Genomic DNA, 57671 nt, shown 5'->3' on the forward strand with positions numbered 1-57671 from the left:
ATATCCTGGACATTCGCCACTCTTGCAGTAATAACCTGATTAAAAGCCTCAGTGTTGGTCATTGGATTTGGCAACGGCGAAGGTAATAATGCTCCTGTCAAATCATAAAATGTAACTACTTTTCGGGTTTGGCTGCCAAGAACACTCTCAACTATCCCGGATGTATCAAATAAACCTGAAAAGCCACTCCCCAAGTCATCCTGACAGGCAAAAACATCGGGTAAAGGGTTGGCAACAGGCGATGCAATGACCTGAACGTTTCTCCTAACATATTTTATTTCTCCAAGCACATTGATTACTGTAGCCACAACCTGATAGACTCCCGGCGCAGTAAAGTTGTGAGAGGTGTTTAAGGAAGAGGAAGTATTATTGGAGCCAGAGGAAAGATCACCAAAATCCCAGGATACACTAACAATATCGTGCTGATTGGTAAGGCTAAAGTTTTTGAGCATATCAGAGCAATTTCCCGCAACATCCATCAAATAAGGCCCTGCTGAAATTAACTGACCATTGACCGTAATATAAAACTTAGAACGCAACCTGTTCAAGTCTATATGATTGGTGTATTCAATAGTAGTACAAGTATTATCAACACCATTTTTATACCAGGACAGATCGTTATCCTCAGCTGTATCTGCACAAAAAATTGCGGCATTAAAATCTGAGCTTCGCAACTGATGTACTTCGACTAAAATCCTTTCAGTATAAGCCGGAACAGTAACCGGAGCAGCAAAATTAACAGTAACTATGCGTAGAGCGTCGCTGCCGCTAACCTCTACCTCCTGGCTGCTGCCAATTAGATCCAATTCAGAAAACGAAGCAGGAAAATTAGAATAAATCGCATAGATATTAAAAACGATCCTGACATTGGAATCTGTATTCCGATATCGTAATCCTATATTTCCGGAATTTATAACAAATTCATCACCCCTGTTGATGCCAAAATCCTGCAGAGTAAAAGTGCGCGCAAAATAAACATCTCCTCCACTACATGAAAGCCCATAATTGCCAATAAGCACATTCCCTAAATTATGAGACAGAGTTATTTGCGCCTGAACTTTGGAAACAAACAGCAATAAAAACAAAAATAAAAATTGGCAAAAACTCTTCATTTAATGTAGCCTTTTAAGCTAATCACTAAATATACACATTTTTTTCAAACCAAGATAGGCAACATTCTTCGATTGTAAGCATTAAGCATTTTAAAAGCTCATACCGCCTCTCTTTCTAAGGCAATAAAATGGGTGAGTTTGTTATTGTAATTAAACAGGGGAATGATATTGACCTCGCAAAGATATTCTTCGCCATTTCTCCTGTAATTAATTATAGATCCTTTAAAAGGCTTGGCTTGCTGCAAATGTTCTTTTATTATTTGCCTGGTCTTTGTAGAAGTATTTTTTCCTTGTAAAAAATTGGGGTTACGTCCCAATGCATATTTAGAAGAATAACCCGTCATATCAATAAAGCCTTTACTGGTCCAGCAAATTTTATTATCAATATCAGTAAGCACTATAGATTCATAATCAGAACTTAAAAAATCTTCAAGGTCGATATTCCAAAGATGTTTTATTGCAAGAACAGAAAGCTTCTTTAAATCGCCATTTTTAATATTCTCCTGATGCTTATCAAAACCAACTGTTGTAATATCCCAGCTTAACAAGGGTAGGCTCTTTTGGGCAGATTCAAGTCCCAGACTTATAGCAGCATACTCTTCGTCAGTTAACGAAAACAGATAAATATCAAGGGCCGACATTTTATTAATATCATTTGCTGCCACATCTAAAGTTCTATTAAATCAATGTAAAATTAAAAGATTTTAATACTAATCCTACAATTTTAAACATTTGTTAGTATTTATGGCATACTAATAGTACAACCTGAAATCGAGCATTTTACACAATGCATAATATTTTTGATGAAGCTCTTCGACTATTTCAAACATATCATCCATGTCTTCAAAGAGACTAAAGAATGCTTTATCTAAACCGCTGCTGCTCATTCCGCCTGAAGCAAACCCATAGCCTGAAACTGCCTTGGCTCCTGTTATATCTAAAAAATACTGAGCTTCTTCTTCATTTAGGTCAAGGGGCTTAGCGTTAGCAAAATGCAGTATCTTGCCTTTAAGCTTTCCTTCAAAAAGTTCAGCTACCTCTTCCATGCTGTAATAATAGTTGTTCAGGCAAATATTATTGCCCTCTCCCGGCATAACGAGGTATATTATTTCGTAATTCTTAAAATTATGGTCATCATAGAGCAATGCCCCAAGGCTTTCTTCAAGCCCTTCAATAGAGTCGCAGGTCTTGTATATACTTCCTACACCCTGATTAAAAGCAAGCTCTTCAAGACTTTTAACTACACTTGTAGTTGTTTCGTTCTCCACATCGGGTACAGCCTCAAGGCAAAAAATAAACTTTTCGGGGTCGTGGCTGTATCGCTGCAAGTTATTATCCATCTGTAAAATAAGTATTAAAATGGTAAAAAAGATGGCGGCAGGTTACCTCAAAGATACAAAAAACAGGCTAACCGAACCTTAAGCCCGGTTTTAGTTTATTGTTAAAACAAAAAACTCTCCGGTTTCCCGAAGAGTTTCTAATTATGTCGTCTTTATTTAAGACTTATTTTTTAACTGTATCAGTAACAGTAGTAGTTGTAGAATCAGTAACTACAGTTGTAGTATCACCAGCAGGAGTTTCTACAGTTTCAACTACAGTAGAGTCAGTAGTTGTAGTTTCCGGTGTAGCTTCAGCTTCTTTTTTACCGCAGCTTGTGAAAGAAAGTGTAGTAGCTAATACTACAGCGCTTAAAACGATTGCTTTTTTCATGATTGTTATTTTTAGTAATTAATAGTTCTTAGTGAGCGTGGTTTGTTGTAAGTGTATCTGCAGCAGGAGCAGTAGCTGTAGTATCTGCAGCAACAGTTGTAGTATCAGCTACAGGAGCCTCTACAGTTTCAACTACAGTAGAGTCAGTAGTTGTAGTTTCAGTTTCAGCTTTTTTCTCACCGCAGCTAACAAGTGCAGTAGCAACAAATGCGCTTAGTACAATTAGTTTTTTCATGACCTATATTTTTAAATTGTTTATTTCAGTAAATATGATGCAAATGTATCTTGTTTATGCACTCCTTAATTACAGAAGTGGTGAAACTGTGTTTTGACTTGGTAAAAGCAATAGGAAAAGCATATAAATTTGTTTTACTTTACATTGCTAATACTAAAAAAATGCATCGTCACTCAGTTTTACTGCTGTTTTTAACCATAGTTCTTTTGCATTCCGGCCATGCAAAGGCTCAGGACAGCCTGTCTCAAAAAAAGGAAACCCCGGCCGAAATTAAAAAGGCCACAAACAATCTTGAACGCAGTTTAATTGAAAACGACAACTCTAAAATTGCACAAAACTATGAGCTGTTGGCACAGGAACTGGCCGATAAGGAAGAGCTTGTAAAAGCCCAGGAATATTTATTTAAGGCCTTAGAAATTTATACCAATGCCAAAGATGTTGCTGCGCGCGCGCGCGTAATGAGAAATATTGCCAAAACACAGGAGTTTAATAACAAATGGCGTACAGCATCTAAAAACTATAAAGCCGCCGCCGAAACTGCCATTAACCTTACCAATAAGACCCTGAATTTAAACGACTATAACAGGCTTAAAAGTTCGGGTAATGCAACTTTACAGCAAAAGTATCTTAACGCCAACCTCCTGCTTCTTAAAAAGGAGAACAAAAAAAGCGAAATAGCCGATGCTTATATACAGCTTGCTCTGCTAAACCTTAAAAAGAGCGATACTATTAATGCCATTGAAGCTTACAGGCAGGCAATGCCCTATGCTAAAAATGTGCCAGCGAAAGTAAACCGGATTTACAGCAATATTGCAAAACTACAGGCCGCCGGAAAGCATTATGATGACACAGTTCTTACGATAAAACAATTGCTAAGCGAAGCTGAAAAAAATAAAGACTTAGGTATCCAAATAGAACAGCTCAGGTATATTGCCACCATTTACTTTGCCCAAAATGAGATTGAAAAAGCAACCGATGCTTTAAAGGAATCTTATAAAATTGCATCATCATCAGGTAAAACCTTTGAGGCCCAGGAGAGTCTTTTACTGCTGACAGACTATTACAACTCTACTGGCAATGACAGCATAAGCTTGGGGTTGTATGAAGAGTTTACAAAAAATTTGGACCGAATTATTCTTTCAGACCACTCGCTTACCGATGCCAAAACATTTAAGGTTACTGAAGAACGAATTCGCAGGCTTGAAAGTGAAAAGATGTTTAAAGATGAGCTCATTACCCGTAAAAATTCTTTCAACTATTTTTTGCTTGGAGCTATGATGCTGCTCATGCTGTTCTTTGCATTTATTATAAAAGCCCTGTACTCTATCAAAACCAAAAACAAAGAAATAGCGCTACAGTCGTTAAGGCGCGAAATGAATCCGCATTTTTTATTCAACAGCCTTAACAGTGTAAATCAGTTTATTGCACAAAACAACGAGCTGGAGGCCAACAAATACCTTACCTCCTACTCTAACCTGATGCGCAATACTATGGAGAACTCTAACAAAGACTTTGTAACTTTGGCTAACGAAACAGAGAACCTTACCAAATATTTGGAATTGGAGCATTTGCGGTTTAAAGACAAGTTCGATTTTAAAATTACTGTAGATGAGAACCTCGACCCCGATACAGTTTGGGTGCCTAACATGATAGTACAACCGCACCTTGAAAATGCAATATGGCACGGACTTCGCTATAAAGAGACCAAAGGTTTGCTAAAGATGGACATAGTGGCCGAAGGCAAAAAAATAATTATTACCATTGACGACGATGGTATTGGACCAACCAAAAGCAGCGAGCTTAAAACTCATAACCAAAGGGCTCACGAATCGAGGGGGTTAACGAACACTAAAGAAAGGATGACGCTTTTAAACGAGCTGTACAAAACCAAAATGAACTTTACCATGACCGAGAAACAAAGCCCGAAAACCGGAACGGTTGTAAAGATCGAATTTCCTTTAATATACAAGCCATGATGACATTTAATAAAATAAAGAGCGTTATTGTAGAAGATGAAACCGCAGCAAGAGAGGTGCTGCGCAGCTATCTTACAAAATATTGCCCACAGATAGAGATTGTTGGCGAAGCACAAAACAGCCGGGAAGCCGTGCCTTTACTGCATGAACTTAAACCGCAGCTTGTTTTTCTTGACGTGGAAATGCCGTTTGGCAATGCCTTCGATGTACTTGAGGCGTGTAGTGACCTATCGTTTGAAACTATTTTTGTAACTGCTTTTTCTGATTATTCTTTAAAGGCACTTAATATGAGTGCTGCTTATTACCTGCTTAAGCCTATAAGCATAGAAGAGCTTATTGCAGCCGTAAACAAAGTGCATCAACAAATAATGAATAAAGAGCTGTTTGACCGCAACCGTATTATTGTTGAGAATTACAAAGAGCCTAAATCCGAGAAACAACAGGTAATACTACCCACAATGGAGGGGTTTGAAATTGTAAAAATGGACGAGATTATTCGTCTTAAGGGCAATGGTAATTTTACCGACCTGTATCTTACAAACGGATCAAAGAAAATGGCCTGCCGTTTTTTAAAACATTTTTCTGAGATGTTGCCCCTGCCCTTTTTAAGGGTACATAAGTCGCATATTGTAAACCTCAACTTTGTAAAACTTTACAATAAGGGAGGATACATTACTCTGGACGATGGTGCTGAAGTAGAAATATCGCCAACCTATAAAGAAGATTTTTTAAAGAATTTTAAATAAAATAGACTACAATTATTTCAACAAAGCTTCAGCAACACTTTTACCACTTGTAAGTGCGGCCTCTATGGTGCCCATAGCAGCACCATCATATAAATACTCTCCTGCAAAAAATAAGGTTTGTTCAACAGGTTGCAGCAAAGTTTTTCTTGCGTGTGCACTCTCAACTTTATCGTAAGCATATGAGCCATAAGTAAAAGGCTCTGTCGTCCAGTTAGCCACATGCCAGGCTTTCAGTTTATTTTTAAGCTCGTCTATGCTCATTTTAAAAACATGTCCTAACGAACTTAAAGTTAACTGCAGAATGTCATCAGCAGAGATGTCTTTTAGTTTTTGCGCTGGCGGACCACCTACCCAACCTGTTAATAGTGGACTATGAGCAGGTGCCTGTGTCCAGAATGTGGGTACATCTTCATCCGCAAATAGAAATCCCATAGTACTAAGGCCTCCTCCCGCAAGTTTGGTAACTGCTTCGCTCTCCCAAAACACATCGTCAAATTCCAACAGTATTTTTAACACCGATCCAAATCCTATATTTTTAAAAGCCATGGTTTGCTCCGGTATGGGTGGCAAAAACTGCAAAGCACCTACAGCATGATGTGGCAATTTCAGTACACCTAACGGCAAGGCGATAATAACTTTCCCGGCTTCATAAACAACATTGTTAGTACATACTACTTTTACACTGCCCTTGTTCCATAGTATCTCCCGGGCTATGGTGTTAAGCAAAATAGTGTTCCCTAAATCTGCACAAACATGCTCAAGATAATCTATGAGCGCACCATAACCACCAGTAACTCTATTTTGAGCATCTGTATCTTCGTGGTTCCATTCATTGCGCAAAGAAAATGAGCTGGCATCGTGCACATCGGCAGTGTCATAGCCGGATACATAACCCTCTACCTGAGCACACATTTTGGCATACTCCTGTCCTGCAAAGTTTTGCTGCAAAAAATCATAAAAAGGCATATCTTCCTGCAAGGCATTAAGCTTTTCAAGCAATTCATCCCAACGCTCTACAAACTCATTGCTCTGTTCGAAAGTATCGTTATGGCACTGCCACATTTCAAAATCGACAGGTGCAGTTGCTATACCTGCTTCTTTGAGCAATCCAAGTGTTAGCGGCAGGTTGCCATGAACAAATTCTGCCCCCAGTTCAGTGGGGGCAGAAAAGTTTTTTGTAATAGTATGTACACGCCCTCCAAGACGGTTTCGGGCTTCAAGTATAGTGATGGTTTTACCTTGCTTTGCCAAGGTGTAGGCCGCCATTAATCCGGCAGCACCGCCTCCAATTATAATAACATCTGTAGCTTTCATTTGTTTAAAATGTAGCAGCAAGATAGTAATTTTAAAACAACCGCTTATCCTATCTCAGCCTAAACAATTATTTTGAACTCAATGTTACTTTAGCTGTTTTTATAGTAGGTGAAGTAACCGTAAGCTCAATATCTCCTTTGTACTGAGTAGTTTTAACAATTACCAATGCCTGCCCTTTCCATGCTTTTCTTTTTGCAGATACATAACTGTCGGTATCTTTAAGGTTGGCGTTTGCCGTACCCACAATTGTGCCTGCCCCATTAATTTCAAAAGTTAAATCATTTTCGGCATTAGGTTGTATGTTGCCTTCTGCATCGGTAAGGGTTACGGTAATATAAGACAGATCCTGACCGTTTGCTTTAAGAACGGTGCGATCGGCCGTTAGTTTTATTTGAGATGACTGTCCTGCGCTTTTTAAAACCGTATTTTCAACTTCTTTGCCATTTACTACGCCCACCGCTTTTAACTGCCCCGATTGGTAAGGTATGCTAAACACTGCTTTAAACTCTTCATTTCGGGTAGTGGGTTTTTCGTCAACCAACTTCCCATCCTGATATAACCTAACCGACGGATATTTAGAATACACTTCTACATCTATGCTCTTGCCCTCATGCCCCGGCCAGTTCCAGCTTTTCCATGTAGGCCATACTGACCATAGTGTTTCCTTTATTTCGCCATAATAACCGTTTGGCTCTTTAACTGCCAGATAGAGTTTTTCGCTATCGTTATACAGCATACTGCGATAGTGCGATATAGGCTTTCTCCAGCCTATCAAGTCTACATCGCCGCAATAGGCACCGTGCCAAGGAAAAAGGTCACGTTCCCAATGTTCGCCCTTAGGGTCGCCTTCATAGTAATACCTGCCAATGCCCGACTCGCCAAGATAATCCATAGCCGTCCAAACAAAATCTCCAATAATATAAGGGTTATCGTTAACGGCTGTCCAGTTTTTGAATGCCTCCCGCGGGTACGATTCAGTTTGTACAATAATGCGCGAGGGTACCCTTTCGTGGTCGCTCGCCGCCTTATGCATTTGGTAATTATACCCGCCAATATCGTGCAGGGCAAATAAAGGGTCAAAAATTTCCCATTCCTTATCCCAGGTGGTCATGGCAGATGTTACCGGCCTCGAAGGGTCAATTTTCCTTACAAGGTTGGCAAACTTAAATGCCGTTTGTAATGCGTCGAGCGATTTACGTTCAATAATTTCGTTACCAATGCTCCACATGATTATTGACGGATGGTTCCTATCTCTTTCCACAAGCGCGCGAATGTCTTCCTGCCACCATTTATCTATGTAAAGCGAATAGTCGTAGGTGTTTTTCTTTTCCCTCCAGCCGTCAAAGCTTTCATCTATTACCATAAGCCCTAACTCATCGCACGCCTGTAAAAAAGCTTCCGATGGCGGATTGTGGCTCGTCCTAATTGCATTAAAACCTGCTTCTTTCAGCAGTTCCACTTTTTTAAACTCGGCACGGTCATAGGCCGCTGCCCCGAGTGGGCCGTTGTCGTGGTGCACACACCCGCCGTTAATAAGCGTAGGATGACCGTTTAATACAAAAACTTTCTCTGCACTGTATTCTGCTTTTTTTATACCGAAAGGAATTGCCACTTCGTCAATCACAGTAGTGCCATTCAGTACCTGTACCACAGCACGGTAAAGGTTTGGAGTATCAGGAGACCATAAATTGGGCGACTTAACCGCAACGCTAAACTCAGTTTGCTGCTTGGTACTTGCAGCAATATCCGAGACAGTCTGAGTTTTGCCAACCAGTTTATTATTCTTATCATAGAGCCTTACAGCCACCTGAACTTTTTGTGCGCCTGCAGTTTCGTTTTGCAGGTTTACTTTTATACTTACTGTTGCTTCTTTCTTTTCAGCCTGCGGTGTGGTTATGGCAACGCCCCATGGAGCAACGTGCACAGGGTTTGTACTGATAAGCCACACATGGCGGTATATACCCGACCCGCTGTACCAACGGCAGTTTTTTTGCTGTGAATTATCTACCCTTACGGCAACTGTATTTTTCTGTCCTATTTTTATATAAGGTGTAACATCATAATAAAAAGATGAGTAGCCATAAGGTCTTATTCCTAAAGAAGTTCCGTTAACAAACACCTCAGCATTCATGTAAACCCCTTCAAAATAAAGGCTTAGCTTTTTATCTTTTTGACTCGGTTCAACAGTAAAAGTTTTGCGGTACCAGCCTATACCGGCAGGCAAATATCCGCCATCGTTACCCATGGGGTGTTTGGCATCAAAGTTCCCCTCAATGCTCCAGTCATGCGGCACGCTGAGCGACCGCCAACCTGAATCGTCAAAGTTTTGTTGCTGTGCATCAGGATAATCGCCCAGTTTAAACTTCCAGTCAAAATCAAAATTGGTTTTTCTGCCTGAAGATTGGGCATATAATAGGTTAGCACTTACCAGGGTAAGTGCTAACAGTATAACATATTTAATTCTATTCATTTTAAAACTTGTCACGGGTTCTTATCTCGTCACCCCAGTGGTGATCTTTTGCAAAAGGTTTTTCGTTCCAGGCACGCTTGTTCGTCCAGTCCTGCGCAGCATCTGTCCAAAAAGGGTGTGCTGCAGGCAATGCAAGCGGCATAAACGCCAACGAAGTCATGTAAAGACTGCCATTGTTAGTATACCAGTCAGACACATTCGGCTGGCTGCCTGTAAAACCAATGGTAAGATAACCTTTTGAATTGAAACTATGCCCGTTGTCAAACATTTTGTGCATTACGGCAGTCAGCCCTGCCCTAACCTGGCCGTTGGTTACACCCTCCGGCAAACGCTGGTATTGTGCCATAAGTGCCAATGGTTGCATGGTAGCCATGCGGTAAGGTATAGAACGCCCAAAGACCGGGAATGTACCTTCGGGTGATATAAAGCGCTCCAAAACTAATGCAAACTTTTGTGCACGCCTCAATTCTCGGTCATAATATTGCCAGTAGTCTATACGGCTATTAACACGGGCATCTTTCATGCCCTGACAGGTTTCAAGGTACATAGAGTGGAATACATAACTGCTGTAGTAATCAAACGCAAACGAAGAACCATCGGCATACCAGCCATCGCCCACATACCACTCTTCTACTTTACGTATGGCAGAGTTAACACGGTACTCATCAAACTCAGCTCCGGCCTTGGCAAGAAATGCCTCTATGGTAGATGAGAACAATACCCAATTGGTATACGGCGGATCTATACGTCGCAGTTGCTGAAACTCCTCTATATACCTCTTTTTAGTTTCATCACTCAGTGGTAGCCAAAATGTTTCGTAACCTCTTAACAAACTCTCGGCAACATAAGCTGCATCTACCAATGCCTGCCCATGCCCACGCCACAACAAGTAATCAGGGTTGTTGGGGTCTACCGCATTGGCATAACTTTTTAAAGCCCATTCGCGCAGCTCTTTGCGCATTTTTCCTTCTTTACTGTTGTCATCCGGCAGCGATAGCCACGGAGTTATACCTGCCATCAGTCGGCCAAAAGTTTCCATGTAAGTCACTCTTTTATCACGACCGTCCCATGATGGGCTAACTTCAACCAGCATATTTTGCTGTAGCTTGCCCTCAGCCATATTACTCAATACAGGAGCCGCCATTTTATAGGCAAGTGTTGTCCAATAAGCCCTGTCTTTACTGCTCTCGGTTTCTGCTTCAAGATAGCGCACATATTCGCACGATGCCAGCAGAAATGCCCCTACGCCGAAATTAGCCGTAGATTTAGCATCTACTACCTGACCGGGTATGGCCCTATCTCCTATAGGCTGCACATAGCCAATACGCCCGTCTTTTTGCAGGGCAGTGTTTTTTAAATAGTTCCAAGCCTTGTTTATTACCGGCATAAAAGTGGCTTTGTCAAGGTAATTGTTGTTTATACCCCATAGCATGCCGTAGGTAAAAAATGCCGTGCCACTGGTTTCTGCGCCAGGGGCGTGGTCTTTATCCATCATACTCCTTGTCCAGTAGCCTTCAGGCTGCTGTATGTCTGCAACTGCCTTTGCCATTTTTTGGAATTTTTCTACAAAAAAAGCGCGGTGTTTATAATCCTGAGGCAAATCTTTTAAAACCTTGGCAAGCCCGGCAAGCACCCAGCCATCGCCACGTGCCCAAAAATCTTTCTTCTCATTTACGCTTTTATGTTTAGGATACACATAGCGGGCATCGCGATAATATAAATTAGCCTCTTTATCAAACATAATACTGTCCGAAAAAGTCATGTATTCATACAGTTTGTCCAGATACTTTCGGTTATTGGTAATTTTGTACATTTTGGTCATAACCGGCATTACCATATACAGGCCGTCGCTCCACCACCAGTAGTCGTTTCGGGGCGTACTCATCTGGTATTCCATTACCTCTTTGGCACGGGCTATTTTTTTGTTTTCCGGCAAAAGATTATACAGGTCGGCATAGGTTTGGAAACATATCTGATAGTCTCCAAAAAGCACATACTCATCGGTTTCCCCATAGGTAGATTTCCATTTAGACTTATCATTGCCCTTAGCACCTTTCCACTCATTATATTCCGCCCAGTCTTCCGAGTATTTTCTGTATGTCTCATTGCCGGTAAGCATATAGGCTTCCATATTTCCGGTATGGTAGGCGGCATTATCCCAAAACGAGCGGGTTTCGGGCGAATTATTTTTTTGCCAGTAGGTGTTTACCTTATCTATAATTTTGCGTACCTGCTCCGGCTTGTCCTGGGCATTAACTGCTGTAAGGGTTAGAAAGAAACAGGACAGAATGTAAACAACAGGTTTGTAAAGTTTATTCATAGTTTTATTTAGATATAAAGGCTGTTGCATTGTTTAACCTAATGCAACAGCCTTATTTAAAAAGCATTAAAAGTCGTTAAGTGTCCATTTATCTTTCCACTCTAACACGGGTTTTCCGTTTTCGAGTTTAATGGGCAGCCAAATATAACGACCGTCTATAGGGTTTTTAGGCCTCCAACGGTCGGCCATAAAAATAAATGCATCTTTTTTACCTGCTACAGGCAGGATATAGGTGCTTTGCGAATCGAATGTAATATCGGCATCTTTGCCAATGCACGGGTTGCCTAACGATTCCCATGGTCCCCACATTGAAGTAGCTTTAAACGAGCGTGCCGCATTGGGGTCCCAGCCTGTACAACCAGACGTGATAAGATAATACACACCATTTTGTTTAAATAAGGCAGGGGCTTCGTTATGGCCTGCCGGTGCTATGGTAATGTAGTTGCTTGTAAAGTCAAGGTAATCATCTGTAAGTTCGCTTACGTGCAATGTAAGGTTATCTTCGCTGGAATGTATATGGTACCCCTTGCCGTCATCGTCTACAAAAAGCTGCATGTCGCGCGCCATTTGCCCACGGGCAAAATCACGGCGCACAAACAGGCCTCCTTTTACGGCTTCGCGCCATTTAGGGGTCCACCATTTTAGGGTATCCTCCCCCGGAACATTTTTCTTCCATTCTTCGTTAAAACCTTTCGGCCAATTGCCTACATTGGGCCTGTAAGAGCGTACAAAAACGTAAGGCCCGATAGGTTTATCGCTTGTGGCTACTGCGGTGCGGGCGGCTTTATATCCCTGCCCTTTAAGCTCCAGGTGAAACCACATTACATACTTTTTGGTCTTTTTATTATAAATAACCTTAGGGCGTTCTATAACACTGCCCGAGGTAATTTCAGAATTTGGATCTTTAGATACCGGCAGGGCAACCCCTTCGTTTTTCCAGTTGTACAGATCTTTAGACGAATAGCAGGTTACCCCCACGCGGGCATCGTTAGTACTGCCTTTATGCTCGCCAAACCAGTAGTAGGTACCATTGCTGTACAAAACCCCGCCACCGTGAGCGTTAATGTGGTTACCTTCGTTGTCTTTCCATATCTCGCCCGGTGTAAAATTGGTTAGCTTTTGGGTTTGCGATACCGACTTAAGACTCAAAAACAACAAGCCTAATGTTACTATATATTTTGTGTAGCGCATAAATAATAATTTTTGGTGCATAAAGCTATGCATTATAAAAGACTGATTGTATAAGTGTAGGTATATTTATTGTCTTTAAGCAAATATTGCTGATGTGGTAATGCACCCCAACTTGTATCTCCGCCCACACCGCGTTGTGCAAGGTCTATGTGCAGGTACACCTTATCTTCCGGGTGTACATCGTTTATGTGCCTGCCGTTTTTTTTAAGTCCCGGGTCAAGACTCTCTGTACTTACGTTAAGAGCACTAAAGCTAAGCGGCTGTGCACCGATAACAGTAAAGCTGCTGTTGCCATTGCTTAATTTTATCCAGCGGGCATCGGTTTTATAGCCACACTCCTGCGGGCGAATGTATTCCCAAACAAACTGGTTGGCAACTTTATCACTATGTACCCCTAAGAATGAAGCCGTATTGCGGTCGCTGTAATTTTCCCATGGGCCACGACCATAATATTCAAGATCTTTATAATTGCCGGAAAGCTCTACACGCATACCGAAACGTGGTATCTCTGGCAGGTTTTTATCTGTTTTATCAATAGATGCCGTTACCTTAATATCTCCGTTATTCTGTATAAGGTAGTTAACAACATAAGGAACATTGGCATCTTTAAGCAAATATTTTACCTCTACAGGAAGTCCGGCATCGTTTTTTTTGCCTACTGTAACCCCCTGAACCGTTGGGTTGCTGTGTGCGCTTTTCCATATCCCAAGCTTTTTAGGCATTTCATTTCCAAAATCGTTGTCTGTTGGTGCACGCCAAAAGTAAGGTGTGGGGAAACCTGAAAGTGTTTCACTGGTATCGCCTTTTTTCCTGTAGCTGGTAATCATACCGGTGGCAAGATCAAAGCTGCCTGTAGTTCCGTTAGCTTCAAAAGTAAGTGTATTACCTTTTTTCTTAAAGCTAAGCTTGCCGTTGTTTTCTTTTGTTTTTGCAAAAAAGTCGCCACCAATTTTAAACTGCTCGCGTGCAATTTCGTGGTTGGCAGGTATTAAATTCTTTTCTGCTTTTGTGTAAGCATATACATTTAGGTAATATTCTGCATTTTCTGCCGTATCAAGCACCAGCGGAATATCTGTTTGTTTACCCGGTTGTGTATTAGCCATAAAACTGCCCGACTGTACTGCTTCGCCATTTTTAAGCAACTCCCATTTAAAGTTATAATCTCTAAGGCTTGTGTAGAAGAAGTTATTTTTAAGCGTTAGTTTATTATTAGCAAAACTGAAGTTAACATCCTGATATACTTTTTTAACTTCAGGCACACCCGGATCGGGCACACGATCAGCAGTTACAAGTCCATCTGCGCAGCCGTTTTCATCATGTTGCAACTTTTCTCCACCAAGGTCTCCACCATAAGCCCAATAGTCTTTGCCGTTAGCATCTTTAGCTTTAATACCCTGGTCTACCCAATCCCAAATAAAACCTCCCTGCATGTGCTTGCTTGAAGCTATAATATCCCAATATTCCTGAAAGTTACCCGTACTGTTGCCCATGGCGTGGGCATACTCGCACATTATATAAGGTCTTGTAACGGTAGCTGCTGCATATTTTTTCATGCTGTTAATGCCCGGATACATAGGGCAAACAATATCAGTATCACTATTTTCTCCAGCCTGTTCAAACTGTACAGGACGACTGGCATCGCGGCCTTTAAGCCATTTGTAGGCATCATAAAATACGGGGCCGTTACCACACTCATTACCCATACTCCAAATAATTATTGAAGGGTGGTTCTTATCAGTTTCCAGCATTCGTTTTATACGGTCTAAATGAGCAGGGGCCCACTCTGGCAAATAAGCAGGGTGTTTGCTTTTATCGAAAGAATTTTGCAATTCGGCACCCATGTGGTGGGTTTCTATATTGGCTTCATCTACCACATACAATCCATACTCGTCGCAAAGATCATAAATGTATGGGTCGTGCGGATAGTGGCTCATGCGGATGGCATTAATATTGTTTTGCTTCATCAGGGCAACATCTTTGCGCATCATGTCCCTGTCCGGTGCATGCCCTTTTGTTGGATGATGCTCATGAAGGTTAACCCCGTGTACCATAACGGCATTGCCATTTACAAGGAGTTGTGCATTCTTAATTTCAACCCTTCTAAAACCAGTTCGACCGCTTATGTAACCTTTTTTGCCACCCTGGGCATCCCATTCTATAATATACCTGTAAAGATAAGGTGTTTCGCTGCTCCACTGGTTTACATGACTAATTGTTTTGGTAAATGTTACGGTAGCCCCGGCAACTGGTTTAACCTCACTGTAAACCTCTTTGTTTGTACTATCTAAAAGGGTAAATTTTACCGATGACTTTGCTTTCTTAGCATTATCTATAGTTACAGTAGCAGATAGTGTTCCGTTTACATAAGCATCGTCGAGGCCTGCTACTACTTCATAATCTTTAACCGATACTGCGGGTTGTGCCTGTAAATATACATCGCGCTCTATACCGCTAAGACGCCAAAAATCCTGGTCTTCAAGATAGCTGCCATCATGAAAGCGGGTTACCTGAACCGCCAGCAGGTTTTCTCCTTTTTTCAGGAATTTGGTAATGTCAAATTCCGCAGGGGTTTTGCTTGCTTTGGTCATACCAGCTTCCTTTCCGTTTACAAAAATGCGTGCATAGCCCGATATTGACCCAAAATGCAATACAACATTGTTGCCTGCCCAGCTTTCGGGCACAGTAAACGTTTTCCTGTAGCTGCCCACCGGGTTGTAATCGCCGCCAATAAACGGAGGGTTTTTAGGGAAAGGATATACAATGTTGGTGTAAATAGGAATATCATGCCCTTCCATTTCCCAGTTTGAAGGCACAGGAATGTTTTTCCAGCTATTGTCATTCAGGTCGGTTGCATAAAAGTTTTCAGGCCTGTCTGATGTTTTCTTTACAATATTGAATTTCCAGGTACCGTTAAGGCTTTTATAATAACCGGAAGCTGTAGGATTTTCCTTTACGGCATCTTCCTGTTTATCATACATTACATAGGTTGCATGGGGCTGCAACTTATTCCTGTCTACAGCCTTTGGGTTTTCCCATTCGTTTTGCTGGGCCGCAATAAACTGGGCTGCAAACAAAAACGAACAAATCAGAACTTTCTTCATGTCTTTTGTATTTATTGGCGTTGCTAAAAATCTCAGCAACATTGGTAATTAATTCAATTTTAAAAGTGTGGGCTTTTGTCAATGGCCTTTTATGCGCTGCACAGTAATGTTTCGTGCAAGATACTGAACAGGCTTTTTTGGCCCGGGCGCTCCCGATGATCCTTCCATCTGTAAATTGACTATAAGCCACATGGGTTTTCCTGTAAAATTAGTTTGGTGCTCTGCCTGTTTAACCCCGTCAAAATAGTAGGTAATACTGGTGTGCTCTGCATCAACCCTTTTTAAAACAGCTTCATAACTGTGCCATTGCTGCATTGCATCGGGCACGGTTTGTTTAACTGTGGTAACATCTTTAGGTGTTATAAATGTGTTTTGCCAATTCAGGCTGTCGCCTTTAAACTCTAAAATATCAGTCTCCGGCGGCCAGCCTTTTACGGCCGTGAGCCAAAACGCAGGCCATGTGCCTTTTGCAACGGGAGCTTTAAACTCTCCATAAACACGATATTCAGGATATTCCTCTGTAATGTTTATCTGGTGTTTGGCGTGTACTGCACCACTATGGTAGTTTATTTCGGCATACGGCAGATGCGGGCTTTTCCCCTCCGGTTTACTTACGGGCTGTGCTGTTAAAGTAAGCACTCCTTTTTTCACGTTTACCTCATCGGCATACATGCGTGCCGAACCGTTATGATCTATACCCCAGGGATAAAACATATTCCAGTTTTTATCAAAAACTTCTTTGTTTTGCAACGAGGCTGAGTCTAGCACCGTTTCCCACTTGCCGGGATGCTCATAATACAGCTTTTTTTGCTGGGCTGTTGAGGTAGCTGTAGCCGCCAGTAAAATATAAACAAGCTGTGTAAACCGCATAGATTGTAATTAATAAATACCTGCCCGCATCAACTACTAAGTGCGCAGGCAGGTATAAGTGAAGATATTTATAAAACTAAACCCAAATTTTCGTTGTATATAGTTGGAAGGTTATTCAGCACTGTCTTCATCCTGAACAGCGTCCTGCCAATTGTCCCACACAGGTGTACTAGGATCATAGCCGTCATAGCCATAATTCTGGCTTAATTTCCCCCTCCTGTTTGCTGTAATTTCATCGTTAGGTATAGGCCAGTAATTGTTACGCTTATCCATAGTATAATATCGGGTACCATTTGGTACTACAATACCCTGCGGATATTTGTTATAAAGCGAATAGTGTACAAGTCGCTGATACCAGTAGCTTCCCCCACTTTCATCTCTGCCTGATTGCTTGTCCCAAGTGTTTATGTCATAAGTATTGCCCCACTCATCCGGCGTCCTGCTTATGGCAAGACAATGCGAAATACGCTTCAGCTCCACGTTGCGCCATTCTTCCATATAAAGCTCGCGGCCCCTTTCGGCACAAATATCGCCTATGTTAACTGTGGTGTACATTTGCGATGCTCCGGCCCTTTGCCTTACCACATTTACATCTTCGGCAGCACCGGTAGCATTGCCCTGATACAAACGGGCTTCTGCTCTAAGCAAGTACGTTTCGGCAAGACGGTATAAATACATGTGTGCAATACTGCCTGTAGTAGCACCCTGAAAATCATTAGCACTTGGGGTACTTTCTGCAACAACATCATGATAATAAATTTTATATAACGGAAAATCAAACCAGTCGCGAATAGTATCCCTTGCCAATAATGTACCTGTAGGACCATACATCCTGAAGTTAGTGCCATAATCTGCCGATGTAGGATCGCTATATTTAAAATCTTCCATGTTAACCCAGTTACCCACTGTGCTGTTATGTCTTAAATCCTGCGTGTCTTCTATACCGTTTACCCTCCACATCGTTTCCTGCGAATAGTAAGAAGCACTAATGGTTGCAATACCACGGCCATAAGCTCTTTGATAGTCATAAATAGGATTATAGTTGGCATTGTTACCTGCCAGGCGAAGTGCCGCCGTTTTACCGTCGGTTGGAGTCTTTATGTTTGCAGACGCCCAGTTAGGCCCAAAAATACGCATTGAGGCAAAACCTAAAAACGATTGGGCTCCACTGTTAGGCATAACCATAATAGCTTCCGTATTCGCGCCTATAACTTTATTCTCCGGACGGTGAAGATCCCAAATAACATTTCGGGTTACGTTCCAAGTTTCCGGTTTTCCGCCACGGTCAAAAGTGCCGAATGTATTTCTCATCAGGTTATATCCTGAAGAATTGATAAGGATATTTGCCTGTTGCTCTGCTTCCTGAAAGCGACCCGATGCCAGATAGCACTTAATAAGCAACTGGCGGCAGGCACCTTTATTTACCATGCCTAAAAGACTAAGTCCCCTTTGTTCGGGCACCCATTCTACTGCCTTTTCCATATCGGCGGTTATCATTTGTATAATAGCCTCTTTTTTTGTAGAACGGAAATTCAGTTTCGGCACTGACAGGATTTTAGTAACCAAAGGAATATCGCCAAACTGGTAGACCAAATTAAGGTAGCGGTAAGCCCTATGAAAATAAGCCTGCCCTTTGTACCTGTTCCTTACTTCTTCAGTTAGTCCTTCTATACCATCAATATAGGTTAATATAGTATTGGCATATTTTACACCGTTGTAACCCTCATACCAGTAATATCCTAAATAAATACCATCGTTAGTGGCTGTAGCAAAAGACCCTGTAGGTACAATAATATTGGCATAATCTGCTGCAGTTGTACCAGCATCTGTCTTGCCATATTTGGCCATATCAGAGAAAACGTACTCTGTACCTATAGGGACACTGTTATTGGCATAATTGTAATGTATGTAATAGTTTCGCAACTGCTTGTCTGCTATAGACATAATAGCCTGCAAGCCTTCTTCAGTTGTAAGCGTGGTGCCCGGTTCATAAAATGATAGCGGGTCTGCTTCAAGAAAGTCTTCAGTACAGGAAGTAAGCATCAGGACGGCCAATGAAGCCTGAAGCATCCTTTTAAATTTTATATTGATATGCTTTTTCATAGTCATTTATTATAAAGTTAGGTTTAGACCGAAGTTAAACATGCGTGTGGCAAGTCCTCCCGTTTCCGGGTCTCCAAAATATTTCCAATCGGCAGCCCAGGTAGCCACATTCCTTACAGAAGCAGTTAGCCTAAAGGTTTTTATATTCCATTTTTCGGTAAATGCCCTTGGTATAGTGTAGCCTATAGATATATGATCTAAACGTATAAAGTTGCGGTTATACAATTTTCCGGCACTTGCTCCTGCCGGTGCAACAGCATCAAGACGTGCCCAGTCTTGTGTAGGGTTGTCAACGGTCCAGTAAGGATTTACAAATGCGTTGTAGTTGTTAGTGTACATACTACCTGCATTAAAATTATTCATATACCTCGTGTCTAACGATTTATGCCCCATATATGAATACATGTTTACAGCTATATTCCAGTTTTTATAAAGCGTAAATTCATTACGCAACGACCAGTTTATTGGTGGGTCGGTTTGTCCCATAAAAACCCTGTCGTTATTGTTATAAACCGGTGTTCCGTTTGCACCGTCATCAGCTGTATAAATATTAGCAATTTTAGGGTCGCCCGGGCGCTGGCCATATCTCCTTGCTTCTTCATATTCATCTTTTTGCCATATTCCTATAACCTTATGGCTCCATATAGCTGAGATAGGTTTGCCTATAAACCACCCATTGGCAATATCATCTCCCTCCCTTTGGCTTGTAATATTGCCATTTTCGTCAAACTCATATATCATATTACCATACAGCTTATTGATACGGTTTTTATTGTATGAAAAAGCAGCAAGCGTTCTCCATTCAAAATTTGGGGTTTTCATATTTACCGTCGTAAGGCTAATTTCATAACCTGAGTTCTGTACCTCTCCCAAATTCGTTACTATAGAAGGAAACCCGGTAAAGCCTGTAAGGCGTTCGGTCATGATCATATCGTGGGTTTTAGACTTGTAAACCTCTATAGTACCGGTAATACGGTCGTTTAAAAACCCAAAGTCAAGACCTGCATTAAATGCCGTTGTTTTTTCCCACTGCAGGTTAGGGTTTGCCATCCTGTCAAGCGTTAGGTATTTCATGTCTACCACAGCACCGGTAGTTGGGTTAATGTATCCCATAGTGGCACCAGTACCAGAACTAAGATTTGCTAACCAAACATAAGGGTCTGCAAGTGCCCTATTACCATTCTTACCATACGAAAGGCGCAGTTTACCCATATTCATTGGTTCCCATTTAAACCATTTTTCGTTCGCAAAATTCCATCCCACGGCAACAGAAGGGAAGGTTGCATAAGGGTTATTATTTCCAAAAGCAGAGTAACCGTCGCGGCGAATAGTACCGGTTATCATATAACGCTCATCATAAGAATAGAACAGCCTGCCCATTAAAGCATCGGCACTTTGGTGGCTATCACTAGTAGAGAAACCACTGTTTAAAAGAGTAGCATTTGATGTGTTGTGGAAACCCAATATATCTGTTGGAAGTATATTGCGGGCAGTTATATTATCTGACCAGTATTTGCGGTCTTCTGCCTCCTGTACAAATGTTGCTATTATGTGGTGTTTGTCTCCAAAGGTATGATCCCAGGTAATGTTGTTGTTAAGGTTATAATCAAAGTTCTTGGCATGCCCCCTGTTAGCACCTATGTTTACCGGATTCCACCCTTCATGCCCTGACGACTGGAAGTAGCGGTCATAAAAGAACTGGTATCTTGGTGCAATATTGAATGAATAGGTAATACCATAAGGTAAAGTTACCTTGGTATTAAACACCGTGTTAAGCACTGTATATCCTTTTTCAAGATCCATAAACTGACGGTCATAATAGTAGTTGTATCCACCAATTGTAGGCCCCATTGGCTGTCTTACATAAGCACCGTTAGCATCGGTAAAATCAGCATAAGGGCTGTTGCGCATCATGTTTGCATCCCAGTAGTTAGTACCAGTACCTACACTAATGTTACCGTCTGTACGATCCTGAAAGTTAACATTGGCACCTACTTCAAGCCAGTCGGTTACTTTGCTGCTTACTTTAAAGTTAGAGCGTATAGCCCTGTACTCATCTCCCACAATAGCACCTTCGGCATCCAAATAACCAACAGACATATAGTAATTGCTCCTATCGCTGGCACCTGATATACTCATGTTATAATCCTTATTAAACCCGGTACGGAAGGTACTTTTATACCAGTCCTGCGTTTTTCCGTTAGTAAAATTGTTTATAAGAGACGTTTCTACAATCCCTAAACGACGGCCCCAAATTTCCCTCGGTGTCCTGTTTACGGTTTCATTGGCAGGCTGGTAAGCAAGCCATTGGTCTAACGTAATGCCATATTGTGAAAGGTTATCAGGGTTAGAAAAATACCCCACCTGACCTGTTCGGGCAGCAACATAGGCTTCATACTGACCTGTTGTTGTATTAAATCCATAGGTTTTTGCCGTTTCCCAGTCTTCCCTGTATTTTGCATATCCATTAGCGTCATACACGTCGGGGTAAGCGCTTAAAGAGTTTACGGTCATATTAGAACTTATGGTAATAACCGGTTTACCTGTTTTACCCTTTTTAGTGGTAATAATAATTACACCTGCCGCCGCACGCGAACCATATACAGCCGTGGCTGAAGCATCTTTTAAAATGTCTATCTGGTCTATATCGTCAGGGTTAATTTCAGATAGCTCGCCATAAAACTGCATACCATCAAAAATGATAAGCGGCGAATTGTGGCTGCCTCCCGTGTAAACCGAAGTTTGCCCCCTTATCTGTAATGATCCTCCACCTTTAGCATCAGATGAATAGCCTACTTTTAAGCCCGGTACACCACGCAGCACGTCCTGAACCGTTTGTGGGTTTTGATCGGCAAGGTTATCGGCCTTTACCTGTACAACCGAACCGGTAAGGTCTTTCTTTTTCATTTTACCGTAACCTACCACAACCACTTCTTCTAATTGGGTAGTGCTTTCTTCCAACTTAATGTCTATTGAAAGCTGTCCTTTTACAGGGATCTCCTGCGTTTTAAAACTTGTAAAGCTAAACACCAAAACTGCATTTGCCGGAGCTGCAATGGTGTATTTACCATCAAGATCAGTAACCACAATATTAGAGCTGCCTTTTACAGCAACCGATACACCCGGCAGTGGCAGTCCGTCTGCCTTTGAGACAACGGTTCCTGTTACCGGAGACTGAAATAAGGGCTTAGACAGTTTGGTTAGTCCGCCCGCCCACAAATGATCAGGACAGGCACACATGTAAAACAAGAGTACCAGCCCCAGAATAGATCTTGAAAATCTAAAATGGTAGTTTTTCGCCATAATTATTTAAAGAGTTAGGTTATACTTTTTACCAACACATAATTCAACAATAAAGCAGCTCAAAAGACTACTTAAACGTTGTAGTAATGATTGATACCTACAAATTAAGGGGGCTTATGGCGATTTAGAAGGGGGGTAAATCACAAATTAAAGGGGGGAAAATTGGAGTTTTAAGGCTATTTAATACGATTTTAGATTTTGGATGTAAGAAACCCTACAACGTTGTAGTGAAATTAATATTAAGTTAAAAGAAAATCGCTTATTGCTTACTTTTGAATCACATTAAGTTCTTTATTAAAAGAATGGCGATATCTTTTAATATATTCCGATGGTGTCATGCCAAACAACTTTACAAACTGCTCACGGAAATATTTTTTGTCTTCAAAGCCCACCATAGAGGCTGCCTGAGCAATTTGTACATCTTCGGTAAGCATGAGCAATGCAGCACGGCGGAGACGTACAGACCTAATAAATCCATTTAGTGTTTGACCTGAAACCGCCTTTATTTTTGTGTAAAGTCCATTGTGGCTCATTCCCATAGCTTTTGAGAACTCTTTTATGGTAAAGCTTTCGTTATTTAGGTTTCGCTCTATTACTTCTATACAGCTTTTAAGAAAATCCCTGTATTCTGTAGGGACCTTTTGAGAATGTTCCCTAAGTGTAATGTTATCAAGAAAATAATTGCGCAACTGACCGCGATTGCGCAACAGTGTTTCTACTTTGGCCCTTAAAATATCATTATCAAAAGGTTTGGTCAAATAATCATCCGCACCATCTGTAATTCCCTGCAAATGGGTTTCCTGGCTTGTTGTAGCTGTTAGCAATATAACCAGTATGTGGTTAAGTCCTTCGCTTTCCTTAATTTTTTTACAAAGCTCGAGCCCGGTCATACCATCCATAGATATATCGCTAAGAACAATGTCGGGTAAATGCTTTTTAACCAACTTTAGTCCATCTGTACCATTATCGGCATTATAAACAATATAGTCGTTAGCAAAAAGGCTTACAAGATAATTGCGCACTTCAGTATTATCATCTATAACAAGTATCGATTTCTTATCAGTAACAATCTCTTCTTTTAATTGGTAGTTTTTTTCCTCTTCAACATTCGCAGTTACTTCGGCTAAATCATTATCCTGTAGGTTTTCACCTAATAGCTCTTTAACCAGTTCCGACATTTTTGAAGAAACTGTGTTTATAGGCAGATCTTCAAAATGATCGTAGCCTTTTTTAAACAACAATGTAAACACCGTGCCTTTACCGGGCTCGCTTTCACATTTAATATCTCCTTTATGTTTGTCAACAAAATATTTTACAATATATAGGCCAATGCCAAAACCTTTGCCGGGACTGGTATTTAAATTTACCTGACGGAACTTTTCAAAAATATGTTCCGCATCGTCCGGATTTATACCACAGCCACTGTCTTTAACAGTAACTTTTATATGCCCATTGTCATCTGTAAGAGACACCACAACACTCCCTCCTGCAGACGTATATTTAAATGCATTGGAAATAAGGTTGTAAACACATATTTCAATCTTATCAAAATCGCCTATTACCTGTACATCATGTTCAGGCGCTTCAAACCGATATTCTATTGCCTGCTCTTTTGCCTGTTGTAAGAAACACTGATATACCTCATCGCACAAATTATTCATGCTTATTGAAGATAGTACCAATTCATCGGCATCGCTTTCGGCACGCCTAAAGAGCAATAATTGATCTATTAACCTGAGCAACCTGCGCGCATTGCGATGTGCTATGGCAAGATCGGGTATAGCTTCCCCCCTCTCTGTTTGTTGTCTTAAGACTTTCTTTAACGGATTGATGATAAGTGAAAGCGGCGTCCTGAACTCATGTGATATGTAGGTAAACATAGAAATTTGTTTTTCAACAATTTCTTTCTCTTTAAGGCTTTCCATGTGTGCCAGTTTAACCTCATAGCGCATGCGCTCTTTGTTGCGGCTGTAGCGCAGGTAAGTATATATAGCCCCCCCTATGGCAATTATGTACAGGGTATAAGCCCACCATGTGCGGTACCAAGGAGGCAAAACATGAATGGTTAGCAGCGTCTCTGCATTATGCCATTTGCCCTGATTGTTTGTACTTTTAACTTTAAAGGTATAAATACCTTCAGTTAGCCTGGAATAATTCGCCCTACGGCTTTTGCCTACATAATTCCAGTGTTCATCCCACCCGGCAAGGCAATAGGCGTATTTTATTTTATCGGAATTTTCATAATCAAGTGCCACAAAATCGAGCGAGAGGTTGGTTTGGTCAAACGGCAGTCTTAGCGTTTTTAAAGCACTCCCGCCCTTCTCAAAATATCGCTGATCGTTTTGAACAGAATTGTTATTTATCAAAATATCAGCCAGAAGCAATTCAGAAGTATGTCCGGCATCTTTTATACTGCCCGGTATAAAAATATTAAACCCGTTGATGCCTCCAAACAGCATTTCTCCTGTAGAAAGACTAAGGGCGGCATTGTAGCTAAACTGATTACTTTGAAGCCCATCTGAAACAGAGAAGTTACGGAGTATATTTTTAGCCACGTCGAACATACATAGACCATTATAGGTACTAAGCCATAGACGACCGGTATCGTCCTGCAGCATTCTTAAAATAGTGTTACCCGGAAGCCCGTCGGCAGTTGTATAGCGTTTATACGTTTGGGTTTTCCTATCATATTTTAAAAGCCCTCCTTCTGAAGTACCTATCCACAATTTATCATCAGATGCTTCGAGAATGCAGCGCACAGGGTAGCCAACTTTTTGCGAGTGTATTTTTTTTCCTGCTTTATCTATAGCATACAGGTGTGTAAAATTGCCCGTCCACAACATGCCATCTTTAGTTTGTGTCATGCATATAAGTTCGGACAGCTTTGGATCATAAACCTCAAAACTATCCCCTTTACGGTTATATAAATAAAGTGCTCCTTCGCGGGTAGACGCAGCCCACAGGTTTTTAGAGGCATCTTCATATATAAACCAAACATTTTTTTCTTCACGCCGGGCATGGGCATTGTATAGGTTGTATTGCTTTATTTTATGTGTGTCGGGGTCTATTCTATTAATCCCGCCATACCATGTGGCTACCCATATATTATTTTCATAATCACGTGTAATGCCGGGAATAAAATTACTGCTGAGTCCTTCTGCTGTAGTCAGGCTTTTATAAGTATTTTGTTGCCTGTCCCATATCCTGATACCGGCACCATCTGTACCTATCCAAACTTTTTTGTTCTTGTCTTCGCAAAAAGAAAGCGTATAATTTTCCGAAAGATTGTTGTTCTCGCTTTTGATATGTTTAAAATACCTTTCAGAGTTACCCAGCATGCTTATGCCCCCTCTTAGTGTTCCAAACCATTTATTACCATCATTATCTTCATATAGCCCCCAGACGGCTGCGCTTTTTAATAATCGTTGATGACCGTTTGCCTTATAAACTCCAATACTCCTATTCTTATCAATATGAAATACTCCTGCCCCATCTGTAGCTATGTAAATTTCATTTTTCTTATCGACTAAAATATTGGTTACTATACTTTTATGAGGCAATAAATTTTCGCTGTATTGCAAAGTACCGGTGTTGAGATTATACAAGCCATCATCTGTACCCAGCCAAAAAGTACCTGTTTTGTCCTGCTTTATTACATTGGCCTGAATTTTAAGGCCATTGAAGGCCTGCAAAGTCGATGTGCTGATAATGTACTTATAAAGTCCGTAACTTTTAATAAAAACCCAGCAAAAACCTTTATCAATTACAGGCTCTAAGGCCGTAACATGATAGTTTGTGATCGTTTTACCCTTATGGTTAAAGTTTATCTTTCGCCCGGAATAGGCTCCTTTTTTAAATATGACAAGTCCGGATTTATCGCAGCCTGCAAGCATAACCGAATGTCCTATGTGTGCTATTTGCCCAACTCCCTCTTTTATAGCCTGTGTTGAAGAAAAACCAAGTCTTTGAAAAATACCTTTATCCGTTTTAAAGACACTGCCCCCGTTGGGGCCTCCAGTCCAGATATTGTTTTGGGCATCTCCCTGAACACAAAAAATATAATTTGCAGCGATAGAATTGCTGTTATTTATCTCGTTCCGGAAAATAAGAAAATCATATCCATCGTACCTGTTTAACCCATCATAAGTGCCAAACCACATGTAGCCCGATTTATCCTGATAAATGGAGTTGACCGAATTGTTAGACAATCCCATGGATATATCAAGATATTTTACAGGAAAATCCTGAGCACACAACTTTACAGCAGTTAAAAATATACAGGCAAGTATGATAATCCTAAACTTCATAAACAACAGTGCTTCGAACCTAAATAGTGAACACCGCTAATTTAACAATTAGAATAAAACAAAAAAATAGCTGTAAAAAAATAAATTTAAAAAATAAATTAGCTAATAAATACCGTATTGATATTACATGATGTTATTTTAAGAATTATTACGCTATTAAAACAGTAGTTTACAGAATATATCACACAGCAGTTTACAGGAAGCCTTATTTATAGTTAAAAAAACATTAAAACCGAAAGACAACTTACATTTAACTACGTAACACATTGAAATTGTAGTACTTTTGATTAAAAAATATAATTATGAAAACAAAATTACTACTCCTCTCATTAGTATTTGGAACTGCTGCTTTTAGCCAGGGTTTTGTCAGGGCATTTTACGCATTTACTGCTGAAGGCCTTACTGATAATTACACTATTGTAGAAAGCTCTGTAGACCTTAACGAAGCAGCAAGCACCGGGGCCAATGTTATTTGGAACTTTAACAACCTTACTGCTTTGACATCAACATCAACAATGGTTATTCCACCCTCTGCATCAGATATCGCTACCTACCCCGGGAGTACTATGCTGGTACAAAGCACTAAGGAAAATGGAGATGTAACCCGCTATTTTTTTGTACAAAATCTAACTGATGGCATATTGCTTGCCGGAGCGGAAACAACAGGATTTACATTAAATTACATTACCAATAATGCCTTTATAATGAATTTCCCTCTTAGTTACGGTGGTGGAAACCACGAGGAGCCTGATGCTGTTGCAGGAACGTTTCAATATGGAACTTACAACGGTACATTTACAGGCACAATCAGTACATTTTATGAATCCTTCGGAACCCTTACAGTAAACGTGGGTAGCGCAAACAATACGCCTGCTATGCGTCTTAAAACAGTGCAAAACCTTACGCTTACCGTTTTTGGCATACAGGTAGGTACAGCTACACAAACCATGTACAGCTATTATGGTGAAAACTTGCTTACAGGTCCTTTATTCAGGAGCATAACAACTGACATTGATGTGCCGCTTGGTGGGATAGACTCTACTACTACAGTTTACGAATCGTATGAAACTACGGCAATGAGCATACCGCAAGTTGCCAAAAGCAAGGCTAGTCTTGCCCCTAACCCGGTAAACGACGTATTGCATTTTGCAGGCATAGACAACATTAATAACATAACGGTTATGGATGCTACAGGCCGAATAGTGCTTACAGGCAATGGCAACAACGTTTCGGCTAACAGTCTTAATAAAGGAGTTTATTATGCCACGGCACAGACTGAAACTGGAAAACAAACGGTTAAGTTCATCAAAAAATAATATTTTTGAAATAACATGATAAGCTCGTGATTCATAGATCACGGGCTTTATTTTTATTCTGTTATATAAAATAGCTAAAAGACAGATTCTTTATGTGCGAAACAAAAAGGCAATTGCTTATATGTAAAGCAGTAAAATCACAAAACAATACTATTACATACTCTTAATTACAGAACTGAAATAACAACTGTTTTACAATCCTTCATACGTTTTGTCTATTAAGAATGAGAGCGACTCTTTAATTATTTTCCTGCCGTCTTCACTTGCGGTATCGATACCGCAAAAATTGCTCCCGTTAACAGCAGCATATAAATTAAGGTAGTAAGTACCAGCAATTAATATAGCCATAACTGCACGATATTTTTCTGCATTTGCGCCAAAATATGGATCGGTAATCGCCTGGAGCAAGTTTTCACCATTTGCCTCCTGCTTTTCGGTTAACCTCTTCAAGGACTCCCTTTCTTCAGACAATCTCCATAAAAGGATTTTTTGAAACTCTGCATTATTTTTTACATAATCAAACTGCTGTTGCAGCATTGTCTTTGTAAATTCATGCCCACCATCGGTAATTGTTACAGGAATCTTATCTCCTTTAACATTACTCCAAAAGTCGTGGGAATCTATATACTCATCCAACAATCCGTTTAAATCACCAAAGCATTTATTAATCATTTTCCTGTCGAGGCCTGCCTCTTCAGCTATCTGATTGGTCTTTAAAGCAGTATAACCGGAAGAAGTAAGGATTTTACCTATCGATTTTAAAAATTTTTCTCTGCTTCTGTCCTTATTTCGTATTGTTCCTGCTACTGTTTTTCTTCCCATGATATAGAGATATGAACGCTAAGATAATTATTATTTTAAAATATTTAAATAAGACCCAAAAATGGGTCTTATTTTGTTTATATTTACATCACGCAATTTACAATTGTTAAACATCGATCATTCAATCAATAAACGACAGAACAATATGCCCAACAAACAACTTACAGAAACGAATAAAGAGTAATTACTAAAAAAAGAAAAAACTCAAAAATGATTATCTATTGCTGCATAAGTTATGGCATGCTAAGGTTAGCCACACTAATGTGGTACAGTAACGAAAAAATGAACCTTGATTATTTTACTGTATTTATTGCCGTCATATGTACAATATCAATAGTCAGACTAAAAAAACTCTCGAAAGTAAAAAAGAAAAAACTGTTAGAAGATAACCACGCCATTGGAAATTAATACAAATAAGCAACAAACCTTAATTTAAAAAAATGGGAAAGAAAATATCCGAACTGACATTAAAAGAGTTAGAACAAAAAAAGAAAAAAATTACTGGGGCATACATAGGGCTTGGTATTGTAATGGCTGTAGCCTGTCCCGCACTCATATATTTTGCCATTATACAAAAAAATTATGCACTTATGGTGGTGGCTACAGGTTCATTTATATCACTAACCCCGGGATTAACCCTAATTACACAGATAAAAAAAGAAATTAAAGCCCGGAAAACAGAACAGCATTAAAGTGCTTCCGGAAAGTGTTTGCTTATATACATTACTTGTTAAATTCTAAAAAATTGCTATGAAAAAGAATTACATTTTTTTGCTGTTGTGTACAGCAATCACTTTCAGCGCTTATGCACAATTAAATTACATTGGCTTAAAAGAAGAGCTTACTGCACCACGGGAATTACCTTACAATAGCCTAAGACCGGAAATGCAGCTATTGGGCGACTATCTTTATGTACCTACATTTTCGGGTATATACAAAAAACAGTTAAACACGACCGCTACCAATTGGGAGCCATATGCTTTTGCAGGCCAACCCATACGCGACTTTGTAAAAAATGGCGACCGCATTCTTGCCATTACCAATAAGGAACAGGACAGCCTTATGCTTGCCTCTAATGATGACGGGGCTACATTTAACGATTTCACCCCAGCACATTTTTTAGAAATGGAAAACTTCAACCGGATGTTTCGTATTGCACAGAATAGGCAAAACCCCAACTCAATCATAGTGCTCCATTTTACCTACGGACTCTCTAAATCAACAGATTTTGGGGAGTCCTGGGTAAATTTAAATGATTACACCGGTGGCTATCAGGACAGGTTTGCCGATTTTCACCCAGCCGACAGCCTAACAATTAATTATGGCGGAGAAACTGAATTTTTCTCATCTTATATACAGCATACTGCCGACGGAGGACAAACATGGTCCCGTACCGATCTTAGCGATAATAATTGCACGCATTTTATAGCAGCACACCCTACTAATCCTGATTTCTTATTGTCCGGAAGTGAAGGACGTATATCACGTTCGTTAGATAGAGGTGCTACATGGCAGGATCCCTATTGGATAGAGGGTTATTTTTATATTTATAAGATACTTTTTGACATTAATAATCCATCTATTGTTTATGCCGCGGGTGCACGTAACGGAGCAAATAATACCGTTACAATATATAAATCCATTGATGAAGGGATTAGCTGGCAAATTGCTTATGAAGAGACTCTTGCACAGGATACCGGTGGTGTTGCCGATATGGTGCAATATGGCAACCAGCTTATATTATTAACATATAAAGAAGGAATGTATGCCTTAGACATTGATCTGCTAAAAAAAAACAAGCCTGTTTACGGGAATTTTATTGTATATCCTAATCCCACAAACGGGTTTTTAGAATATGAGAGACCTGAAACTGTAAAAGAAATTGTTATAACAGACATGAATGGCAGGACTCTTAGAAAATTAGCCGGTAACAAAAAACAAAGTAAAATAGATTTATCAGGAATAACACAGGGTACTTACTTGATAACTTTTTATTTTAAGGAAGGACAGGTAACTAAGAAAATAATTATTCAGGACTGATTTATCACATAGTTGATTAATGCTATCAATAAAAGTGGCGCATAAACTGGATTCAGTAACTTATAATCTTTCACAAAGCCATTAAAAGCGAACAATAAATTATTTGCTTTAAACTTTTTGAAGGATCAAAATTAAATTCCTGTATTGGATTTAGCCAACATATTCAAGCCCCCATTTATATAATTCATTAATAATTGGTTCCAGTTTTTCGCCCTTTGCTGTCAGAGTGTATTCTACCGTAGGCGGAACAGTTGCATACACTTTTCTGATTACAATTCCATTTACCTCCATATTTTTCAATTCCTTAACCAACATCCGGGTATTAATGCCGGGTATCAGGCGCTCCAGTTCGCTAAAACGCTTCGTACCTGAAAACAGGGCGTAGATAATAGACATAGACCATTTTCCACCTATTACACTCAGAATTTCCTGAAGAGCACAACGCTCTTCATTTTTTTTTATTTTTTTTTCGCTCATATATGCCTGATGTTGTTTATTCCTTTACCCGGTGTTATTACTATACATTAGTGTAACTACTTTCAAAAGTAAAGTATTGTATTTTACTTTGCAATTCATTTTAAATAAAATACTCATGGATGATACTTTAAAAGGGCAGGTTGCATTAATAACAGGCGGGACAAAAGGCATAGGCAAGGCAATTGCAGATATATTAAGCAATAAAGGTGCACAGGTGGTAGTAACCGCAAGAACAGTCCCGGCAGACAGTACGGAAGCGCATCATTTTATTGCATCAGACCTTTCTAAACCGGAAAGTGCGGAAACTATTGCTAAGGAGATTCTTGAAAAATATGGAAGGATAGACATCATAGTAAATAATGCCGGCGCCAACCTGAGCCCTGGTGGTGGCTTTAGTACACTTTCCGACGAACATTGGATCAACGACTGGGAATTGAATTTCCTATCGGTTGTACGAATCAATAAAGCCTTATTGCCTACAATGATTGTGCAGCAAAGTGGTGTAATCATTAACATTTCAACCGGTGCAGCCAAACAACCGATTTGGGAAATGACAATGTCGTATTCTTCAGCCAAGGCAGCACTCAATGCTTATAGCAAAGCATTAGCAAGTGAGTTAGGTTCTAAGGGCATACGCGTAAATGTAGTCTCGCCTGGTGTAGTAAAAACGCCGTTGATGCTGGAATTTATTGAAAACATAGCAAAAAATTCAAACAGTACTGTAGAGCAAACATTTAAAGCTGTTATGGATAAAGTTGGCGTGCCATTGGGAAGGATGGCTGAGCCTGAAGAAATAGCATCTGTAGTGGCGTTTCTCGCCTCTACTGAGGCGAAGTATATTACAGGTAGTAATTATGCTGTAGATGGAGGTGCTTCACCTACTGTTTAAAGAATTAAGGCCCCAAATAAAACCATTAGGTATATCACATAAAAAAGCAACATTGTCTTCCAATGTTGCTTTTTCTTTATATGGAGTATAAGGAGATTGTTATTAAACACTCAAACGCCGTTTTAACTTTTTCTAAAAAAACAATGAAGTAGTTAGCACGTTTACACCACTATTACTTTTACAGCCAATTTATATTTAAAATTTTTAAATTTGTACAAAATACTTTGGCTTACCGCGAAGCTATACTTAACATTTACACCTTCATTTCCCCGTCTTTGGCAATATAGCCAAACCCTTAGCGATTATTGCAAACACAGACAACTTAGATGGACGAATTCATTAAATTAATAAAAACAATTTACAATGTTGAAGACCAAGCCCTTCAACAAATGGCAGATATGCTCAAAACCAGGAATTTCCGAAAAGGAGACTTTCTTGTCAGAGCAGATGAAGTATCTAAAAACTATTATTTCTTATCATCAGGACTTGTCAAATTGTTTTTTGACAACGGAGATAAAAACTTTATAATGACGTTTTTTAAAGAACATAGTTTCTTTACCGAGTTAAGCAGCTTTAATTCCGGGGAGCCATCAAAATACATGCTTTCAGCTATTGAACCGGTAGAGTTGCTTTATATCAGTAAATTTGAAATCACTAAACTTTGCCAACAATATCATTCCATTGACACACTATTTAGAAAACTAAATGAAACTGCCTCTGCCCGAATGATGATTAGAATCAGTGAATTTTTAGAGTGTGATGCTAAAAATCGTTATTCAAATTTCCTGCAGCACAGCCCCGATTTACTTCAGAGGATCAGCTTGGGCGACTTAGCAGATTATCTTGGCATAACACAGTTTCCCTCAGCAGAATTCGTGGGCAAAAGTGATTTTTTATCATTTGTAAAAAATATTCTTTGTTACCCAAAATAAATTTGTGGCACAATTTAAATTAAAAAAATATGTCGCAAAGAATTAACGCCTACGCATTGGGCAACAAATCTGTAAATGCATTGCACGCATTAGGTGCGCAAGTTAACAACTCAACGCTTGACAATAAATTACTGGAATTGATTTATTTCAGAGCATCACAAATAAATGGCTGTGCCTTTTGTTTGGATATGCACTCTAAAAATTTACGGGCCAAGGGTGAAACTGAACAAAGACTTTTTGTATTAAATGCCTGGCGTGAGGCACCCTTTTACTCCGACAAAGAAAGAGCAGCTCTTTTATGGTGTGAAACACTTACAGTATTAAATGACCGTGAAGTTCCAAACAACATATTTAGCGAAGTACAGAGACATTTCTCAGAGACAGAAATGGTTGACCTGACAATGGCTGTCATTGCAATAAACAGCTACAACAGAATAAACATAGCATTTGGAGCAAACGTTGGTGCTTATAGCGTTCAGGAAACAGAATAACGGAAGACAACGTCATTGGGTTGCAATGGCGTTGCTTTATTTATGTGGAGAGACAGGAGCTGACTGAATGTATAAGTTATACATAATAATTTTAATCTAAACGTTTTAAAATCAAAGACCGTAAACGTTCTTCATGTTCATCTCCCCAATTCCCAATAGCCGAAATTACCGGAATCAGAGTTTTTCCGAAGTCTGTCAGGCTATATTCTACTTTTGGAGGCACAACAGGATAAATAACCTTAGAGACAAGCTCGTGCTCCTCTAATTCCTTCAGTTGAATATTTAAAACCCTACGTGAAGCATCGGGTATTTTACGCTGCAATTCACTTGGCCGCTTATGCCCTTGATCGATAAACCAAAGCAAACGTATTTTCCATTTACCATACAGCACTTCACCTATCAAATCAAGTCCGCAATTTAAGTTTGGTGTTGTTTTTCTTTCATACATATCGCAAAATTAAACCTATATCCCAATTTGTGCAATAGGGGAATAATTTATCCCTATATGAATCGTAACTCCGTACTTGTGAGGAACTAACGTACTCCCGAGATTTGTACAAAAGAAATTTAAAAAACAATACAAGATGGACTATAACAATGAATTATCGGGCAAAATTGCCTTAGTAACAGGAGGTACAAAAGGCACCGGAAAAGCAATTGCAGAACGGCTGCTTGAGGCAGGTGCAACGGTTATTATCACCGCAAGAAATGCACCCGAAAAAGAAAACAGCAAGCTGCATTTTATTACTTCCGATTTGAGTACAGCAGAAGGAACACAAAAAGTTATTAGCGAAGTTTTGTCGGCTTATGGGCGACTGGACATCTTAGTGAACAACCTTGGTTCTTCAACAACACCTGCAGGTGGATTTACCGCGTTAACTGATGAAGATTGGGTATCAACCCTACAGGCCAATTTGCTAGCCCCAGTTCGACTGGACAGGGGATTTTTACCGCAGATGATAGATCAAAAAAACGGTGTTATTATCCATATCGCCTCTATTCAGGGCATACTGCCCCAATATGATTCTACCCTGCCTTATGCCGCTGCAAAAGCTGCATTAAGAAATTACAGTAAAAGCCTGTCCAATGAAGTTACACCAAAAGGTGTCCGAGTCCTGACGGTTTCGCCGGGATGGATAAACACAACAGCATCAAAAGCCTGGCTGGGCGAAATTGCAAGAAACGCAAACAGTACTGTAGAAGAAGCGCAACAAAGCGTAATGGATGCATTAGGAGGCATACCTTATGGCAGGCCTGCCGAAGCGGAAGAGGTGGCTGAATTAGTAGGCTTTCTTGTCTCACCAAGGGCAGGCTACCTGACAGGGACTGAATATGTAATCGATGGCGGTACAGTACCAACAATTTAATAATCTTTAAAAATAACAGCATGAATTTACCCAAAGTAATTACAGATTTAATTAATGCACAAAACAGTTTCGATAGTGTCGCCTACGCCAATTGTTTTTCTGAAACTGCTGTAGTATTTGATGAAGGAAAAACGCATAACGGAAGACCGGAAATACAGTATTGGATTGAAGAATCAAATAAGAAATACAAATCAGTGATGAAACCTCTTGAATATGTAGAAAATGGTGCGTCAACTGTGCTATCTGCAGAATGTTCCGGAACCTTCCCAGGAAGCCCAATTACATTAAAATTTCATTTTGATATTGTTGATGGGCTAATCCAGCATTTGAAAGTGACAGAATAAGGACTCAGTTATAAAAGTTGTGAAGCAATAAAACGCAAACCTTCAGTGAAAACTGAAGGTTTTTTAGTGGAGGGCTGTCAGGGATTGGAATCGAACGTTTGACACCTGTCTTGACATTTTTCGGAAATATAAAATGGAGTATTTTTAACGTTTTGCGGATTGGTATATTCTGATTGAGAAAGCTCAAACTCTCGGTTAATTACTGATATTTCAAGTAAACAACCATGGTTAAATTAGCCTACGTAAGCACATATTGCCAAAACGACAATTACACCTACTTACTCTATCGACATTTCTATGCTTTTAGTTACTTTAGGAATATAAATTAGGTAATCATAACCCTTTATAACTCTCAATAAGTATACATCCTCTACTTTCAACTTGTTTTGTAAAATTGACTTCTTTAAAGGCCTTAAATCAAAACAGTACCATTGTTCATCTTTTGCCACATTTAGAAAAGATTTAAAACTAGTGTTATCATCTTTGTCTTCTCCTTTTCCAATGAGCATTATGTGTAACGATTTCCTGAAATTTGCCTCTTCGATATTAGAAATTAAATTGCCAATATCGTAAATATCAGTTTTTGTTAATATCGTTTCACCTTTTGGCAGATGATTCGCACCAAATTTGAAAAGATTTTTTTTATTTTTCCAATCAGGCATTTGCGTTAGTAAGATATTTTTCAGCAGTTGAATCCTTAACGGATGATTTCTATTAACATAAATCTGTCTACTTAATTTTAAGTCCTCAATTTGTTTTCGCTCTTTGTCAGAAAGTTTTAACTTTAGCAGTGAATCTATTTTTTGAAGACAATCTTCAGTTAACAGGTAGAATTTTTCTAAACCCTCTTTAGGCGCAAGTAGTTTGGAATTATTAAGCATTTGCTCATATATCGCAATCGCTCTATTATTCTTAGAAGTTTCTTTTAGACTTGAAATTATCATTTGATCTGCAAAAATGCTAATCTGTTCGGCACCATATATTTTGGTATTGTTTTTTATTAAATTCTTAAGCAAAGCAAATTCGCATTCATACTCCAAGAAAGAAAAGTTTGTACTATATTGTTTAATAAAAACATTCAGCTGTTCAGTAGATAGTGTTTTAATTTTTGTTTCGATAATATCTACTGAATAAGGATCAACCTCAAGAAAATAGTTATCAAACTTAACCTCATTAATAATAGCATTTGTAAAATAAGGAATTTCGTTTGTAAAATGAGTTTCTCCTAACAGAACAGAATTAGATTGTTTTATTTCTTCTAATAAAACATTCCATCCTTTACCCTGAAATGAACTGTTTTTATCATTTTGGAAAGAAAAACCATTCTGTTGAACTAAACTGTCCAGTAATATGTTTTGAGCATAGTTAAAATTTGTAAGGAATAATGTAAGGAGTAATAGTAGTATTTTTTTCATTTTGTATTATAGAAGGTTGTTTAGAATGTCGCAAAAACTTGTATTTACTCGCTATATAGAATATACCTACATCGATACACTACTAAGTCAAATGTATTTTGTTGCAATAGTACACAAAAATAGATATTATGATGCTTAATATATTGAGATTTATTTCTAAAACAATAAAATTCAAGGTAAGCGATTTGTGAAGTATATTAAACAAAAAAAAACACTGGAATCCAATGGTTTGTTCGTCTTTCTGTGGGCTGTCAGAGATTGGAATCGAACGCTTGACACCTGTCTTGAAGTTTTAAAATAAGCATTTAACTAGTCCTAAAGAATTTGTAAGTTTGCCTCCCAACCAGTTACCATGAAAAAGATTACCTCCCTACTATTGTTTTTAGTTGCAATGCTGCTTCACGCGCAAACCGATTTTAAAAATGCAACCGGTGCCGGTTTTGTTGAAAACAAAGGCCAGCTTTACAACCAGCACAACCAACCAAATACTAACGTTGCCTTTTTGCTGAACGCATCAGGCATGAACATACAACTGCGCAAATCGGGCTTTAGTTATGATTTTTACCGCACTGAGCAACACGCCAAAAAGGTAAGGTCTCAGGGTTTTTCGCCAGTACATAAGGATACGGTTGAATATACTTATACAACACAACTTCATAGGGTAGATTTTGACTTTGAAGGAGCCAATCCTTCGGTATTGATTGCAGGCCTTGATAAGCTGGCGTCGCACACTAATTACTACAATATGCCCTGGAAGTCTGGCGGGGTAGAGATGGTAAGCAGCTATAAAAAGATAGTGTACAAGAACCTGTATACGGGTATAGATCTGGTGTTTTCGGTTCCTGATGACACTGCAAAACCTGTAGAATATAATTTTGTAGTACATGAGAACGGCAATATTAATGACATAAAATTCAGGATTAAAGGCGCTAAGAGCAGACTTGAAGATAATGTTATAAAATGCCGTGTGCGTTTTGGAGATTTTGAAGAGACCATACCGTTGAGCTGGGCAGAATCGGAGGCCGGAAAAGAAACACTTGCCATTAATTATAGACAGGTTTCAAAAAATGTTTACGGTTTTAGCGCCGATTCTTCATTAAGAGGTAAGAAAGTAATTATAGACCCTGTGCCTGTAAGGCTTTGGGGTACTTATTTTGGTGGCTACTCATGGGCTTCTCCCGCAAGTATAACAAATGATGCGCTTAATAATGTATATATAAGCGGTGCTACAGGCAGTTCTGAGTTTGTTGCTACAACGGGTGCCTACCAGTCTACCTATGTAAGGGGTGCTACACCAGGTTATATAGCTAAGTTTTCGCCCGGTGGAGATCAGATATGGGGGACTTATTATGGTGTTTCGGCAGATAAAATAGCAATAGATAACGACTTTAATGTAATAATTTTTGGTAACAGGCTGAATGAATCGGTTAACATTACGACATCGGATTCGCATCAGCCAGACAAAAACTATCTAAATGATTGTTATCTTGTTAAATTTGATTCGCAAGGGCAAAGGCTTTGGGGGACATATTATGGTGGAAACGGTAATGATTATGCCGGCAACGTAGTTATAGACACCAACAACAATATATATATTGATGGAAACACAGGTAGTACTGACTATATAGCAACTCCCGGCAGCTTTAAACCCGCTGTTAGCGGTACGTTTAACAGTAATATTGAAGGTTTTTTGGTTAAGTTCTCTCCGGAGGGTGTACGTTCTTGGGGCACCTATTTTGGCGGAGATAATGCCGACGGATTTTATGGTTTGGATATCTCTGCGGACAACAGACTTTATGCTTCGGGTATCACCCATAATGATGGAATGGCCACACCCGGCACGTTCAGGCCAAACTGGGATGGTACGCCGGAAATTATTGTTGCAGAATTTGACACATCGGGTAACCGCATATGGAGTACTTATGTGGGAGGCAACGCAAACGACTATGTCTTTGGTTCTGTTTTAAAAGATGACATACTTTATATGTATGGCCGTACAAACAGTACTACAGGCATAGGCACGCCCGGTAGCTTCCAGCCCGATTTTATAACTATAGAAAATCAGTTCGAAAATCAATATTTAATAGCCTTTAACCTTAATAGCCAGTCAATAGTGTGGGGTAGCTATTCTAAAGTACAGGTTCAGGGCCTTGCTGTAAACCAGGCAGGCGAAATTTTTTATTCGGGGATTACTAATGAAAACTCCGGTATTACCACGCCCGATGCCTATATGCCTGAAAATAACAGTAATTATAAATCATTTCTTATAAAGCTTGGATTAGCCGGCGAGCGCATATGGGGAACCTATTATGCAGGCTCAAATCAATTTAATATGACTGTGGCATCTGTAGATAGCGCAGGAAATATTTATATGCACGGACGTACCAATAACGCTACAGGTATTGCCACTGATAATGCATTTCAGCCAAATATGTCGTCAAGCAATCAATGGGCATCCTATCTTGTAAAGTTCGGGGACTGCATTACTTCAGGTGCATTATCTTCAAACTCACCGGTATGCGTAGGCCAAACTATAAACCTTACCGCCCAGGGTGGGGCTAACTACCTCTGGACCGGCCCTGACGGTTTTACCTCTACGCAGCAAAACCCTACAATACCCTCGGCCACCACACTAAAAGCCGGTACTTACAGTTGTGCCATAACCGGTACAGTGGGCTGCGATGCTACCCAAGACATAGAAATAATAGTGGGCGACACCGAACTGCCCGTACCTACCGTAACCGACCTGCCACAACTAACTGCCGACTGTACCCTTAGTGTAACCCAAATACCTACGGCAACCAATAGATGCGATGGTATTATAAATGCCACAACTACAAACCCGGTTATCACTTTTACCTGTTAGTTTATACATTGGAACCAAAGGATAATTCCGCTGCTATGATTGAAGCCAAAGTAAGGGATGCCTTTGGTAAAAAACACAAGGTTACGGTGCTGGTACACCGCAAACAATCCATGCCCAAAAAGCGGGATAACGACCGTTGGCTCTTCAACAAACTTACGGTTAACGGTTTTCAGGTGGGGAGTAATCTAAATATTACCGACCAGCCGTTTGAAAGGGATTTAAAGTATTCGGTAAATTATTGGCGCAACCGCGCTTTATTGGCAGAAAGCCATTTCAATACTGCTAAATCACTTACCAATTCCGATGATGCACTATTGAAAAACACACTGCTGCATCAGGCTATTGTAAACAGCTGCCTTGGGTTCATAGAATTGTTCCTCGGCTACAGGCCAAACCGTGTGAATATCGGGCATCTATTCGCGCTGATGCAATTTATTACAGGTAAGGATTTCTCATTGTATTTCCGTCAGGAAGATGATAATTCATTGTACCTGTTGCTATCGGCTAATCCTGATATGATACGCTACAAGGTCGTAAACCAATACGCTATCGAGGACAGCAACAAACTGGAATTACGCTGCAAGGAATGTTTTTGGGAAATAAAACAACTGGCTTTTGCCAAACTTGATGCACTCTATAAATCACATCTAATTTTATAAGCTATGGAAAATGACGAAATCAAAGAAGCGATAGACTTCGCAGAGAAAATAAAAAATGCCAGCCAGTTCAATGTTTTTAATGAACGCTTCCGCAGGGAAGGTTTTGGCGTGGAACTAAGTTTTTCGGGATACAATGATCTCATTTTAACTATTATGGATATTATGAAGGTCTGTATGGCGGCACTTGAAGTAGAAGAGGATATTTTGCCTTCATCAATGTCGGTATCGCATACTAATATCTCATGCGTGCTGGGACTCGCGTATCAACTAATCCCAATGGAAGAGTCAATCATTCTGGACGAGTGTTACGCGCTACATCAGAAACTTACGATTCCTAAGAAAGAAGAAAGTGAGGAGCAGTAATTAATATTTTCTAATCCCTACCATTTCTTTTAACTGGAACTCGTATTTTTCGTAAGTATCAGTAAACGATATTTCACCTGTCTCAAGCGCCTCATGTTTTTTGAGATTCCAGTAAAGGTTATATGTTCCGTCTTTGATATAGATTTCGACGCGTTGGGTGGTGCCTTCAAAGTAATGGTTGATGTTTTCTACAAAAAAGTATTCGTTATTAAGTTTGCCTTTTAAGAAGGGAATGATGATATTTTCGCCTATCCGCGGCAGTTGATGAAGGAAGTGGGTAGTAAATGTGGCATTGACCTTATAGCTCTTCAGATAGAAAACATATTCAACTTTTGGGAACTTCAGTGGGTATTTGGTTTCATAATTAAACAGTGCTTCGTGTATCTCTGTTAATTGTTTTCTGATCTTATAAGAAGCTAAACCCGTTTCATTTGAAACCTGTGTCAGCGATGGGATTTCTATATTTTCATCATTATAGTAGTCTTTGGCACACATAAACTTTACCAACGTTGAGTATGCAGGGTCATGGATAAAATAATTCTTTACTTGTTCCTTTATCGAAAGTAAATCGATGAAAACCCTTTTTATGGATAATGTATCTGCCTGCATAATTGTTTTATAACGTGATAAATAAAGGTAGTGATCCCCGCTGAATTTTGATTAGGATCGTTTGAAAAATGAGGGTTATCTTTGTAAGTCAGACAATTTTAAGACCGGAAACGGTCTTTTTTTCATTAGCGAGAACGGAGGTGAACGATGGAACATGAGAAAAGAACTACAGGAGGAAGGATTTCTCCCGAAAAGGCATGGAACATGCTGAAATCCGAAGGTTTAGATGTAACTTTGGAGCAAGCCGGGGAGATATTGGATTTTTTGAGGAGGCTGGCAAACAGGACTGTTGCCGCTTATTTAAATACGAAACGGATAAAGCCAATTGACAATGAAAGTAAGTAAGATAGCAGACCTGTATATCAGGGTAAGCACCGATGAGCAGGCAGATAAGGGATATTCGCAACGCAATCAGGAAGAGGTTTTGCGTAAGTACTGCATGATTAATGATATTACTATACGTGAGGTAATATATGAAGATCATTCAGCAAAATCGTTTAACAGGCCGGCATGGAAAAAGTTGTTGGTGCTGTTGAAAAAGCAAAAGAATAAAACGGATTTGGTACTCTTTACCAAGTGGGACAGGTTTAGCCGCAATGCCGGGGATGCCTATCAAATGATAAGTACGCTTCGTAAAGTTGGTGTAGAGCCACAGGCTATTGAGCAGCCCCTTGACCTTTCTATCCCCGAAAATAAAATGATGCTTGCCTTTTACCTTGCAGCGCCTGAAGTGGAAAACGACCGCAGGGCGTTAAACGTATTTTATGGTATGCGCAGGGCTATGAAGGAAGGCAGATACGTTAGCCAGGCTCCGGTTGGTTATGCGAACAAATCAAAAGAAGACGGCAGGAAATACATTGCACTAAAAGAGCCACAGGCAGAAATTATGAAATGGGCATTTGAGGAGATAGCACGCGGTATCTTCAATACCGAAGATGTTTTACGTATGGCTCGCAAGAAAGGCTTATCAGTGGGCAAGAATGCGTTTTGGCTGGCGGTGCGTAATCCGCTTTATTGTGGAAAAATATTCGTTCCGAAATATAAGGATGAAGAAAGCCAGCTTGTCAACGGACAACATGAAGCCCTGATATCAGAGGAACTGTTCTACAATGTACAGGATGTCCTTGACGGTCGCAGCAGAAGCGCTAATTACAGGCCAAAAGCAGAGATTAACGTGGATTTACCCCTAAGGGGCTTCTTGCGTTGCCCTGTGTGCTTTAAAATGCTTACAGGAAGCAAGTCTAAGGGACGTAACCGTTATTACCTGTATTATCATTGTTTCGGTGGCTGTACCCACAGGATGCGAGCCGAACCTTTAAATGAAATACTGAAAGAAGAGCTGGATAAATATATGCCGCGTCCTGAAATTAAGGATTTGTATGTGGAGCTGATTGTAGAAGCCTATAATGAACAAACCAAAGGTGCGCAGGACGAAAAGAAAAAGATTCTTGCCCAATTGAAAGATTATGAAGGCAGGCTTAGTCATGCAAGGGACTTGCTAGCAACCCGTAAAATTGATGCGGATGATTACAGGGAAATGAAATCCGACTATGCGGGGATGATAAACAAATTGGAGGTTCGACTGGGAAGCATGAACAATGAGGCGGATGATATTGAGGAGCTGCTTAAAAACGGTATAGACCGACTATTAAACCTGAAAATGCTTTATGAACAGGGCAAACTGACAGAAACAAGGGAATTAATTGGTTCTATCTATCCTGAAAATCTCTATTTTGAAAATAACGCACTTCGAACCACAAGAATCAATGAAGCAGTGCAACTAATCTACCTGATAAACAGCGAAATAGACAAGCATAAAAAAAGGACAAAGAGTAAAAAAATTTCTTTGTCCTTTATGGTGGGCGATGAGGGGTTCGAACTTTTACATCAAAACCCGCGTCATTGCTATGTTTTCTAAAGTTCGTTTTGGTCGTGCCACGAACTTTCTACACTATTTTTAAATCGTCTTTAAACCTGCGTTTTCACAGAGCTAAAATTCTATAGCAAATGTAAGCATAAATATAATAATATATGTATTTCTAACACCTTGTCATCATCATAAATAACATAATATTTACGTAACAATTTTTGGAACATTTTAAAAGTGAAAAAAATCATAATAACAATTCTCTAGGTAATAGTACTGCTTAGTAACTAAAGCTTCTCTATAGCTAAATTCCTACTCTTTGACATTGGATTTACCGTATATGTATTAATCTCAGTTATCGATTTCCCAACTTTTTATCTGATTGAACATTTGCAGCTTGTAGTCTTTAAATTGCTTATGCCTATGACCATTACTGCCTGAAGGATGAGGGAAATGATTTAAATAAATATTACTATTAAGGAGATTATCTTCATTTAGCTTCGTAAGCACTTTGCTGACACAAGTGCCTAAAGGGATGACTAATTTGTTCTCAAAATTATTTATTTCAGGTAGAAAATTAGATTCGATAAAATTTTTCAAAATTTCCGTACGTAAAGGTAGCGGAGTTCTGCCTGTATAATTTTTGCCTTTATTAAAGGTCGGATATTTAATTATTGAGGTCGTATGTAAAATAGAATTTTGTTCATCAAACAATTGTGAAGTACTTAGAATGTTTAGTTTGTTATTTAATTCCAATTCATCCAACATTGTTATAAGATTATTTCTCATGCTTCCTGCAAAACTTGCCTGCTTCTTAACTTCCTTAGTGGCTTCCTCCCAATTTTGGTTTATACTAAAAGAAGTGATGGCTGTTCTATATGATTTCTCCATTTGTGACCATCCTGGAGTTATCCCGACTATAATAATTTTTGCATTTGGATTGATATAGTCAAAGGGAGCATAAAAAATTTCAATATTTTTCTCAGTTCCAAATGAGTACTTTTTAGTCTGTAAATCAGCTTTTTCGTAGCTATTCTTAATTATCTCACGTTGTAGGTTTTTAATATAATTCATTAGTATTTGGTTAGTTTAATAGTCATCGTTTCTATTTTTTACCATATTTTCTAAAGGCAGAAATAAACTGGTATATAAAATAACTTGTCAAAACTTTATTTATATAGTCGATTGATAATGTCCAAGCGCTAAATTCTCTTTTTTCTACTAAAAAATCATTCCTGTGTGTTAAGTCAATAAACGAAAAATAGTAGCCGATTAAAGTTGGGTCGAAATTTGTATCAATAAATATTCGTCTTACACTAATTAAGTACAATATATATAATACAAATGAAAATAGAGCAAACCATTTTAATGGGCGTGCTATAGATAATCCATGATTGTTGGACAAACTATTCGTAAATAAAATAAACTTATCCCAACGTGATATATCTTCAATTTTCATTAAAGCGTCATTGGATATGGCTTGTAGTTTTTGAGATTCATAAAAATTGCCAGTTCCTTCTAATTGCCCTTTTAATTGTAAGAAAATTTCATATTGATCTTTATAATATTTATCAGGTTTATTTTCCGGATAATGTACATTTTCTAAGGCTGTAAAATTTTCAAAACTTGTAGAGTTTGATGGAAAATCACATGAAGTAAAGGTTGTTTTTCCAAATTTGGTTCTGTAAAATGATATAAGCTTGTAAGAAGAAAATGCGATATTGTCAAACCAACTTTTATCAAGGTTTGATTTATGGATTTCTATTTTACTATCAATAGTTTTAATTGGTGAAATATTATAAAATGATGCTCCGGATTCTGTTGATAGATCTCTAATGTACCAATTGTTGATTTTTGTATTTTCAATTGATATGTTTCCCTTAACATATCCGGTTAAGCTTAGAGAATTAAATCTTGAGTTTATGATTTTCGTTTCTTTATGATCTATCTCAGACGAATATTTAATATAGAGGTTTATATTAAAATAATCTTTTTCTTCATCTGTAAGGAAATATCCAATTCTGTAATCTTTTTGACTTTCATAGGATCTCAAGTAGAACCCTCTTTTTTCAGATGTATTTTCATTCGATGAAAATGATAATTCTAAACAATCATAAATTCTATAATCCTGTTTTCTTTTAATAATGTCAATGTAACTTACGCTTAAATTCTGTAACATTCTACTCCAACGTTTAGGAAAAAGATTTTCTTCTGTATAAGAAATATGTATTGACTTAATACGCATTAAGAATAAAGCCCCTAAGATTATACAATTATTAAAATGTACTGACTTAATATTTTCATTATCAGCGCTTCCAGAAAGCAGTGTTGAATGAAATAAGATAGATATATTTTTGGTTTGGATATTTTTTAACTCAAGCTCTTCAATATAACAGCTTGAAAAGCTAAGACTAATATTTTTAAACTCGATGTCTTCCTCATTCTCAATTATAAGTTTTTTAAACTTACAATTCAAAAAACTAAACGTCGACCTGCCGTCAGTAAACATTATATCTTCAAAAACCTGTTTTGTGATTTTTATCGTTAGGTCTTGTAAATAGTCTTGGTCTACAATTTTATTATAAGGTGTAGGCTCTAATAATTGCATAATTTTATATTAAAATTTGAAACTGGTACAGTTTAGTTTCGCGACACACATTTTCTTTCTAAACAAAACTTTTCATATTTGTAAATCATCCTAATGATACTGCAAGGGCTTCAAGATGTCTAATTGTCTCCGGAGGATATGGTAGAACCGGTTTCTATAATGCTCTCCAAGAAATGAAAAAAAAATGAAAAAATCACTTCTCTGATAATTATATAGGCAACTCATTAAGTTGTTTTTTTCGCTCTTTCCAGTCTGGCAAGAACTGGTTCATCAAGAGTACAAATCTTTTGTTATGGTTTCGTTCGAGCAGGTGTACGAGCTCATGTACGACAATGTATTCGATACATTTTTTCGGCTTTTTTGCAAGTTCAATGTTAAACCAAATGTTACAATCGGTAGTATTACAGCTTCCCCATTTAGTTTTCATTTTCCGAATACCAAAACTTTCACTTTTTACATTTAACCTGGATTCCCAATGATTGATCATTTCAGCCAAAACTTTTCTTAATTCACGACGATACCAATTGTAAAGTACCTTTTGCTTGTATTCTATTGGAGAATTTGAAGGGGTCATTAGATCGATTACGTTGTGCTTTAAAATTACCTTCGTTGATAAGGTGTTTTCCACGGCATTAAGTAAGTATCGTTTTCCAAAGAAATAATGGCTCTCACGGGTAATAAAAAGTTTTTCAGCTTCTCTGGGCTGATTTAAAAATTTAGTTCTCTCTTTTCTTATCCATCCCAACTTGCCAATTATAAAGACTTTTACAATGTCTTTATCAACGTGGAGAGGTGCGGATACAGTAACGTTACCCATAGGTGGGTGCACACTCAAATGGATATTCTTTATATTTTTAAAAGTGAGCTCAATTTCAATATTGCTAATTGTAATACGCTCCATTTAATAGTCCAGTTTATTCTGTTCGATAATTTGGTAAACTGCCTCAACTTTAATTTTATCATTCAAGACTTTATGAAGCGCACCTTTTATCATATTCTGTTTTTGAATGTTTTCCCTGAATCCCTCCTGAATTGCATATTGTGCAGCTGTTTCACAAGCAATCGCTAATTGCTCATCATTTTCTAAGTAATTATATATAGCCCGCTTACCTTGAGTATTTATCGTTTTTGGTAGATTATCATCTTTACCTTTATTTGCTTTTGCAGCGAGTTCGGCAATTTTTTTCAAGTATTGCTGATATGAAAGTACTCCTCGTTTACGCTCAGCAATTAACTCATTTAAGAGGAATGAAATTTTGTCATAATACACAGGGTCAAGTAAATGGTCTTTAATGATTTTACTCCTTACATTATTTTCAATAATTTCCGCGACAGCTTCCTGATTGCCTCTTACAGATTCAGCTAGTTCTTCAAGAACTTTGAAAAGGTCTGATTCCATTAAATCTAAAAGAGAAATATCATCAAAAGGAGATATTTTAACGGCATCTTCAGCCTGAATATAATTATCAAGTAGATGACGCATATCTGCTTCGTAGGCCTTCAAATCTAATTGCTCATTACTTGCAATGCGAATGATTTCCCTAAGATTTAGATAAAAGTGTAACCTCTCATCAAAACGCTTTATTTCTTTTTCATTATAACCTGCGAGCTCTAATTCTCCAGCAATATTCGCATGAGCACGTATCAGAGATACTATTGCTTTGTATAGGGCAACTCTTTTGTATTCATTGGCTTTCAGTTCTTCCTCAATTTCTGAATTTCCACAGAAATAATGAATGTATTGCAAATCGTCTTTAGGTGGTGCTACATCTTCACATAATGCTTCAAGTTCTTCAAGGGCTTCATCCAACCGTTCACGTGACATTTTCAGCCTATCTTTTACCATAACCTGAACTTCCTGTAGGTTGAATTCGTCGGTATCCAGTTCTGAAGTATATACATTTATCGCATCTGTTACATTTTCAAAAAGTCCCATGTAATCCACGATATATCCGAAAGTCTTGTCATCTGTATCAAGTCTGTTAACTCTACAAATAGCTTGGAATAGGGTGTGATCCTGCATTTTCTTATCTATGTAAATGTAGGAACACGGTGGAGCGTCAAATCCTGTTAGAAGTTTGGAAACAACAATAAGTAGTTTCATTCTTCCCGGTTCCTTACGGAAAACAGATTTAGCATGAACCTCATAAGCTTCGGTTGCTGTTTTTCCTCCGATGGCGGAAATACCACTTAATAATTCTGAATATACTCGGTAAATTAGTTCTTTATCGCTATCTGTACCTGCACCACTATCTTCGGTTGTAATATCTTTTGTTGCTGGGTTATATGAGGTAACAATACCACAGCGTCCTCGTAACTCCGTCCTTTGAAAAAGTTCATAATATTTACATGCTTCATATATACTTGAAGCCACTAAAATAGCATTGCCCATGCTCGATGAAAGACGGGGAACCTTATTAAAATCGAAAAGAATGTCCATGACTATTTTTTCCATCCTGGAACGGGAACTTAGTACATTTTGCATAGTACCCCATTTCTTTTTCAACTCAGACTTCTGAAAATCATTAAGACCTTTAGTTTTTAATTCAAACCATTCATCAATTTTATCAGGAGAAGATATTTTTTGGTCTATGTCACGACCTTCATAAACCAAATCTTTTACAACCTCATCCTCAACAGCTTCATTAAATTTATATGTATGAATATATGTCCCAAATACTTCCATTGTCGTTTTCTTGTCCGACTTTAGTAACGGTGTACCAGTGAACCCAATAAATATTGCATTTTGTAAAATAGCCTTCATTGTCTGGTGTAATTTTCCGCTTTGAGTACGGTGGCACTCGTCAACAAAAACATAAATATCGCCAACCGTTTGTACAGGGTTTTCTTGTAACTCTTTTAAGAACGCTTCATGATCTGTCTCTCCCTTATTACCAAACTTGTGTATCAAGGAACATATAAGGCGAGGTTTTGTTTGTGTAAGCTGGTTGACTAGGTCTTTACCGCTTGTGGTTCGAGAAATACTTTCGCCTGCATCACTAAAAACACGCTCGATTTGTTCGTCAAGTTCAGTACGGTCGGTTAGCAAAACGATACGTGAATTAGGAACATTCTCCAAAATCCACTTGGCGAGTATAACCATCATTATACTTTTACCAGACCCCTGTGTATGCCAGATTATGCCGCCTTCCCTTTTTTTAATGTTTTGCTGAGCTTCCTTTAATGCAAAATATTGATGCGGACGAGGAAGTTTTTTAACTCCTCCATCAAATAAAACGCAGTTATATATTATATCGAGAAGCCTGGACTTTTCGCATAGTTTTAGAAGATACTTATCAAGCTTGTATGTGCTGTTATCAGCTTCATCTTCTTTCCAACTTAGGTAATATTTTTCAGGGGTTTCTATAGTGCCATAGCGTAGTCCCTGTGTGTTATTACCCGCAAGTATAACTTGCACTGTGCTAAAAAAAGTTGCGTGGAACTGGTCTTGCTGGTTCGATATATTTTGTCGAATGCTCTCTGCTATATCTACAGTACCGCGTTTTAGTTCAAGAACCCCTAACGCAATACCATTAACGTACAGTACAATATCCGGCCTACGCTCTTTAGCACCCTTAAGTGTTACTTCCTCCGCTATAGCAAAGTCGTTATTCTCTGGGTTTTTCCAGTCAATCAGAAAAACTGTTTCATTTTGTGCCCCAATATCTTCCTTACCCTTAACGCCATAACGAAGCAAAGAGTAGAAAGCTTTATTCTTATCATACAAATTGCCCGTGAAACTCCCGGCAACAGACTGTGCTTCTGCAATAGCTTTATTTATCAATGCTGTTGCATATCCTTGTTTTTCTAAAAACTGACGCAGATAAGCTTCCTCTATGTTAGCATTGCCTATACGGTCTTCCCAATTTCCATAATAATTGTAGCCCAACTGATCATGGAAAAGCTGAACTATGCGATTTTGGGTTAAGCGTTCTATTGGGTTGATCATATGTTTTAAACTAGGTATAGGTAAGGATTAATTTCTTCTCCACTTTGCAATAGTAATTCATTTCTCGACTGTAATAGTAAAATAACTTCCTCAGAATGTTTTTGAATTTGCCCGTTACCCCATTTTAAATTCGAGTTGGTCAAGTTATACATCTCTTTTTGTTTAGGAAGAAGATTTTCTTTATAGTATTTACCGTCTCTTGCTGCTTTCCCCGTAGGATGTTCGTTGTTCATCTTTGAGTTAGAACTTTTACTAATCAAGCATAAATTTCCTAAATTATCAAGCAAGTCTGCATTAATCTCACTTTTAAAAGATTGGGGCAAATGATGCTCTACTGAGTTACGGTATGTAAATTTAAATTCCGAGGGAGATTTTACCCAATACATATAATCAATAAAATTAAATAAAAAATGAGGAGTTTTAACACCTTGATGATATAATTCTGGTGTAATATTTTCAGAGAAATACTGCAATTTCCAATCGTCAAGAAAAATTTGAAAGCTAATGCTATCCACCCCAAATTTTGTCCTATCGTTAAAGAAGACTAATACATCCTGTAACCATTTCTTATATTTTCTATTTCGAAAACTGGTCTGTAATAGCGAAAGTGATTTTACCAATCGCTCTTGGTTGTTTTCGAAAGAGTTTTTGAATTTTAAGCTAGTAGTGTTTTTGACATCGTATACATATTTATAAGGCTTCTGTAGCGTCCATTTGTAATTATCCTCATCTTTTTCTTCTTCTGTGGCCTTTACAATATATCTATCAAATACCGTTCTATAATAAATTAGATCATTGATAAAATCAAGCGCATCAATTTTATTCTTTATACTCTCGTAAACACGTATTAAGTCCTTTTCATTTAATGGTATCTCTACTTCCGATCCATTATCAACATAATACTCATATTTTAGTTTAAAAATATGCATCAAAAAATTTGGAAAATCGATGATTGACTGATCTCTTCCTGAATCATCAATATCCGTGATACTTGAGCGGTTAGAATTTGTTTCTGAAGTTTTTAAAGCATCATTAATAGAAAAACCTTTTTCTTCAATTCCCACTTCTTCTAAATCAAAGTTTATAATGTTGATGTCATTATAATTATCCCCAAAATATTTTCTTCTATCTTCAGCTGAAAAAAGCTTTTGGATATGACTGTCCATTTGAGAGCAAGCATCCCATATTTTAGAGAATTCATCTTGCTGCTTTTCATAATAATTCCCATGCTCATCTTTTAATGTTTCTAACAGATAAGATTTCAAGATTTCATGCTTTTGCAATTGTTCCCCTCTGTTATTCATAATCTCGAAATAAGAAGCTACATCGGTATCTTGAGGGATTTCCACGCGAACAAGAACGACATTGTTGTATACAAAATTTCTAAATTCATTAAAATCTTCAACCTCAAAAAGCATTTTCGGTTTGGCTTCATCGGGATTGATGATAGAATGGTTTATTAAGTCAACGGCATTGACCAAGTGGGAAACTTTATGATTAAATTTTAAATTTTTAGTAGATTTAGTCTTGTAAAATGAATCAAAAAATTGCTCGACTTCTGGTCTCGATTCATAAAATAACTTAGGGTTTTTAAGTAAATCTAAGATTCTTAATAAAACTGATAAAGTTGTCAATCGTTGTTGACCATCTATCACTTCATAAATGCCATCCTTACGTTTTAATACTACTAAGCTACCAATAAAGTAATTAAGGGAATTGTTGATTGTATTATTAGATTTCTTAAAATTTTCATATAAATCCTGTAACAATTGACTTATCTCGTCTTCACCCCAGGCATAATTCCTTTGGTAAAGAGGAACAATATATTTACTGCGGAATATCTCTTTTAAGTTTTTATTAAGATTTTGAGTTTGCATTAGTCCAGGTTATATTTTTTTAAATCTAGTTTCTTTATGTCTGCCGATTCAAGTTTAATTTTTTGTCCTATAAAGAATTTGATTACCGTTTCCACATCTTTTTTACAAACAACTTTTTGATAGGCAAGCTTTTCTAATTTAGTAAGATCGGCAAAGGTTTTTGCATTTTCTATAATATTAAATATTTTGGTATCTGCCGGATATTGAGCAACACTTGCATAACGCACTTGTTCCTTTTCGATTCTTATTCTGTATACTAGCAAATACAAAATTTTATGGTAACGTTCTATTCCATCTTCACCAAACTTGTCAAATACTAGCATGATTAGCGATTTGTATAATTCTAAAAGATATTTATCTCCATCTCGATGCGAACCGCTATAAAAACAGTATTTAGACATAAAATTTTTAAAGTCTTTTAACTCTTCAAACTCTTTGTAAAAAATTCTTTTGTAAATTTCTACATAGGTTTCTGTATAGCTAAAAAAATCTTTTCCATTAATAACATTTTGATTGATTAATGAGAAAGGTGCGATGTTAGGCACTGATGAATTTTTAAATCTTGTTTTTATTCCATTCACTGAAACGCCTGATGAGCTAAAGTAATTTTGCATAATATATTGCAACAATTCTCTGTTTTGATAAGGAAAATCAATAGGGTTATTTTTACTTACCGTTATTCCTTTAAATTCATTAATCTGTTTCTTATCGAATGTAAATGCTGTTTCCTTTCGGCTCCATATACGAGTTCTGTACAATTGTTCGTTTATTAGTTGTCCCAAAAGATCAGTAACCTGATTACTGTTTTCTGTGCTCCGATATCTTGCCGCACCTTCCCATGTTTGATCACAAGCAATTTTTTCATCAAAAGAATTATCTTCCATTGCCCTGATATGATAAGCCTTCAGTAAGTTATAAGCTTCAAGCTCTTTACCACGTCCATTTTGAGAGTCAAACATCTGAAAAGCTTCCGACAAGTCATTTACACTGATTTCCACAAATTCACAACAATTTAAAAGATATTGTTCAAGACTATCTTTATTATTCCCAACGCTGTCTGCCAACCAAGTGTCAATAAAAAGTTTGTTGGCAATTATAGCTTTTTGCGAGTCAGCATGTTTATATTTAAGCGAGTTCCTAAGGGATTCACCTGTTTTACTTTCGAGTGATTTTAAAATTAACAATATGGTTGTGATCCTTTGCTGACCATCGACAATGTTAAGTTGTTTATCATTTTGGTTTAGTATAACGCTACCTATACGGTAGGAGCTTTTCCCGGCTTTCCAGCTTTGCATGATGTCTTCCAAAAGCAAGCGTACATTATTTTCTGTCCATCGGTAGGGGCGCTGGTAATTTGGTATAATCAAATTATCAACTAGAACATCACTCACTTTTTTTATCTCAGCACTAATTGTTTCAGTCATAATCTATACTTATCAATTGACAAATGTATCTCTACACAATGCCAGAACATGAGGTCCTTATTTTATTATTAGCCCTTCAGAATCTTACTAACCACCTCCAAATCCCGTTTTACATCCCTGACAATCCTGTGTCGGGAATTGTGATGGAAATCTGAGTAGTTAATTTCTATGAGCGTAATTCCGTGTTTTGGTAAGATGTCCCTTCTGCGTTTGTCGTAAAGCTTACGCTGTTCGTTTCTTGAAACGCCACTAACGGTAAGCTTATCGGGCTTGTCGAAAAAAGCAACAGCATTGGTATGTTGGTATTCGCGGTACTCAATCACCAGTTTCTTTTCGGGGTAGTAAACATCTACAGGGAGCCGGTGTCCTTTGTCGCCGAGTAAGAATAAAAAAAGGTGTTGCCGTGAACCCTTTAACCCTAATACCTCATCACATAAATTGAGCACGTAGGTTTCGTCTTTATCATTTATGGATTTAGTTGGACTCTTTTCTTTCTTGATCTGAACTGGATTAATTATCCTTTCTTGGTTTTGTGCCTTTTGCTGGCTGGTAAAGTACCAGTTTACGTTAGCGGCTTTCCTGTCTGCGAAAGCGCTGGGAATCATACTTAGTTGGTTTTCTTTATCAAGCTTACGTAGTATATTGCGTATGGGCAGACCATTTTTACTATCGCTAAGAAAAAATCCGGCTTGGATAAACTCCGGCATGAGGTCTTTAGCAGGAACAAAGCTTTGGTGCTTGTTCCTGCTAAAGTAACTTTCAAGCGTATGGTTTATGAGTTTAATTTTATCCATGAGGAGCGATATTTTTCTTCCACAAACGTAACCCGCTACAACGCCAAACTATGACGCTGTAACAATTTCTTTTGGCTGCGCAGCTGTATTTTTTATAAGCCTTATTTTACCGGTAAGCAGCTGCTGCATCATACCTTGTTTTATTTGCTGTGCTTTTTGAAGCTTTTGCTCAAGGGCATCAATTTCAGCATCCATGTCGCTGAGGATATTGGCAATTCGTTTTTGTGCATCAAAAGTTGGCGGAAATGGAATTTCAAAAATTTGAAAGGTTGGTAATCTTAATGAATCGACTGTTGCCTTGACAGAGTTTTCCATAGCATGTTTTCCAAAATGCTCTGATATGTATCTGTAAATATATTCGCCTGAATATCCTTCACTAAAATTACTAATTTTGTACACTCTCTGATGAAAATCAAATTTGCCATTTATGTAGTGAAATATTTTACCAATATTACCTTCGCCTGGTACTAATATAGCTTCTCCATCAAAAGAATAACTATTTATTCGTTCGATAAACTGAGACCTTACAAAAAAGGGATAAATTCCATTTTCTATCTTATCTTGGTTATTCTTTTTTCCCGTATAGATAGAGGATATTTCCCCCAACTTCTTCACCTCCCAATCCTCTTTAGGGGTTAACAGCTCCTGCATAGCACCTTGTTTAATCAAGCGCTTTTTAGCAATAAGTTGTTCAAGGCTTTCAATCCAATTATCGGCATCGCTTAAAGCAGTGGCTATAGCTTTTTGTTCATCTATATTAGTTGGATATGAAACTAATATATCTTTAAGAATTTTAGTGTTTAATGAAGCCATGGTTTGGCCAACTGCCACACTCCGCACTCGTTGCTTGAACTCTTCTTGCTGAAAGTAATAACTCAGATAATCAGAACGCATTAAGTTGGACAAACTTCGCAATCTTAATAATCGACCAGAGAAAAGCCAACCATCTTCATTTGTTTTAATTAATGAGTTTCTGTCTACTGAACCTACACGACTAAAAACAATATCTCCGTTTGTCAATGAGTAAGAAATCAATCGCCTATAATCCTTTTCAGAAACCATAGGCATATTCTTATGAATAATTCCTCGCTCTCCTAAATGTTCAACCGTTATTATTGGTATCCCATCAACAACATAATCACTCTCATGTAGAGTTGAACCGAACGGACCCGTTTTAACATTATAAAATTCTCCTAACTTTATTATTTGCCAATCCTCGGGAATGATGCCTATCTCTGTATTTTTAAAATTAGTCTCTACCATGCTATTCCCATTTCAAGCAAATGCTGTTTTACTTTTTCTTCAAAATCGGTTGCCTGTTCCTCAAGTTGCGGCAGGGTATCGTGGTAGCGTTCGGCAAGTTCTTTAATGCGCTGTGCCAGCCTTTGGCTTATGCGCTCCATTTCGCCCATTACGTTTTCCTGTAGGCTTTGCATCCATTTTACATCTACCACCAGGCGCTTTATGTCATCCTCGGTCAGGGTTGGGTAAAGCGCAATTACCTTTTTCTCCTGGGAAGCCAGTACAGCTTTTAGCATTGCGGTTAACTTAGTTACCAATTCAACGTTTGCTAAATACTTATCTAATACGGCTATTTCTTCTTTAGGGGCTTTCTCTGCTTTTTTAGCCTTTAGTAGTTTTTTTACTTCTCCGGCATTTACTTTTTCAAGGTCTTCAAACAGGCCGCCTTCTGTATTTTGTTCTTCTTCAATTTCTGCTATGGTCACTTTAGCATTTTCAGCATCGATTTGTAGTGAAGTAATCGCAAAGTTTTCATCTCTAAAATATTGTTCAACCAAAAGCTCAGCGGGTAGCATACGGCCTATAACCCCGGCAAGCCCTTCTGTCACTTTTTCTTTATCTTTCGCGCCTTCTTTTTTGGCTTTGGTAATGGTTACATGGCGTGTCCATTCTTTACCGGCCTGCCATCCGTCCAGCGATACTAAATATAAATCGTCCTGCATGGCCTGGTTCCAGTAATCCATTAGGTGTTGGTACACATCATACTCGTTTATAAGGGTATTGTCAGCAAACACCTGTAGTAATTGCTGCCCCAGTAGCTGTACTTCTTCTTTCGGGTGGCAGCCTATATCAAGCGTTTTCAAATGCTCGGCGGCATTGGCCGCCCAAGCTTTAAACTGCTTAGAAATGTTATAATGGTAATCCTGAAACTCCCCATGCGAAAATATAAATTGCTTTATTTCTGCTTCCGGTATTCTCAGTTTTACATACTTACTGTCTATATCTTCAAAAAGGTCATTACGTAGTTCAGGGTAGGCTTTCCAGTATGTTGCCAGCGCATCGATATCCGCTTTAGGAATACCGCCCTTTACATGAGCAAGCAAATCCTGTATATCTTCAGTTTCCTGACTGTCAATGTAGCGAGGAATATTCAGGTTGTAATCGTTTTTAGTATCCGCAATTTCCGAAAGCGGAACCATCCGACTGTATTTTGCCAATTCTTCCTGAGCGTTGAAAACATCGGTAATTTTACGAATGTCCTGCTCCCTAAGCCTGTTTTTGTTGCCATCTTTTACAAAACCTTTACTGGCATCAATCATAAAAATACCTTTACGATGTGCGGCATTTTCTTTGTCTATAACAATAATACAGGCAGGTATACCTGTACCGTAAAACAGGTTCGCAGGTAAACCTATAATACCTTTTATCAATCCTTTTTTAATTATGTTTTTTCGTATCTCTCCTTCGGCATTTCCTCTAAATAGTACACCGTGCGGAAGGATAACAGCACCCTTGCCATTACTTTTTAATGAGCGGATTATGTGCAGCAGGAAAGCGTAATCTCCATTTTTATCCGGTGGTACTCCCATAGAAAAACGCTCATACTCGTCGTTATCGGTCTGCACACCGTTTGTCCAGCTCTTAAGCGAAAAAGGCGGGTTTGCTACACAATAGTCAAACGTTTTTAGATTACCATTGGCTTCCTTAAAAAATGGCCGTGAAAGTGTGTTATCAGCATATATGGAAGCAGTTGGCGCATTGTGCAATATCATGTTCATACGCGCAAGGTTGGCTGTAGAAATTTCTTTTTCCTGGCCGTAAAGGTCAACCATTTTCTGTGCTTCAGCACCCACTTTTAAAAGCAGAGATCCCGATCCACAGGCCGGGTCATAAACTGTAGTTTGCGCTGTAGAATTTGATTTATTGATCCCAATAATCTTAGCCAAAACACGGCTTACCTCCGCTGGAGTATAAAACTGTCCTTTACTTTTACCACTCTCGGTAGCAAAGTGGCGCATCAGGAACTCGTACGCATCACCCATAATATCATCGCCCTCAGCAGTATTCTTACTAAAGTCGAGTTTAGGATCATTAAATATTAAAATGAGGTTACCTACAGTATCCACCAAATCTTTGCCTTTGCCCAGTTTACCCTCGTCGTTAAAATCAGGAAAATCAGACAGTCGGTTGGCTTCTTTAATTGGGTTCAATATTTTTTTATTGATGTCGTCGCCAATGTTAGGAGTACCCACCAATTTAAGCATGTCGTTAAAGGTAGCCCCCTCCGGTAACTGTATAGGAGCATAAGGGTCATCGGCATACTTGTCAGATATGTACTTTACAAAAAGCATTGTCAGTACATAATCTTTATATTGCGAAGCATCCATGCCTCCGCGTAATTCATCACAACTCGCCCATAATGAGCTATATAATTCAGACTTTTTAATTGCCATATAATCGTATTCGGGATATTTTGATAGGTAGCTAATATACTTAAAACAATGTTAACAGAATGGCGGAAAATCCCCACATTTTATCAAAAAGTATATTTTATTTTTGAAC

General features: G+C 38.6%; 43 protein-coding genes (1 of these 43 cut by a window edge). 15 read left to right on the forward strand and 28 right to left on the reverse strand.

From position 1 onward, the window contains the following. From GR160_RS06595 to GR160_RS06615, 5 genes are all read right to left on the reverse strand, one after another. Positions 1 to 1112, reverse strand: the 5' end (the start) of a protein-coding gene (locus GR160_RS06595) for a T9SS type B sorting domain-containing protein (protein ID WP_160749078.1). The gene continues 1576 nt to the left of window position 1, outside the view; the window shows 1112 of its 2688 coding nt (coding positions 1-1112); the start codon lies at positions 1110 to 1112; the stop codon falls past the left edge of the window. A 98-nt stretch (positions 1113 to 1210) separates the two neighbouring features. Continuing rightward, positions 1211 to 1777 carry a PAS domain-containing protein gene (locus GR160_RS06600; protein ID WP_160749079.1) on the reverse strand — a complete coding sequence of 189 codons (567 nt, stop codon included), beginning with the start codon at positions 1775 to 1777 and terminating at the stop codon, positions 1211 to 1213. A gap of 87 nt (positions 1778 to 1864) precedes the next feature. Beyond that, the gene (locus GR160_RS06605; RefSeq protein WP_160749080.1) at positions 1865 to 2452 is read right to left on the reverse strand and encodes a DUF6642 family protein; all 588 of its coding nucleotides are present in this window, start codon (positions 2450 to 2452) and stop codon (positions 1865 to 1867) included. Positions 2453 to 2615: 163 nt separating this feature from the next. Next, positions 2616 to 2822, reverse strand: coding sequence for a hypothetical protein (locus GR160_RS06610; RefSeq protein ID WP_160749081.1), 207 nt, complete (start codon positions 2820 to 2822; stop codon positions 2616 to 2618). Between the two features lie 28 nt (positions 2823 to 2850). Next, complete coding sequence (locus GR160_RS06615; RefSeq protein ID WP_160749082.1) at positions 2851 to 3057, reverse strand: hypothetical protein; 207 nt, start codon at positions 3055 to 3057, stop codon at positions 2851 to 2853. A 161-nt stretch (positions 3058 to 3218) separates the two neighbouring features. Between GR160_RS06615 and GR160_RS06620 the strand changes: the two genes are divergently transcribed. Further along, positions 3219 to 5033, forward strand: coding sequence for a histidine kinase (locus GR160_RS06620; protein ID WP_160749083.1), 1815 nt, complete (start codon positions 3219 to 3221; stop codon positions 5031 to 5033). Continuing rightward, complete coding sequence (locus GR160_RS06625) at positions 5030 to 5779, forward strand: LytTR family DNA-binding domain-containing protein (RefSeq protein WP_237421177.1); 750 nt, start codon at positions 5030 to 5032, stop codon at positions 5777 to 5779. The genes GR160_RS06620 and GR160_RS06625 overlap by 4 nt, the downstream gene beginning before the upstream one ends. Positions 5780 to 5791: 12 nt before the next feature. Here the strand turns inward: GR160_RS06625 and GR160_RS06630 are convergent, their stop codons facing one another. From GR160_RS06630 to GR160_RS06670, 9 genes are all read right to left on the reverse strand, one after another. Further along, positions 5792 to 7093, reverse strand: coding sequence for an NAD(P)/FAD-dependent oxidoreductase (locus tag GR160_RS06630; RefSeq protein ID WP_160749084.1), 1302 nt, complete (start codon positions 7091 to 7093; stop codon positions 5792 to 5794). 67 nt (positions 7094 to 7160) lie between these two features. Further along, complete coding sequence (locus GR160_RS06635; RefSeq protein WP_160749085.1) at positions 7161 to 9563, reverse strand: sugar-binding domain-containing protein; 2403 nt, start codon at positions 9561 to 9563, stop codon at positions 7161 to 7163. A 1-nt stretch (position 9564) separates the two neighbouring features. Further along, positions 9565 to 11883, reverse strand: a complete 2319-nt coding sequence (locus tag GR160_RS06640; RefSeq protein ID WP_160749086.1) for a DUF2264 domain-containing protein — start codon at positions 11881 to 11883, stop codon at positions 9565 to 9567. 66 nt (positions 11884 to 11949) lie between these two features. Continuing rightward, complete coding sequence (locus tag GR160_RS06645; protein WP_160749087.1) at positions 11950 to 13074, reverse strand: glycoside hydrolase family 43 protein; 1125 nt, start codon at positions 13072 to 13074, stop codon at positions 11950 to 11952. A 32-nt stretch (positions 13075 to 13106) separates the two neighbouring features. After that, positions 13107 to 16175 (reverse strand): glycoside hydrolase family 2 TIM barrel-domain containing protein, encoded by a 3069-nt coding sequence (locus GR160_RS06650; RefSeq protein WP_160749088.1) that lies wholly within the window; start codon positions 16173 to 16175, stop codon positions 13107 to 13109. Positions 16176 to 16253: 78 nt separating this feature from the next. After that, positions 16254 to 17045 (reverse strand): family 16 glycosylhydrolase, encoded by a 792-nt coding sequence (locus tag GR160_RS06655; protein ID WP_160749089.1) that lies wholly within the window; start codon positions 17043 to 17045, stop codon positions 16254 to 16256. Between the two features lie 111 nt (positions 17046 to 17156). Next, entirely contained in the window at positions 17157 to 19148 is a 1992-nt protein-coding gene (locus tag GR160_RS06660) for a RagB/SusD family nutrient uptake outer membrane protein (RefSeq protein WP_160749090.1), read from the reverse strand. Between the two features lie 9 nt (positions 19149 to 19157). Then, complete coding sequence (locus tag GR160_RS06665; RefSeq protein WP_160749091.1) at positions 19158 to 22451, reverse strand: SusC/RagA family TonB-linked outer membrane protein; 3294 nt, start codon at positions 22449 to 22451, stop codon at positions 19158 to 19160. 266 nt (positions 22452 to 22717) lie between these two features. Beyond that, positions 22718 to 26758 carry a hybrid sensor histidine kinase/response regulator transcription factor gene (locus GR160_RS06670; RefSeq protein ID WP_160749092.1) on the reverse strand — a complete coding sequence of 1347 codons (4041 nt, stop codon included), beginning with the start codon at positions 26756 to 26758 and terminating at the stop codon, positions 22718 to 22720. 302 nt (positions 26759 to 27060) lie between these two features. On the opposite strand from GR160_RS06670, the gene GR160_RS06675 reads away from it, so the two are divergent. Further along, a complete protein-coding gene (locus GR160_RS06675; RefSeq protein WP_160749093.1) occupies positions 27061 to 28074 on the forward strand; it encodes a T9SS type A sorting domain-containing protein in 1014 nt (337 codons plus the stop codon). Positions 28075 to 28266: 192 nt separating this feature from the next. Here GR160_RS06675 and GR160_RS06680 read toward each other — a convergent pair whose 3' ends face one another. Next, on the reverse strand, positions 28267 to 28896 hold the full coding sequence (locus tag GR160_RS06680; RefSeq protein WP_160749094.1) for a TetR/AcrR family transcriptional regulator: 630 nt from the start codon (positions 28894 to 28896) through the stop codon (positions 28267 to 28269). A 440-nt stretch (positions 28897 to 29336) separates the two neighbouring features. Here GR160_RS06680 and GR160_RS06685 point away from each other — a divergent pair, with 440 nt between their 5' ends. Continuing rightward, positions 29337 to 29588 (forward strand): hypothetical protein, encoded by a 252-nt coding sequence (locus GR160_RS06685; protein ID WP_160749095.1) that lies wholly within the window; start codon positions 29337 to 29339, stop codon positions 29586 to 29588. A gap of 58 nt (positions 29589 to 29646) precedes the next feature. Next, positions 29647 to 30936 (forward strand): T9SS type A sorting domain-containing protein, encoded by a 1290-nt coding sequence (locus tag GR160_RS06690; RefSeq protein ID WP_160749096.1) that lies wholly within the window; start codon positions 29647 to 29649, stop codon positions 30934 to 30936. Between the two features lie 150 nt (positions 30937 to 31086). Here GR160_RS06690 and GR160_RS06695 read toward each other — a convergent pair whose 3' ends face one another. Continuing rightward, entirely contained in the window at positions 31087 to 31413 is a 327-nt protein-coding gene (locus GR160_RS06695) for a helix-turn-helix domain-containing protein (RefSeq protein WP_160749097.1), read from the reverse strand. A gap of 115 nt (positions 31414 to 31528) precedes the next feature. Here GR160_RS06695 and GR160_RS06700 point away from each other — a divergent pair, with 115 nt between their 5' ends. The 3 genes from GR160_RS06700 to GR160_RS06710 all read left to right on the forward strand — a co-directional run bounded on the left by GR160_RS06700 (position 31529) and on the right by GR160_RS06710 (position 33725). Next, a complete protein-coding gene (locus tag GR160_RS06700) occupies positions 31529 to 32302 on the forward strand; it encodes an SDR family oxidoreductase (RefSeq protein WP_160749098.1) in 774 nt (257 codons plus the stop codon). Between the two features lie 326 nt (positions 32303 to 32628). Continuing rightward, positions 32629 to 33234 (forward strand): Crp/Fnr family transcriptional regulator, encoded by a 606-nt coding sequence (locus tag GR160_RS06705; protein WP_160749099.1) that lies wholly within the window; start codon positions 32629 to 32631, stop codon positions 33232 to 33234. 29 nt (positions 33235 to 33263) lie between these two features. Next, on the forward strand, positions 33264 to 33725 hold the full coding sequence (locus tag GR160_RS06710) for a carboxymuconolactone decarboxylase family protein (RefSeq protein WP_160749100.1): 462 nt from the start codon (positions 33264 to 33266) through the stop codon (positions 33723 to 33725). A gap of 91 nt (positions 33726 to 33816) precedes the next feature. Here GR160_RS06710 and GR160_RS06715 read toward each other — a convergent pair whose 3' ends face one another. Next, a complete protein-coding gene (locus GR160_RS06715) occupies positions 33817 to 34173 on the reverse strand; it encodes a helix-turn-helix domain-containing protein (RefSeq protein ID WP_160749101.1) in 357 nt (118 codons plus the stop codon). 136 nt (positions 34174 to 34309) lie between these two features. Here GR160_RS06715 and GR160_RS06720 point away from each other — a divergent pair, with 136 nt between their 5' ends. Together GR160_RS06720 and GR160_RS06725 are read left to right on the forward strand one after the other, a co-directional pair. Beyond that, positions 34310 to 35092 (forward strand): SDR family oxidoreductase, encoded by a 783-nt coding sequence (locus tag GR160_RS06720; RefSeq protein ID WP_160749102.1) that lies wholly within the window; start codon positions 34310 to 34312, stop codon positions 35090 to 35092. Positions 35093 to 35112: 20 nt separating this feature from the next. Continuing rightward, positions 35113 to 35436: a nuclear transport factor 2 family protein gene (locus GR160_RS06725; protein WP_160749103.1), complete on the forward strand. Its 324-nt coding sequence runs from the start codon at positions 35113 to 35115 to the stop codon at positions 35434 to 35436. 278 nt (positions 35437 to 35714) lie between these two features. On the opposite strand, the gene GR160_RS06730 is transcribed toward GR160_RS06725, so the two are convergent. Beyond that, the gene (locus GR160_RS06730; protein ID WP_160749104.1) at positions 35715 to 36851 is read right to left on the reverse strand and encodes a hypothetical protein; all 1137 of its coding nucleotides are present in this window, start codon (positions 36849 to 36851) and stop codon (positions 35715 to 35717) included. Between the two features lie 352 nt (positions 36852 to 37203). Here GR160_RS06730 and GR160_RS06735 point away from each other — a divergent pair, with 352 nt between their 5' ends. From GR160_RS06735 to GR160_RS06745, 3 genes are read left to right on the forward strand one after another with little or no spacing between them, the layout of a single operon-like run. Then, positions 37204 to 39717 carry a hypothetical protein gene (locus tag GR160_RS06735; protein WP_160749105.1) on the forward strand — a complete coding sequence of 838 codons (2514 nt, stop codon included), beginning with the start codon at positions 37204 to 37206 and terminating at the stop codon, positions 39715 to 39717. A gap of 35 nt (positions 39718 to 39752) precedes the next feature. Next, positions 39753 to 40376, forward strand: a complete 624-nt coding sequence (locus GR160_RS06740) for a hypothetical protein (RefSeq protein ID WP_160749106.1) — start codon at positions 39753 to 39755, stop codon at positions 40374 to 40376. A gap of 3 nt (positions 40377 to 40379) precedes the next feature. Further along, entirely contained in the window at positions 40380 to 40739 is a 360-nt protein-coding gene (locus tag GR160_RS06745) for a hypothetical protein (RefSeq protein WP_160749107.1), read from the forward strand. Here the strand turns inward: GR160_RS06745 and GR160_RS06750 are convergent, their stop codons facing one another. After that, the gene (locus tag GR160_RS06750) at positions 40740 to 41348 is read right to left on the reverse strand and encodes a hypothetical protein (RefSeq protein WP_237421178.1); all 609 of its coding nucleotides are present in this window, start codon (positions 41346 to 41348) and stop codon (positions 40740 to 40742) included. It lies immediately after the preceding gene. A 147-nt stretch (positions 41349 to 41495) separates the two neighbouring features. Between GR160_RS06750 and GR160_RS19280 the strand changes: the two genes are divergently transcribed. Together GR160_RS19280 and GR160_RS06755 are read left to right on the forward strand one after the other, a co-directional pair. After that, entirely contained in the window at positions 41496 to 41693 is a 198-nt protein-coding gene (locus GR160_RS19280) for a hypothetical protein (RefSeq protein ID WP_202390737.1), read from the forward strand. Further along, positions 41680 to 43266 carry a recombinase family protein gene (locus tag GR160_RS06755; RefSeq protein ID WP_202390738.1) on the forward strand — a complete coding sequence of 529 codons (1587 nt, stop codon included), beginning with the start codon at positions 41680 to 41682 and terminating at the stop codon, positions 43264 to 43266. The genes GR160_RS19280 and GR160_RS06755 overlap by 14 nt, the downstream gene beginning before the upstream one ends. A 300-nt stretch (positions 43267 to 43566) precedes the next feature. Here the strand turns inward: GR160_RS06755 and GR160_RS06760 are convergent, their stop codons facing one another. From GR160_RS06760 to GR160_RS06800, 9 genes are all read right to left on the reverse strand, one after another. Further along, positions 43567 to 44289, reverse strand: a complete 723-nt coding sequence (locus GR160_RS06760; protein ID WP_160749110.1) for a uracil-DNA glycosylase family protein — start codon at positions 44287 to 44289, stop codon at positions 43567 to 43569. Between the two features lie 31 nt (positions 44290 to 44320). Beyond that, positions 44321 to 45823, reverse strand: a complete 1503-nt coding sequence (locus GR160_RS06765; RefSeq protein ID WP_160749111.1) for a hypothetical protein — start codon at positions 45821 to 45823, stop codon at positions 44321 to 44323. Between the two features lie 208 nt (positions 45824 to 46031). Beyond that, positions 46032 to 46724 carry a M48 family metallopeptidase gene (locus GR160_RS06770; protein WP_160749112.1) on the reverse strand — a complete coding sequence of 231 codons (693 nt, stop codon included), beginning with the start codon at positions 46722 to 46724 and terminating at the stop codon, positions 46032 to 46034. Next, positions 46725 to 49772, reverse strand: coding sequence for a type I restriction endonuclease subunit R (locus tag GR160_RS06775; protein WP_160749113.1), 3048 nt, complete (start codon positions 49770 to 49772; stop codon positions 46725 to 46727). A gap of 5 nt (positions 49773 to 49777) precedes the next feature. After that, positions 49778 to 51649 (reverse strand): DUF262 domain-containing protein, encoded by a 1872-nt coding sequence (locus GR160_RS06780; protein WP_160749114.1) that lies wholly within the window; start codon positions 51647 to 51649, stop codon positions 49778 to 49780. After that, complete coding sequence (locus tag GR160_RS06785; RefSeq protein ID WP_160749115.1) at positions 51649 to 53073, reverse strand: DUF262 domain-containing protein; 1425 nt, start codon at positions 53071 to 53073, stop codon at positions 51649 to 51651. Before GR160_RS06785 ends, GR160_RS06780 begins: the two co-directional genes overlap by 1 nt. 68 nt (positions 53074 to 53141) lie before the next feature. Beyond that, on the reverse strand, positions 53142 to 53867 hold the full coding sequence (locus tag GR160_RS19285) for a hypothetical protein (protein WP_202390739.1): 726 nt from the start codon (positions 53865 to 53867) through the stop codon (positions 53142 to 53144). 48 nt (positions 53868 to 53915) lie between these two features. Further along, on the reverse strand, positions 53916 to 55130 hold the full coding sequence (locus tag GR160_RS06795) for a restriction endonuclease subunit S (protein ID WP_160749116.1): 1215 nt from the start codon (positions 55128 to 55130) through the stop codon (positions 53916 to 53918). Then, positions 55124 to 57562, reverse strand: a complete 2439-nt coding sequence (locus GR160_RS06800; protein WP_160749117.1) for a type I restriction-modification system subunit M — start codon at positions 57560 to 57562, stop codon at positions 55124 to 55126. Before GR160_RS06800 ends, GR160_RS06795 begins: the two co-directional genes overlap by 7 nt. Between the last annotated feature and the right edge of the window lie 109 nt (positions 57563 to 57671).

It is taken from the genome of Flavobacterium sp. Sd200 (assembly GCF_009826935.1).
GTDB lineage: Bacteria > Bacteroidota > Bacteroidia > Flavobacteriales > Flavobacteriaceae > Flavobacterium.

What these genes read in the sequence shown, in the direction of transcription:
- GR160_RS06665 (WP_160749091.1), bottom strand. Translation starts at nt 22,451, where the DNA reads ATGGCGAAAAACTACCATTTTAGATTTTCAAGATCTATTCTGGGGCTG.
- GR160_RS06715 (WP_160749101.1), bottom strand. Translation starts at nt 34,173, where the DNA reads ATGTATGAAAGAAAAACAACACCAAACTTAAATTGCGGACTTGATTTG.
- GR160_RS06660 (WP_160749090.1), bottom strand. Translation starts at nt 19,148, where the DNA reads ATGAAAAAGCATATCAATATAAAATTTAAAAGGATGCTTCAGGCTTCA.
- GR160_RS19280 (WP_202390737.1), top strand. Translation starts at nt 41,496, where the DNA reads ATGGAACATGAGAAAAGAACTACAGGAGGAAGGATTTCTCCCGAAAAG.
- GR160_RS06650 (WP_160749088.1), bottom strand. Translation starts at nt 16,175, where the DNA reads ATGAAGAAAGTTCTGATTTGTTCGTTTTTGTTTGCAGCCCAGTTTATT.
- GR160_RS06620 (WP_160749083.1), top strand. Translation starts at nt 3,219, where the DNA reads ATGCATCGTCACTCAGTTTTACTGCTGTTTTTAACCATAGTTCTTTTG.
- GR160_RS06785 (WP_160749115.1), bottom strand. Translation starts at nt 53,073, where the DNA reads ATGACTGAAACAATTAGTGCTGAGATAAAAAAAGTGAGTGATGTTCTA.
- GR160_RS06720 (WP_160749102.1), top strand. Translation starts at nt 34,310, where the DNA reads ATGGACTATAACAATGAATTATCGGGCAAAATTGCCTTAGTAACAGGA.
- GR160_RS06630 (WP_160749084.1), bottom strand. Translation starts at nt 7,093, where the DNA reads ATGAAAGCTACAGATGTTATTATAATTGGAGGCGGTGCTGCCGGATTA.
- GR160_RS06775 (WP_160749113.1), bottom strand. Translation starts at nt 49,772, where the DNA reads ATGATCAACCCAATAGAACGCTTAACCCAAAATCGCATAGTTCAGCTT.
- GR160_RS06740 (WP_160749106.1), top strand. Translation starts at nt 39,753, where the DNA reads ATGATTGAAGCCAAAGTAAGGGATGCCTTTGGTAAAAAACACAAGGTT.
- GR160_RS06670 (WP_160749092.1), bottom strand. Translation starts at nt 26,758, where the DNA reads ATGAAGTTTAGGATTATCATACTTGCCTGTATATTTTTAACTGCTGTA.
- GR160_RS06750 (WP_237421178.1), bottom strand. Translation starts at nt 41,348, where the DNA reads ATGCAGGCAGATACATTATCCATAAAAAGGGTTTTCATCGATTTACTT.
- GR160_RS06685 (WP_160749095.1), top strand. Translation starts at nt 29,337, where the DNA reads ATGGGAAAGAAAATATCCGAACTGACATTAAAAGAGTTAGAACAAAAA.
- GR160_RS06725 (WP_160749103.1), top strand. Translation starts at nt 35,113, where the DNA reads ATGAATTTACCCAAAGTAATTACAGATTTAATTAATGCACAAAACAGT.
- GR160_RS06605 (WP_160749080.1), bottom strand. Translation starts at nt 2,452, where the DNA reads ATGGATAATAACTTGCAGCGATACAGCCACGACCCCGAAAAGTTTATT.
- GR160_RS06780 (WP_160749114.1), bottom strand. Translation starts at nt 51,649, where the DNA reads ATGCAAACTCAAAATCTTAATAAAAACTTAAAAGAGATATTCCGCAGT.
- GR160_RS06705 (WP_160749099.1), top strand. Translation starts at nt 32,629, where the DNA reads ATGGACGAATTCATTAAATTAATAAAAACAATTTACAATGTTGAAGAC.
- GR160_RS06635 (WP_160749085.1), bottom strand. Translation starts at nt 9,563, where the DNA reads ATGAATAGAATTAAATATGTTATACTGTTAGCACTTACCCTGGTAAGT.
- GR160_RS06625 (WP_237421177.1), top strand. Translation starts at nt 5,030, where the DNA reads ATGATGACATTTAATAAAATAAAGAGCGTTATTGTAGAAGATGAAACC.
- GR160_RS06710 (WP_160749100.1), top strand. Translation starts at nt 33,264, where the DNA reads ATGTCGCAAAGAATTAACGCCTACGCATTGGGCAACAAATCTGTAAAT.
- GR160_RS06610 (WP_160749081.1), bottom strand. Translation starts at nt 2,822, where the DNA reads ATGAAAAAAGCAATCGTTTTAAGCGCTGTAGTATTAGCTACTACACTT.
- GR160_RS06640 (WP_160749086.1), bottom strand. Translation starts at nt 11,883, where the DNA reads ATGAATAAACTTTACAAACCTGTTGTTTACATTCTGTCCTGTTTCTTT.
- GR160_RS06745 (WP_160749107.1), top strand. Translation starts at nt 40,380, where the DNA reads ATGGAAAATGACGAAATCAAAGAAGCGATAGACTTCGCAGAGAAAATA.
- GR160_RS06755 (WP_202390738.1), top strand. Translation starts at nt 41,680, where the DNA reads ATGAAAGTAAGTAAGATAGCAGACCTGTATATCAGGGTAAGCACCGAT.
- GR160_RS06735 (WP_160749105.1), top strand. Translation starts at nt 37,204, where the DNA reads ATGAAAAAGATTACCTCCCTACTATTGTTTTTAGTTGCAATGCTGCTT.
- GR160_RS06695 (WP_160749097.1), bottom strand. Translation starts at nt 31,413, where the DNA reads ATGAGCGAAAAAAAAATAAAAAAAAATGAAGAGCGTTGTGCTCTTCAG.
- GR160_RS06655 (WP_160749089.1), bottom strand. Translation starts at nt 17,045, where the DNA reads ATGCGGTTTACACAGCTTGTTTATATTTTACTGGCGGCTACAGCTACC.
- GR160_RS06680 (WP_160749094.1), bottom strand. Translation starts at nt 28,896, where the DNA reads ATGGGAAGAAAAACAGTAGCAGGAACAATACGAAATAAGGACAGAAGC.
- GR160_RS19285 (WP_202390739.1), bottom strand. Translation starts at nt 53,867, where the DNA reads ATGGATAAAATTAAACTCATAAACCATACGCTTGAAAGTTACTTTAGC.
- GR160_RS06765 (WP_160749111.1), bottom strand. Translation starts at nt 45,823, where the DNA reads ATGCAATTATTAGAGCCTACACCTTATAATAAAATTGTAGACCAAGAC.
- GR160_RS06730 (WP_160749104.1), bottom strand. Translation starts at nt 36,851, where the DNA reads ATGAAAAAAATACTACTATTACTCCTTACATTATTCCTTACAAATTTT.
- GR160_RS06795 (WP_160749116.1), bottom strand. Translation starts at nt 55,130, where the DNA reads ATGGTAGAGACTAATTTTAAAAATACAGAGATAGGCATCATTCCCGAG.
- GR160_RS06760 (WP_160749110.1), bottom strand. Translation starts at nt 44,289, where the DNA reads ATGAATTATATTAAAAACCTACAACGTGAGATAATTAAGAATAGCTAC.
- GR160_RS06800 (WP_160749117.1), bottom strand. Translation starts at nt 57,562, where the DNA reads ATGGCAATTAAAAAGTCTGAATTATATAGCTCATTATGGGCGAGTTGT.
- GR160_RS06615 (WP_160749082.1), bottom strand. Translation starts at nt 3,057, where the DNA reads ATGAAAAAACTAATTGTACTAAGCGCATTTGTTGCTACTGCACTTGTT.
- GR160_RS06770 (WP_160749112.1), bottom strand. Translation starts at nt 46,724, where the DNA reads ATGGAGCGTATTACAATTAGCAATATTGAAATTGAGCTCACTTTTAAA.
- GR160_RS06690 (WP_160749096.1), top strand. Translation starts at nt 29,647, where the DNA reads ATGAAAAAGAATTACATTTTTTTGCTGTTGTGTACAGCAATCACTTTC.
- GR160_RS06675 (WP_160749093.1), top strand. Translation starts at nt 27,061, where the DNA reads ATGAAAACAAAATTACTACTCCTCTCATTAGTATTTGGAACTGCTGCT.
- GR160_RS06645 (WP_160749087.1), bottom strand. Translation starts at nt 13,074, where the DNA reads ATGCGCTACACAAAATATATAGTAACATTAGGCTTGTTGTTTTTGAGT.
- GR160_RS06700 (WP_160749098.1), top strand. Translation starts at nt 31,529, where the DNA reads ATGGATGATACTTTAAAAGGGCAGGTTGCATTAATAACAGGCGGGACA.